Annotated in this window: 44 protein-coding genes (2 of these 44 cut by a window edge); 23 read left to right on the top strand and 21 right to left on the bottom strand. The window is 66.9% G+C overall.

Going from position 1 to position 57,671, the window contains the following annotated elements:
- Positions 1 to 772, bottom strand: the 5' portion of a protein-coding gene (locus KT882_RS26420; RefSeq protein ID WP_228893713.1) for a fumarylacetoacetate hydrolase family protein. It extends 428 nt beyond the left edge of the window; 772 of the gene's 1,200 nt are visible here — the first part of the coding sequence; it begins with the start codon at positions 770 to 772; the stop codon falls past the left edge of the window.
- 20 nt (positions 773 to 792) lie between these two features.
- Entirely contained in the window at positions 793 to 2,187 is a 1,395-nt protein-coding gene (locus KT882_RS26415) for an enolase C-terminal domain-like protein (RefSeq protein ID WP_228893712.1), read from the bottom strand.
- A 132-nt stretch (positions 2,188 to 2,319) separates the two neighbouring features.
- Between KT882_RS26415 and KT882_RS26410 the strand changes: the two genes are divergently transcribed.
- From KT882_RS26410 to KT882_RS26350, 13 genes are all read left to right on the top strand, one after another.
- Positions 2,320 to 3,531 carry an SGNH/GDSL hydrolase family protein gene (locus KT882_RS26410; RefSeq protein WP_228893711.1) on the top strand — a complete coding sequence of 404 codons (1,212 nt, stop codon included), beginning with the start codon at positions 2,320 to 2,322 and terminating at the stop codon, positions 3,529 to 3,531.
- 113 nt (positions 3,532 to 3,644) lie between these two features.
- Positions 3,645 to 6,506, top strand: a complete 2,862-nt coding sequence (locus tag KT882_RS26405) for a glycosyl hydrolase 115 family protein (protein ID WP_228893710.1) — start codon at positions 3,645 to 3,647, stop codon at positions 6,504 to 6,506.
- Between the two features lie 20 nt (positions 6,507 to 6,526).
- The gene (locus KT882_RS26400; protein ID WP_228893709.1) at positions 6,527 to 8,713 is read left to right on the top strand and encodes an alpha-glucuronidase family glycosyl hydrolase; all 2,187 of its coding nucleotides are present in this window, start codon (positions 6,527 to 6,529) and stop codon (positions 8,711 to 8,713) included.
- Between the two features lie 122 nt (positions 8,714 to 8,835).
- Positions 8,836 to 9,930 (top strand): LacI family DNA-binding transcriptional regulator, encoded by a 1,095-nt coding sequence (locus KT882_RS26395; RefSeq protein WP_161074624.1) that lies wholly within the window; start codon positions 8,836 to 8,838, stop codon positions 9,928 to 9,930.
- A gap of 15 nt (positions 9,931 to 9,945) precedes the next feature.
- Positions 9,946 to 10,524: a TetR/AcrR family transcriptional regulator gene (locus KT882_RS26390; protein WP_161074625.1), complete on the top strand. Its 579-nt coding sequence runs from the start codon at positions 9,946 to 9,948 to the stop codon at positions 10,522 to 10,524.
- Between the two features lie 62 nt (positions 10,525 to 10,586).
- A complete protein-coding gene (locus KT882_RS26385) occupies positions 10,587 to 12,188 on the top strand; it encodes a methyl-accepting chemotaxis protein (protein ID WP_228893708.1) in 1,602 nt (533 codons plus the stop codon).
- Between the two features lie 116 nt (positions 12,189 to 12,304).
- Entirely contained in the window at positions 12,305 to 13,270 is a 966-nt protein-coding gene (locus tag KT882_RS26380) for an alpha/beta fold hydrolase (RefSeq protein WP_161074627.1), read from the top strand.
- Between the two features lie 118 nt (positions 13,271 to 13,388).
- Positions 13,389 to 13,799: a hypothetical protein gene (locus KT882_RS26375; RefSeq protein WP_228893707.1), complete on the top strand. Its 411-nt coding sequence runs from the start codon at positions 13,389 to 13,391 to the stop codon at positions 13,797 to 13,799.
- Positions 13,800 to 13,907: 108 nt separating this feature from the next.
- Positions 13,908 to 14,930, top strand: a complete 1,023-nt coding sequence (locus tag KT882_RS26370) for a hypothetical protein (protein ID WP_228893706.1) — start codon at positions 13,908 to 13,910, stop codon at positions 14,928 to 14,930.
- A 112-nt stretch (positions 14,931 to 15,042) separates the two neighbouring features.
- Positions 15,043 to 17,346, top strand: a complete 2,304-nt coding sequence (locus tag KT882_RS26365; protein ID WP_228893705.1) for a catalase — start codon at positions 15,043 to 15,045, stop codon at positions 17,344 to 17,346.
- 88 nt (positions 17,347 to 17,434) lie between these two features.
- Positions 17,435 to 19,111, top strand: a complete 1,677-nt coding sequence (locus KT882_RS26360) for an MFS transporter (RefSeq protein WP_228893704.1) — start codon at positions 17,435 to 17,437, stop codon at positions 19,109 to 19,111.
- Positions 19,108 to 20,358, top strand: coding sequence for an HlyD family secretion protein (locus KT882_RS26355; RefSeq protein ID WP_228893703.1), 1,251 nt, complete (start codon positions 19,108 to 19,110; stop codon positions 20,356 to 20,358). Before KT882_RS26360 ends, KT882_RS26355 begins: the two co-directional genes overlap by 4 nt.
- Complete coding sequence (locus KT882_RS26350; RefSeq protein ID WP_228893702.1) at positions 20,355 to 21,746, top strand: efflux transporter outer membrane subunit; 1,392 nt, start codon at positions 20,355 to 20,357, stop codon at positions 21,744 to 21,746. Before KT882_RS26355 ends, KT882_RS26350 begins: the two co-directional genes overlap by 4 nt.
- A gap of 69 nt (positions 21,747 to 21,815) precedes the next feature.
- On the opposite strand, the gene KT882_RS26345 is transcribed toward KT882_RS26350, so the two are convergent.
- From KT882_RS26345 to KT882_RS26325, 5 genes are read right to left on the bottom strand one after another with little or no spacing between them, the layout of a single operon-like run.
- A complete protein-coding gene (locus tag KT882_RS26345; RefSeq protein WP_228893701.1) occupies positions 21,816 to 22,280 on the bottom strand; it encodes an AraC family transcriptional regulator in 465 nt (154 codons plus the stop codon).
- A 10-nt stretch (positions 22,281 to 22,290) separates the two neighbouring features.
- Positions 22,291 to 25,419, bottom strand: a complete 3,129-nt coding sequence (locus tag KT882_RS26340; protein ID WP_228893700.1) for an efflux RND transporter permease subunit — start codon at positions 25,417 to 25,419, stop codon at positions 22,291 to 22,293.
- Between the two features lie 9 nt (positions 25,420 to 25,428).
- Positions 25,429 to 26,598, bottom strand: a complete 1,170-nt coding sequence (locus KT882_RS26335; RefSeq protein ID WP_371869388.1) for an efflux RND transporter periplasmic adaptor subunit — start codon at positions 26,596 to 26,598, stop codon at positions 25,429 to 25,431.
- A 12-nt stretch (positions 26,599 to 26,610) separates the two neighbouring features.
- Positions 26,611 to 28,035 (bottom strand): efflux transporter outer membrane subunit, encoded by a 1,425-nt coding sequence (locus KT882_RS26330; protein WP_228893699.1) that lies wholly within the window; start codon positions 28,033 to 28,035, stop codon positions 26,611 to 26,613.
- Positions 28,032 to 28,700, bottom strand: a complete 669-nt coding sequence (locus tag KT882_RS26325) for a CerR family C-terminal domain-containing protein (RefSeq protein ID WP_228893698.1) — start codon at positions 28,698 to 28,700, stop codon at positions 28,032 to 28,034. The genes KT882_RS26330 and KT882_RS26325 overlap by 4 nt, the downstream gene beginning before the upstream one ends.
- A 166-nt stretch (positions 28,701 to 28,866) precedes the next feature.
- Between KT882_RS26325 and KT882_RS26320 the strand changes: the two genes are divergently transcribed.
- From KT882_RS26320 to KT882_RS26310, 3 genes are all read left to right on the top strand, one after another.
- Positions 28,867 to 30,285, top strand: coding sequence for a DUF1800 domain-containing protein (locus tag KT882_RS26320; RefSeq protein ID WP_228893697.1), 1,419 nt, complete (start codon positions 28,867 to 28,869; stop codon positions 30,283 to 30,285).
- Between the two features lie 9 nt (positions 30,286 to 30,294).
- Positions 30,295 to 31,524 (top strand): DUF1501 domain-containing protein, encoded by a 1,230-nt coding sequence (locus KT882_RS26315; protein ID WP_228893696.1) that lies wholly within the window; start codon positions 30,295 to 30,297, stop codon positions 31,522 to 31,524.
- 225 nt (positions 31,525 to 31,749) lie between these two features.
- Entirely contained in the window at positions 31,750 to 32,709 is a 960-nt protein-coding gene (locus KT882_RS26310) for an IS110 family RNA-guided transposase (protein ID WP_228892791.1), read from the top strand.
- 92 nt (positions 32,710 to 32,801) lie between these two features.
- On the opposite strand, the gene KT882_RS30695 is transcribed toward KT882_RS26310, so the two are convergent.
- The 6 genes from KT882_RS30695 to KT882_RS26275 all read right to left on the bottom strand — a co-directional run bounded on the left by KT882_RS30695 (position 32,802) and on the right by KT882_RS26275 (position 42,183).
- Positions 32,802 to 34,811, bottom strand: coding sequence for a patatin-like phospholipase domain-containing protein (locus KT882_RS30695; RefSeq protein WP_267478624.1), 2,010 nt, complete (start codon positions 34,809 to 34,811; stop codon positions 32,802 to 32,804).
- A 273-nt stretch (positions 34,812 to 35,084) separates the two neighbouring features.
- A complete protein-coding gene (locus tag KT882_RS26295; protein ID WP_161074638.1) occupies positions 35,085 to 35,915 on the bottom strand; it encodes a response regulator in 831 nt (276 codons plus the stop codon).
- A gap of 28 nt (positions 35,916 to 35,943) precedes the next feature.
- Positions 35,944 to 37,296: a hybrid sensor histidine kinase/response regulator gene (locus tag KT882_RS26290; protein WP_161074639.1), complete on the bottom strand. Its 1,353-nt coding sequence runs from the start codon at positions 37,294 to 37,296 to the stop codon at positions 35,944 to 35,946.
- Positions 37,297 to 37,377: 81 nt separating this feature from the next.
- Positions 37,378 to 38,115 (bottom strand): 2OG-Fe dioxygenase family protein, encoded by a 738-nt coding sequence (locus KT882_RS26285; RefSeq protein WP_161074640.1) that lies wholly within the window; start codon positions 38,113 to 38,115, stop codon positions 37,378 to 37,380.
- Between the two features lie 52 nt (positions 38,116 to 38,167).
- A complete protein-coding gene (locus KT882_RS26280) occupies positions 38,168 to 40,225 on the bottom strand; it encodes a TonB-dependent receptor (protein WP_407682058.1) in 2,058 nt (685 codons plus the stop codon).
- Between the two features lie 47 nt (positions 40,226 to 40,272).
- A complete protein-coding gene (locus tag KT882_RS26275; RefSeq protein ID WP_228893694.1) occupies positions 40,273 to 42,183 on the bottom strand; it encodes a hybrid sensor histidine kinase/response regulator in 1,911 nt (636 codons plus the stop codon).
- A gap of 176 nt (positions 42,184 to 42,359) precedes the next feature.
- On the opposite strand from KT882_RS26275, the gene KT882_RS26270 reads away from it, so the two are divergent.
- Both KT882_RS26270 and KT882_RS26265 read left to right on the top strand, forming a co-directional pair.
- Positions 42,360 to 44,045 (top strand): serine hydrolase domain-containing protein, encoded by a 1,686-nt coding sequence (locus KT882_RS26270; protein ID WP_228893693.1) that lies wholly within the window; start codon positions 42,360 to 42,362, stop codon positions 44,043 to 44,045.
- A complete protein-coding gene (locus tag KT882_RS26265) occupies positions 44,042 to 44,845 on the top strand; it encodes an alpha/beta fold hydrolase (protein ID WP_228893692.1) in 804 nt (267 codons plus the stop codon). The genes KT882_RS26270 and KT882_RS26265 overlap by 4 nt, the downstream gene beginning before the upstream one ends.
- On the opposite strand, the gene KT882_RS26260 is transcribed toward KT882_RS26265, so the two are convergent.
- The 5 genes from KT882_RS26260 to KT882_RS26240 form a co-directional block, all read right to left on the bottom strand.
- A complete protein-coding gene (locus KT882_RS26260) occupies positions 44,842 to 45,357 on the bottom strand; it encodes a DUF6702 family protein (protein WP_228893691.1) in 516 nt (171 codons plus the stop codon). The two genes, KT882_RS26265 and KT882_RS26260, sit on opposite strands and share 4 nt — an antisense overlap.
- Positions 45,354 to 47,765 (bottom strand): M1 family metallopeptidase, encoded by a 2,412-nt coding sequence (locus KT882_RS26255; RefSeq protein ID WP_228896763.1) that lies wholly within the window; start codon positions 47,763 to 47,765, stop codon positions 45,354 to 45,356. The genes KT882_RS26260 and KT882_RS26255 overlap by 4 nt, the downstream gene beginning before the upstream one ends.
- A gap of 103 nt (positions 47,766 to 47,868) precedes the next feature.
- Entirely contained in the window at positions 47,869 to 48,246 is a 378-nt protein-coding gene (locus KT882_RS26250; protein WP_161074645.1) for a hypothetical protein, read from the bottom strand.
- Complete coding sequence (locus KT882_RS26245) at positions 48,230 to 48,574, bottom strand: hypothetical protein (RefSeq protein ID WP_161074646.1); 345 nt, start codon at positions 48,572 to 48,574, stop codon at positions 48,230 to 48,232. The genes KT882_RS26250 and KT882_RS26245 overlap by 17 nt, the downstream gene beginning before the upstream one ends.
- A 103-nt stretch (positions 48,575 to 48,677) precedes the next feature.
- Positions 48,678 to 49,145, bottom strand: coding sequence for a MarR family winged helix-turn-helix transcriptional regulator (locus tag KT882_RS26240; RefSeq protein WP_228893690.1), 468 nt, complete (start codon positions 49,143 to 49,145; stop codon positions 48,678 to 48,680).
- Positions 49,146 to 49,258: 113 nt separating this feature from the next.
- Between KT882_RS26240 and KT882_RS26235 the strand changes: the two genes are divergently transcribed.
- Positions 49,259 to 50,497 carry a hypothetical protein gene (locus KT882_RS26235; protein ID WP_228893689.1) on the top strand — a complete coding sequence of 413 codons (1,239 nt, stop codon included), beginning with the start codon at positions 49,259 to 49,261 and terminating at the stop codon, positions 50,495 to 50,497.
- 30 nt (positions 50,498 to 50,527) lie between these two features.
- On the opposite strand, the gene KT882_RS26230 is transcribed toward KT882_RS26235, so the two are convergent.
- Positions 50,528 to 51,742, bottom strand: coding sequence for a sensor histidine kinase (locus KT882_RS26230; RefSeq protein ID WP_228893688.1), 1,215 nt, complete (start codon positions 51,740 to 51,742; stop codon positions 50,528 to 50,530).
- A gap of 251 nt (positions 51,743 to 51,993) precedes the next feature.
- On the opposite strand from KT882_RS26230, the gene KT882_RS26225 reads away from it, so the two are divergent.
- The 4 genes from KT882_RS26225 to KT882_RS26210 all read left to right on the top strand — a co-directional run bounded on the left by KT882_RS26225 (position 51,994) and on the right by KT882_RS26210 (position 56,127).
- Positions 51,994 to 52,428: an EamA family transporter gene (locus KT882_RS26225; protein ID WP_228893687.1), complete on the top strand. Its 435-nt coding sequence runs from the start codon at positions 51,994 to 51,996 to the stop codon at positions 52,426 to 52,428.
- A 110-nt stretch (positions 52,429 to 52,538) separates the two neighbouring features.
- On the top strand, positions 52,539 to 52,820 hold the full coding sequence (locus tag KT882_RS26220) for a hypothetical protein (protein WP_228893686.1): 282 nt from the start codon (positions 52,539 to 52,541) through the stop codon (positions 52,818 to 52,820).
- A gap of 70 nt (positions 52,821 to 52,890) precedes the next feature.
- Positions 52,891 to 53,988, top strand: coding sequence for an HD domain-containing phosphohydrolase (locus KT882_RS26215; protein WP_228893685.1), 1,098 nt, complete (start codon positions 52,891 to 52,893; stop codon positions 53,986 to 53,988).
- 93 nt (positions 53,989 to 54,081) lie between these two features.
- Positions 54,082 to 56,127, top strand: coding sequence for a CHASE domain-containing protein (locus tag KT882_RS26210; protein WP_228893684.1), 2,046 nt, complete (start codon positions 54,082 to 54,084; stop codon positions 56,125 to 56,127).
- On the opposite strand, the gene KT882_RS26205 is transcribed toward KT882_RS26210, so the two are convergent.
- Positions 56,118 to 56,927, bottom strand: coding sequence for a sugar phosphate isomerase/epimerase family protein (locus KT882_RS26205; RefSeq protein WP_228896761.1), 810 nt, complete (start codon positions 56,925 to 56,927; stop codon positions 56,118 to 56,120). The two genes, KT882_RS26210 and KT882_RS26205, sit on opposite strands and share 10 nt — an antisense overlap.
- A 91-nt stretch (positions 56,928 to 57,018) precedes the next feature.
- Positions 57,019 to 57,671: the 3' portion of a phytanoyl-CoA dioxygenase family protein gene (locus tag KT882_RS26200; RefSeq protein WP_228893683.1), read on the bottom strand. The gene runs 187 nt beyond the window's last position; only the last 653 of its 840 coding nucleotides appear in the window; the start codon falls outside the window, past its right edge; it ends in the stop codon at positions 57,019 to 57,021.

Here is a 57,671-nt window from a genome sequence, read left to right as displayed (position 1 = left end):
TCGAGCAGGAGCCGTTGTTGTCCTTGGCTTTGCCCAGCAGCAGCGCGCTGCGGCCTTCGATGTCGCGCAGGTTCACGTCGTTGCCCAGCGTGGCGCCGACCACTTCGCGGCGGCTGTTGACGGCCAGGACGATTTCCGGTTCCGGATTGTTCCACTTCGATTCAGGGTGCAGGCCGACGTCCGCGCCAAAGCCGACTGCGGACATGGGCTGCGACTTGGAGAACACCTCGGCGTATGGGCCGATGCCCACTTCCATGTATTGCGACCAGGCGCCGCGCGCGATGAACTGCTGCTTCAGCTTCTCCGCTTCCGGCGAGCCGGGCTTGATGCTGGAGAGGTCGGCGCCTATGGTGTCGAGCAGGGAGGCGCGCAGCGCGTCGGCGCGCGACTTGTCGCCGCCGGCCTGTTCTTCGATCACGCGTTCCAGCAGGCTCACGGCGAAGGTCACGCCGCAGGCTTTCAGCGCCTGCAGGTCGCTCGGGGCCAGCAACTGCGGCACTTCCGCGTCCGGGTTCACGGCCAGCGCGCTGTCCAGCAGGCGCTGCACGGGGCCGAGCGATTCGCCCTGCACGGTGCGCGCGAAGGCTGCCACGTCGCTGCGTTCAAACAGTTCGGACACGGTGGGCGCATGCGCCGTGATGTCGAACACTTCGCCGTTGCGCACCACGACCACGCAAGGGCCGTTGATGGCGCCGCTGCGCCATACGCGGCCGATCAGCAGGGCGCCGGCCAGGTCGGCAGGCAGGGGCTGGGTAATTTGTGCAAATGCCATGTCTCTATCCTTTAGTTGTTTTAGTTGCGGCCCAGGCTGGGCAGCTTGGGCGAATAGGTCCAGCCGGGAACCAGGTAGCGCATGGCCATGGCGTCGTCGCGTGCGCCGGTGGCCACTTTGTTGTACAGCGCATTGGCGGCCATGATGCGGTCCATGTCCGGCGTGATGCCCAGGCCAGGCGCCTGCGGCACCTGCACTTCGCCGCCCACGATCTGCAGCGGGTCGCGCGTCAGGCGCTCCTGGCCTTCCTGCCAGATCCAGTGCGTGTCGATGGCGGTGATGCGGCCCGGCGCGGCGGCTGCGGCATGGGTGAACATGGCCAGCGACACGTCGAAGTGGTTGTTCGAATGCGAACCCCAGGTCAGGCCCCAGTCGTGGCACAGCTGCGCCAGGCGCACGGAACCCTGCATGGTCCAGAAGTGCGGGTCGGCCAGCGGAATGTCGACGGCGCCCAGCAGGTGCGAGTGGGCCATCTGGCGCCAGTCGGTGGCGATCATATTGGTGGCGGTCTGGATGCCGGTGGCGCGGCGGAATTCAGCCATGATCTCGCGGCCGGAATAGCCGTTCTCGGGGCCGCAAGGGTCTTCCGCGTAAGCCAGGATGTGGCCCTGGCCTTTGCACAGCGCGATGGATTCGTCCAGCGACCAGGCGCCGTTCGGGTCCAGCGTCACGCGCGAATCGGGGAAGCGCTTCTTGATGGCGCGGATGGCTTCCATTTCCTCGGCGCCGTGCATCACGCCGCCTTTCAGCTTGAAGTCGCGGAAGCCGTATTTTTCCACCGTGGCCGCTGCCTGGTCGGCAATGGCTTCCGGCGTCATCGCCTCCTGGTGGCGCATGTGGTACCAGCTATGCTCAGGGCCGGTGCTTTCCAGGTAGGCCAGGTCGGTGCGGCGGCGGTCGCCGATGTAGAACAGGTAAGCCAGCATGGGCACGCTGTCGCGCTGCTGGCCGGCGCCCAGCAGTTCGCACACCGGCACGCCGAGGTGCTGGCCCATCAGGTCCAGCAGCGCCGCTTCGATGGCGGTCACCACGTTTTCCAGGCGCAGGTTGATTTCGTGCGGCTGCTTCAGCACCGCCGCTTCGGCGGCGGAGGTGACCTGGTGCTGATGGCCGCCGCCTTTGCCGGCGATGGACACCCGGACCGCGTTCAGCGTGCGGTTGAAGCGCCCGATCTCGGTGCCCACTACCAGCGGGACGGCTTTTTCCAGCGCCTGCAGGATGCCCGCGCCGCCCGGAACTTCGCCCATGCCGGTGTTGCCGGCGCTGTCTTTCAGCAGCACCAGCGTGCGGATGAAGTAGGGCGCGTGGGCGCCGCACAGGTTGAGCAGCATGCTGTCATGGCCCGCTACCGGGATGACCTGCATTTCAATTACCTTGGGGCTGCCTGGGCTAATTTGATTTGTTGCGTGTACCATCGCTTTGTCCTAAAATGAATAGCGCTACCATAACCTAAGTGTGAGGGATTTATGCGGTCAAGTCAACACAAGTTGTACGGCTGGTTTTCCGGCCTGTTGTTTGCAGCCGGTGCATTTGCAGCGGTTGCCGAAGTGGCAGCAAAAGACAAGGCGGATCCCGCCACGGAGGCGCACTGGGTGGCTTCCTGGGGCACGGCAGTGATGGTGCCCGAAGGCCAGAACGAGCTGGCCGCCGAACACTGGCGCGAGGGCAGCCTGCGCCAGATCGTGCATCTTTCGCTGGGCGGCAGCAAGCTGCGCGTCCGCATCAGCAATACTTTTGGCGCCACCCCGCTGGTGCTGGAAGGCGCGGCGGTGGCGCTGTCCAAGGGGCCGGGCAAGCCGGATGTGGAAGGCGGCACCTCGCGCTCCCTTACCTTCAATGGCCGCAATAGCGTATTGATACCATCGGGCGGGGAATACTATAGCGACCCGGTCGCGCTCGACCTCAAGCCCGGCGCCGACCTGGCCATTTCCATGTATTTCAAGGGCGAACCTGCGCGCCAGACCGGCCATCCCGGCTCGCGCGCCAACAGCTTCGTCATCAAGGGCAACCGCGTGGTGGAGGCCGAATGGCCGGGCGCCACCAAGGTGGAACGCTGGTACGCGCTGGCGGACGTGGAAGTGCAGGCCCCGCGCAGCGTGGGCGCGGTGGTTGCCATCGGCGACTCCATCACCGACGGCCACGGCGCCACCACGGACGGCAACGACCGCTGGCCGGACCTGCTGGCGGCCCGCTTCGCCCGCGAAGGGCAGAGCATGGGCGTGGTCAACGCCGGCATAGGCGGCGGCCGCATGCTGCGCGACGGCCTGGGACCGAATATGGTGTCCCGTTTCGACCGCGACGTGATTTCCCGCAGCGGCGTCACCCACGCCATCGTCATGATAGGCGTGAACGACCTGGGCGGGCAGCACCGCAACGGCGACGACACGCCGGAAGCGCGCAAAAAGCTGCTGGACGACCTGATGACGGCGCACCGCCAGCTGGTGGAGCGCGCGCATGCGCAGGGCGTCTGCGTCATCGGCGGCACCATCTCGCCGTATATGGGCTCGGACTACTACCGTCCCAATGTGGACAACGAAGCCGACCGAGTGGCGCTGAACAACTGGATACGCAGCTCCGGCGTGTTCGACGGCGTGGCCGACTTCGACGCCGCCCTGCGCGACCCCGCCCAGCCATCGCGGCTGCTGAAAGAACGCGACAAGGGCGACGGCCTGCACCCCTCGCCAGCCGGCTTCCGCGCCATGGCCGACAGCGTGCCGCTGAACGCCCTGCGCCAGTGCGCGTTTCGCAAGGCGTCTTAACACCGTAGGGCGGGTTAGGCGCGCAGCGCCGTAACCCGCCGTGCAGGCGTCCATACGGCCATAGCAAGATAATAAAATACAGGCTTTTTGAGAGCCGCTCGGAGACAAAACGAATGAAATTCATCACCAGGGCCGCCTGCGCTGTCCTCACGCTGGCCTGCGCCTTGCCCGCGTTTGCGCTGGGACAAAAACCCTTTGTAGCCTTCGAGCGCACGGACGCCAACGCCGTGGGGCTGCTGCATGACGGCGGCGTGGCCAAACTGTATGTGGATTCCTCCGACCACACCGGCGTGCTGCGCGCCGTCGCCGACCTGCAAAGCGACATCAAGCGCGTGGGCGGCACGCTGCCCGAGCTGGTCAAAAGCTCCTCCGCAGCGGGCGCCGACGTGGTCATCATCGGCACCGTCGGCAAAAGCGCGCTGATCGACAAGCTGGTGCGCTCCGGCGCGCTGGACGTTTCCGCCATCAAGGGCAAGTGGGAAGCCTGGCAGGTGCAGACCCTGAAGAACCCCATGCCCGGCGTGGAGCGCGCGCTGGTGATCGCCGGCAGCGACAAGCGCGGCACCATCTACGGCATTTACGAAGTCTCCGAGCAGATAGGCGTATCGCCCTGGTACTGGTGGGCGGACGTGCCGCCCAAGCAGCGCCAGGCCATCTACGCCAGCGCCCCCGCGCGCGTGAACGACGCCCCCGCAGTGCAGTACCGAGGCATCTTCCTGAACGACGAAGCGCCCGCGCTCACAGGCTGGGCCAAGCAGCAATACGGCGGCTACAACCACAAGTTCTACGAAAAAGTGTTCGAGCTGCTGCTGCGCCTGCGCGGCAACTACCTGTGGCCCGCCATGTGGGACGCCGCCTTCTTCGACGACGACAAGCTCAATGGCGTGCGCGCCGAGGAGTACGGCGTGGTCATCGGCACCTCGCACCACGAGCCCATGATGCGCGCCCACAAGGAATGGGACCGCTACGGCAAGGGCGCATGGGACTACAGCAAGAACGAAACGGTGCTGAAGGACTTCTGGCGCGGCGGCCTGCGCGCCTCCAAGGGCACGGAAAAAATCGTCACGCTGGGCATGCGCGGCGACGGCGACGAGCCGATGTCGGAGCAATCCAACGTGGCGCTGCTGGAGCGCATCGTGAAGGACCAGCGCGAAATCATCGCGCAGCAGATCAATCCGGACATGAGCAAGGTGCCGCAGGTATGGGCGCTGTACAAGGAAGTGCAGGAATACTACGAGAAGGGCATGCGCGTGCCGGACGACGTGCTGCTGCTGTGGTGCGACGACAACTGGGCCAATATCCGCCGCCTGCCCACGCCGGAAGAGCGCAAGCGTTCCGGCGGCGCTGGCGTGTACTACCACTTCGACTACGTGGGCGGCCCGCGCTCCTACAAATGGCTGAACGTGACGCCGATACCGAAGATCTGGGAGCAGATGCGCCTGGCCTGGGAATACGACGCCAAGCGCATGTGGATCGTCAACGTGGGCGACCTGAAGCCGATGGAAGTGCCGATCGAATTCTTCCTCAGCTACGCCTGGAACCCATCCGCCTGGCCCGCCGAGCGCCTGCCGGACTACCTGAAGCTGTGGGCTGCGCGCGAGTTCAGCCCGGAGTACGCGGACGACATCGCCGACATCGTGGCCAAGTACACCAAGTACAACGGCCGCCGCAAGCCGGAGCAGCTGGAGCCGGGCACTTACAGCCAGGTGAACTACAACGAGGCCGCGCGCATCACGGCGGAGTACAAGGACCTGGCGGCGCGCGCCAACAAGATCGACGCCGCCCTGCCGTCCGAGCAGCGCGACGCCTTCTTCCAGCTGGTGCAGTACCCTGTGAACGCGGGCGCGGTGGTGAATGAGATGTACACGCTCGCCGCGCAGAACCAGCTGTACGCCAGGCAGGGGCGCGCTTTCACCAACGACCTGGCCGAACGCGTGCGCGGCCTGTTCAAGCAGGACGCGGAACTGGCGCGCCAGTACATGGAAGACGTTAGCGACGGCAAGTGGAACCACATGATGTCGCAGACCCACCTGGGCTACACCTACTGGAACCAGCCTCCCCGCAACGTGATGCCGGCGGTGTCGGAACTGCAGCTGCCCAAGGCCGGCGACCTGGGCGTGGCGGTGGAGGGCAGCGAGTTCGCCTGGCCGGGCCAGAACGGGGACAAGCTCACGCTGCCCGCACTGGAAGCCGGCAACAAGCAGACGCGCTGGCTGGAGGTGTTCAATCGCGGCCAGCTGGCGTTCAACTACACCGTTACCGCCAGCGATCCCTGGATAGTGCTGAGCACTCCGGGTGGCCGCGTGGTGCGCGAGAAGCGCATCACGGTGGACGTGCGCTGGGCGGACGTTCCGCCCGGCGTGACCGAGGCCACGCTGACGGTGGAAGGCGCGGGCAGCAAAACCCGCGTCAAGGTGCCGCTGCGCCGCGCGGTGCAGGCGGCGTCCGGCAGCTATGTTGAATCGCAGGGCGTGGTCTCCATCGAAGCCGAGCATTATGCGAACGCGGTGGCCAAGGAAGGCTGGCAATGGCTGCGCATTCCTGACCATGGCCGCACCCTGTCCGCCATGACGACGCTGCCCGCCAGCGCCGCGCTGTCGCTGCCCGGCGCGGCCGAAGGCATGCGCCTGGAATACAAGGTGCACCTGCTCACGCCCGGCGAAGTGACGCTGCATACCACGCTGGCGCCCACGCTGAAGTTCCAGCCGGGCGAAGGCTTCCGCTACGCCGTGTCCTTCGACGGCGAAGCGCCGCAAGTGGTGAACGTGCATGCCGACGCCTCGCAGCGCTTCTGGGAGCGCGCCGTGTCGGACGGCGCGGTCGTCTTCAAGACCAAACACAAACTGGCCGCAGGCGCCCACACGCTCAAGTTCTGGGCGGTGGACCCCGCGCTGGTGCTGCAAAAACTGGTAATCGACGCAGGCGGCCTGAAACCAAGCTATCTCGGCCCGCAAGAAAGCCCGAAAGCCCCGTAAAACCACGTAACGGAGACAAGATGAAGACAATGTTCAAGGCGCTCATGCCTTTGCTTGCGCTGCTGCTGGCCATGCCGGCCCACGCCGTGCAGGGCGCCACGGAGGACGGCTACGACCTCTGGCTGCGCTACCGACCGATGGACAAGGCGGCGCGCGTGCAAGTGCGCGCGGCCGCGTCGTCCATCGTCGCCTTCGGTCCGGCCGCGCCGGCCGGTTCCGCGCCGGCCTCGCCGGTGCAAGCCGCCGTCGCCGAGCTGCAGCGCGGCCTGGGCGGCCTGCTGGGCAAGGAGCCGCCGCTGGCCGCGTCCGTGCAGGACGGCGCCGTGGTGCTGGCCACGCCCGCGTCCATGCCCGCGCTGTCCGGCATGGACCTGAAACTGGAAACGCTGGGCCGGGAAGGCTATCTGCTGCGCAGCACGCGCCTGCAGGGCCACAAGGTCACGCTGGTCGCCGCCAACAGCGACATCGGCCTGCTGTACGGTTCCTACGCCCTGCTGCGCAAGATCGGCATTGGCGCCGAAGGCCTGGCGGCGCTGGACGAGCGCTCCGCTCCCAAGCTGCAGCTGCGCGTGCTGAACCACTGGGACAACCTGGACCGCACCGTGGAGCGCGGCTACGCGGGCGAGTCCATCTGGAACTGGTGGGCGCTGCCGGAAGTGCGCGACCGCCGCTACCTGGACTACGCGCGCGCCAACGCCTCGCTGGGCATCAACGGCACGGTTCTCAACAACGTCAACTCCAAGCCGGACATCCTGACCGCGCCGTGGATCGCCAAGGCCGCCGCCGTGGCGGAATCGCTGCGCCCTTACGGCATCAAGGTCTACCTGTCGGCGCGCTTTTCCACGCCGCTGGAACTGGGCGCCACCAAGACCGCCGACCCGCTCGACCCCGCCGTCGCCGCCTGGTGGAAAGCCAAGGCCGACGAGATCTACAAATCCATTCCCGACTTCGGCGGCTTCCTCGTCAAAGCCAACTCCGAGGGCCAGCCCGGCCCGCAGGACTACCACCGCAGCCACGCCGACGGCGCCAATATGCTGGCCAAGGCCGTGGCGCCGCACAAGGGCGTGGTGATGTGGCGCGCCTTCGTCTACGCGCATGAAAAGCCGGACGACCGCGCCAAGCAGGCCTATAGCGAATTCAAGCCGCTGGACGGCACCTTCGACGCCAATGTGCTGGTGCAGGTGAAGAACGGCGCCATCGACTTCCAGCCGCGCGAGCCGGCCCACCCGCTGTTCGGCGCCATGCCGAACACGCCGCTGATGATGGAATTCCAGATCACCAAGGAATACCTGGGCTACGCCACCCACCTGGCCTACCTCGGCACCATGTACCAGGAAACGCTGGGCACCGATATGCACACCGGCGCCGGCACCGTGGCTCAGATCCTGGAGGCGGGCGCGCAGGGCTCCAAGCTGACCGGCATCGCCGGCGTGGCCAATATCGGCAGCGAGCGCAATTGGAGCGGCTCGCACTTCGACCAGGCTAATTGGTACGCCTTCGGCCGCCTGGCCTGGAATCCGCAAGCGGACGCCCGCGCGCTGGCGCGCGAGTGGGCCGCGCAGACCTTCTCGGCCGCACCCGCCGCCGTGGCGCAGGTGACGGACATGATGATGATGTCGCGCGAGGCCGTGGTGAACTACATGACGCCGCTCGGCCTGCACCACCTGATGGGCACCGGCCACCACCACGGTCCCGCGCCGTGGGTGGCCAACCTGGAGCGCCCGGACTGGAACCCGGTCTACTACCACCGCGCGGACAAGGGCGGCATCGGCTTCGACCGCAGCGCCAGCGGCAGCAACGCCGTGGCGCAGTACGCGCCGGGCCTGGCGCGCCAGTACGCCGACCCGCGCAGCACGCCGGAAACCATGCTGCTGTGGTTCCACCATCTGCCGTGGGACTACAAGATGGCGTCCGGCCGCAAGCTGTGGGAAGAGTTGTTGGTTCGATACGACAGCGGCGTGGCGCAAGTGGACGACATGCGCCAGCGCTGGGCGCGTTTGAAACCGCTGATCGACGCGCGCCGCCATGAGGACGTGGCCGTGCTGCTGGACAAGCAGTACCAGGAGGCGGTGTGGTGGCGCGACGCCAGCATTGCCTACTTCCAGTCGGTATCGGGCCTGGCGCTGCCGGCCGGCGTGAAGGCGCCCGGCATGCCGCTCGATTACTACAAGTCGCTGAAATTCCCCTACGCCCCCGGACGCGGCTAGCGGGCGGCGGTCCGGCCAAATGATTGCGGTAACATAAATGTGACCGTTTGTTATATGGCCGGACAGTTTTAACACTGCCGCTTGTGGTAAAGTCCACTTTTTAACACAGGTTTTCTGAGCAGATGGCAAGAACTAAGGCGAAAGCAGCCGCGGGAGCGGAGTCCCGCTCCGGCGTCCCCACCATGTCCGACGTGGCGAAACTTGCCGGCGTGTCGCCGATGACGGTGTCGCGCGTGATGAACGGCGACACCAAGGTACGGCAGAGCACCCGCCGCAAGGTGGACGAGGCCGTGGCCGCGCTCAACTATGTGCCCAACCAGGCCGCCCGGCGCCTCGCCGGCTCGCGGCCCATCCGCATTGGCTTCCTGTACAGCAACCCGAGCGCGGGCTACCTGAGCGAATTCCTGGTCGGCCTGCTGAACCAGGCCAGCTTGAACAATGTGCAGCTGGTAGTGGAGAAGTGCGAAGCGGGCGAGCACTGGAAAGAGCAGACCCAGCGCCTGATCGACAACGGCGTGGACGGCATCATCCTGCCGCCGCCGCTGTGCGACATGCCGGGCCTGATCGACATGATCGCGCAGTCCTCGCTGCCGGCCGTCACCGTGGCCTGCGGCCAGCCGGACCCGCGCGTGTGCGCCGTCAGCATCGACGACTACCAGGCCGCCTACGCCATGACCTCGCACCTGATCACGCTGGGCCACCAGCGCATCGGCTTCGTCATCGGCCATCCGAACCAGACCGCCAGCGCGCGCCGCCTGGCCGGCTTCAAGGCCGCCATTGCCGACCGCAGCGCGCAGGACGCGCCCGAGCTGACCGTGCAGGGCATGTTCACCTACCGTTCCGGCCTGGACGCGGCCGAGCTGCTGCTGGGCCTGGAGCAGCGCCCCACGGCGGTCTTCGCCAGCAACGACGATATGGCGGCGGCCACCGTGGCCATCGCGCACCGCCTCGGCCTGGACGTGCCGGGCGACCTGACCGTGGCCGGCTTCGATGACACGGCGCTGGCCACCACCATCTGGCCAGAGCTGACCACCGTGCGCCAGCCGATCACCGGCATGGCGGAAGCGGCGGTGCAGTACCTGGTGCGCCAGATCCGCGCGCTGCGCGACGGCGCGCCGGAAGCGCCCGAGCATGTGCTGATGGACTTTTCGCTGATACGCCGCCAGTCCGACGCGGCGCCGCGCATGCGCCCGCCGATCAAGCTGGCGCCCAAGTAAGGCAGAAAGCCAGGCATGGCCCGCACCAAGGCATTTGAACCGCAGAAGGCGCTGGACGCGGCGCTGGAGGTCTTCTGGACGCTGGGCTACGACAACGCCTCGCTGGAGGTGCTGCTGGCCGCCATGGGCATCGCCAAGCAAAGCCTGTACGACACCTTCGGCGACAAGCGTTCGCTGTTCATGCTGGCCATGCAGCAGTACCGCCGCAACACCATCACGTCCATGCAGCGCATGCTGGCGACCGCGCCCACGGTGCGCGAGGGCTTCGCCGCGCTGCTGCACGGCCTGGCCGCCGAGACGCGCGAGCAGCACGAACGCGGCTGCCTGCTGCTGAGCGCCAACCTGCAGCGCAACCTGGACGACGAGGCGGTGGCGAGTTTTCTGCAAGAAAATAACGATGAAGTAGAATCGGTTTTCTGCGCCGCCCTGCGGCAGGCGCAGCAGCGCGGCGAGTTGCGCGCCGAGGCGGATCCGCAGGCGCTGGCGCGTTTTCTCATCGTCAGCGTGCAAGGCATGCGCGCCATGGCGCGCTTGAAGTCCGACCGCGCCGCGTTGGCGCAGGTTGCCGATCTGGCGCTGGCTGCGCTCCATTAAAGCCAGGGCATATTTTTTTATCAATTCCGGACTGCTTGGTCTGGATATAAGCTGGAGGAGCTATGCTGAACAACCTGAACATCGGTAAACGCCTGCTGCTGGGCTTTGCCGTGCTGTTGCTGTGCGCGTTGATAGCGGTGGGGGTGGGCGTGCAGCGCCTGCAGGCGGTGGCCCAGGCCAGCGCCACCCTGCTGGACGAGCCGCTGGCCACCGAACGCATGGTGAGCGACTGGTACCGCATCATCTACGCCGGCATCCGCCGCAACCTGGCCATCGCCAAGGCCAGCGACGCGGCCATGGCGCAGTTCTTTGCGGCCGAGGTGGCCGAGTCCACGCGCGAATCGGTGGAGCTGCAAAAGCGCATCGAGCCGCAGATGAAATCGCCGCGCGAGCTGGCGCTGTGGCAGGAGCTGGCGGCGGTGCGCAAGGACTACGTGGGCGTGCGCGACCAGGCCATCGCCCTGAAGAAGGAGGGCAAGGCGGAGGAGGTGGCGCAGCTGGTGGACCAGCGCTTCATTCCGCTGGCGCGCGTGTACGGCGAGAAGATCAAGGAGCTGCAGAACGAGCAGCGCGAAACCATCAACCGCATGGCGGCCGAGATCCAGCAGGTGTACCGCACCAGCCGCTTGCTGCTGGTGGTGCTGGCCGTGCTGATGGTGCTGTTCGTGGCCGTGTGCGCCTGGCTGCTGACCAATTCCATTACGCGGCCGCTGGCGCAGGCGGTGCAGGTGGCGCGGCGCGTGGCGGCGGGCGATCTGACGGCGGACATCGGCGCCGGCTCGGGCGACGAGACCGGTCAGCTGCTGGACGCCCTGCGCGACATGAACGGCAAGCTGTCCGGCCTGGTTGCGGGCGTGCGCTCGGCCACCGACCAGATGGCCACCGCCTCGCAGCAGATCGCGGCGGGCAATGCGGACCTGTCCAGCCGCACCGAAAGCCAGGCCAGCGCGCTGGAGCAGACCGCCAGTTCGATGGAGGAGCTGACCGGCACCGTGCGCCGCAACGCCAGCCATGCGCAGCAGGCCAATGCGCTGGTGGTCTCGGCCAGCGGCGTGGCCGAGCAGGGCGGCGCCGTGGTGGGCCGCGTGGTGCAGACCATGGACGGCATCCGCGACAGCTCGCGCAAGATAGCCGACATTATCGGCGTCATCGACGGCATCGCCTTCCAGACCAATATCCTGGCGCTGAACGCGGCGGTGGAGGCGGCGCGCGCGGGCGAGCAGGGGCGCGGCTTTGCCGTGGTGGCGAGCGAGGTGCGCAACCTGGCCCAGCGCAGCGCCACGGCCGCGCGCGAGATCAAGGCGCTCATCGCGGGCTCGGTGGAGCAGGTGGAGCTGGGCGGCAGGCTGGTGGACCAGGCCGGCGCCACCATGCAGGAGATCGTGCGCAGCGTGCGCGGCGTGGCCGACATCATGCAGGACATCACCCAGGCCAGCCAGGCGCAAAGCGACGGCATAGGACAGGTCAATATCGCCGTCACGGAAATGGACGGCATGACGCAGCAGAATGCGGCACTGGTGGAGCAGGCGGCGGCAGCGGCCGCCAGCATGGTGCAGCAGGCGGGGGCCCTAGCGCAGGCGGTCAGCGTATTCAAATTGGGGGAGGCGGAAGGGCGCGTAGCGGTGCATCCTGCAATGCGGCGGCGCTTGGCTGTCAATTCATAATTTGTGAATGATGTCTTAGTATTCGTTGGATTGATGGTGGGCTTTTTGAATTATATAGTGTGTCCATGGCAGTGCAGCCAAGCGGCTGCGCCCAACAACCTAAACAGGAGCATGACATGAGTATCGTAGCCAGCAACGTATCGAAACACATTCGCCGTACCGTTCTGCGCGGCGCCGCCGCCCTTAGCCTGGCCGCAGCCGTCGGCAGCGCGTTCGCCGCCGCCCCCGCTCCCGCCGCCGCAGCAGCGCCGGCCGGCTTCACCAGCAAGATCGCCGCCGTGAACGGCACCAAGATCCACTACCTGGTGGGCGGCAAAGGCACGCCGGTGGTGCTGCTGCACGGCTACACCCAGACCGGCCATATGTGGAAACCCATCATGGGCGAACTGGCCAAGACCCACACCGTCATCGTGCCCGACATGCGCGGCGTGGGCGGCTCCGAGAAAGCGGCGGACGGCTACCTGAAAACCAATATGGCCAAGGATATCCATGAGCTGGTGGGCACCATCAGCAAGGAGCCGGCCACCGTGGTGGGCCACGACATCGGCCTGATGGTCGCTTACGCCTACGCCGCGCAGTATCCGGCCGACGTGAACAAAGTGGCGCTGATGGACGCCTTCCTGCCCGGCATCGGCAACTGGACCAATATGTTCCTGCTGCGCGACCTGTGGCACTTCCACTTCTTCGGCGAGACGCCGGAGAAACTGGTGGCCGGCCGCGAGCGCACCTACTTCGAGCACTTCTGGAACGACTTCGCCGCCGACAAGACCAAGTCCATCAAGGAAGCGGACCGCAAGCTGTACGCCGCAGCCTATGCCCAGCCGGGCGGCGTGCGCGCCGGTTTCCAGTACTTCAAGACCTTCCCGCAGGACGCCGAGCAGTTTGCGGAACTGGGCAAGACCAAGCTGAAAATGCCGATGCTGGTGCTGGCCGGTGAAAAGTCGGGCGGCGAGTTCCTGATCAACCAGGGCAAGCTGGTGGCCGACAAGGTGGACGGCCGCATCATCAAGGGCTCGGGCCACTGGATCATGGAAGAGGCGCCTGAGCAGACCATCCCTGCGCTGCTGGGCTTCATCCAGTAATCCCTGGCCATGTAAGCAGCTTTCCCCGATGTTTGTTAGGTGCCGCACGGTGTGCGGCACCTGATGGGTCTATTGTTACTCAGGCAATGAGGCCCATCAACAACATCGAGGAATCATCATGGAAAACACCACCGACAAGCAAGGCAGCACCACGCGCGACACCATCACCCAATTCGGCCGCGATTCCCGCGCCGACCTCCACGGCGCCATCGACCGCACCGCTGAAAAAGTCCAGCCCACCACCGACCGCCTGGCCAGCACCGTGCACGCCACGGTAGACAAGATGGCGGAAAAAGTGCCGCCCGCCGCCGACCGCCTGGCCGGCGCAGCCCATACCGCAGTTGACCGCGTCGCCGACACCGCCACCCAGGTCAGCGAGCAGGCCGCCACCACCGCCAAGCAGCTCGGCGATGCCTACACCCGCTTCGCCGAGTCCGGCCGCAACTATGTGCGTACCAGCCCCGCCACGTCGGTGCTGATCGCCGTGGCGGCGGGCTACGGCCTGTCCAAGCTGCTGGGCCGCAAATAAGGCCATAGCTCCCGCCGTACCGGCCTGGCCTCCGGCGTAGCGCGCCATCCGCGTTCCGCCGGGCGGCCCGCTGTGCCGCGTTCTGTTTCATCTCCCGAGGAGAACACTATGCAAACCTCCATACCCGTCAACGGTCCCGCTGGCGGCGCGCCGCAGGCGAGCGGCATCGCCGTCATTCCCGCTGCGGAAACCACCGCCTCCGGCGTCTCCTGGAGCGCCATCGCCGCAGGCGCGCTGGCCGCGGCCGCACTTTCATTCATTCTGCTGATACTGGGCGTGGGACTGGGCCTGTCCGCCGTTTCGCCCTGGTCCTATAACGACGCGCCGGTCGGCAAGTCCGCCATCATCTGGGCTGCCTTCATGGAACTCGCTTCGGCGGGCGTGGGCGGCTACCTGGCCGGCCGGCTGCGCGTGAAGTGGGCCAACGTCCACGGCGACGAAGTCTACTTCCGCGACACCGCGCACGGCCTGCTGGCCTGGGGCCTGGCCACCTTGCTCACCGCCGCGCTGATGGCCGGCGCCGTGCGCACCGTCTTGAGCGGCGCCATTGACGCCGGTGCAGGCGCGGCCACCGCCATCGGCGCGACCGCCGCTGCCGGCGCCAGCGCGGGCTTGGCCAAAGGCGGTGCGCTGCCTGCGCTGCCGGGTGCGGGGCAGGGCGCGAACTCGTCCGCGAGTGCGTCTGCACAGCCGGCCACGAATCCGGCCGCCTACTACACCGACATGCTGCTGCGCACCGACGCGCCGCTGGCGGAAACCGATAACGGCGCCCTGCGCGCCGAGGTCGGCCGCATCCTGGTGCAGCAGCCAGGCAACGGCCCATCCATGGCCGTGGACGACCGCCAGTACCTGGCGCGCCTGGTCGCCAAGCGCACCGGCGTGGAGCAGGCCGAAGCCGAGCGCCGCGTGGACGACGTCCATGCCCGCATGGTGAAAGCCCGCGCCGACGCTGAAGCCGCCGCCAAAAACGCCGCCGAGCAGGCCCGCAAGGCCGGCGCGCAGTCCGCGCTATGGATGTTCGTGGCCCTGCTGCTGGGCGCCTTCATCGCCAGCCTGGCCGCCACCTTCGGCGGCAAGCTGCGCGACGCCGGCTCCGCCGCCCCTGCATTCGCTGCGGCGCCGCGCCGCTGACCCGCAAGCCAACTACAAGGAGACTGCCATGCGCTCGATTCTGCTTTGGATGCTCGGCATACCGCTGCCCATCATCATCCTGCTCGCCCTGTTCCGTTAAATAAGAGGACCTATGACCACCAGCAAAAAAGGCCAGCCAGCCAGCGCTGCCGATCTGGCCGCAGGCATCGCCTACAACAGCAACAAGCCCGCCGAACACGGCGAAGCCGCGCGCACGCCGCCCGAAGGCGTGCATGTGGCGGCGGGCGCGCCGGCGGCCACCGCCGGCACCGCGTCCGAAACGCAAAGCTCCGCCAAAGTGGGCGGCGGCGCGCCGCCGCTGGGCGTCAATCCCAACGACGGCAACCTGGACCGCGTGCGCAGCGACGCGGGCGGCCAGCGCCTGACCACCAACCAGGGCGTGCCGGTGGGCGACAACCAGAACTCGCTCAAAGCCCATCTGCGCGGCCCCACGCTGATGGAAGACTTCATCCTGCGCGAGAAGATCACCCACTTCGACCATGAGCGCATCCCCGAGCGCATCGTGCACGCGCGCGGTTCGGCGGCGCACGGCTACTTCGAGGCCTACCAGGACCTGGGCGGCATCACGCGCGCCGCGCCGTTCGCGCAGGCGGGCAAGCGCACGCCGGTGTTCGTGCGCTTTTCCACCGTGGCCGGCGAGCGCGGCTCGTCCGACACAGCGCGCGACGTGCGCGGCTTCGCCGTCAAGTTCTATACCGACGAAGGCAACTGGGACCTGGTGGGCAACAACATCCCCGTGTTCTTCATCCAGGACGCGATGAAGTTCCCGGACCTGGTGCACTCGGTGAAACCCGAGCCGCACCACGGCATGCCGCAGGCGGCCAGCGCGCACGACACCTTCTGGGACTTCACCTCGCTGATGCCGGAATCGATGCACATGCTGATGTGGACCATGTCCGACCGCGCCATCCCGCGCAGCTACCGCATGATGCAGGGCTTCGGCGTGCACACCTACCGCCTGGTGAACGCGGACGGCGCGAGCGTGTTCTGCAAATTCCACTGGCAGCCCGTGGCCGGCACGCATTCGCTGGTGTGGGAGGAGTCCAACAAGATCATGGGCGCCGACCCGGACTTCCACCGGCGCGACCTGTGGGAAGCCATCGAGGCGGGCGCTTATCCGCAGTGGGAGCTGGGGCTGCAGGTGTTCACCGAGGCCGAGGCCGAGGCCTTCCCCTTCGACGTGCTGGACGCCACCAAGCTGGTGCCGGAAGAACTGGTGCCGGTGCAGCTTGTCGGCCGCATGACGCTGAACCGCAATCCGGACAATTTCTTCGCCGAGACCGAGCAGGTGGCCTTCTGCACCGCGCATGTGGTGCCCGGCATCGACTTCAGCAACGACCCGCTGCTGCAAGGGCGCATCCACTCCTATGTGGACACGCAGATCAGCCGCCTGGGCGGTCCCAACTTCCACGAGCTGCCGATCAACGCGCCGGTATGCCCGGTGCACAACAACCAGCGCGACGGCATGCACCGCCAGACCGTCAATCGCGGCAGGGTGTCGTATGAGCCGAACTCGCTGGGCGGCGGCTGTCCTTTCCAGGCCGGTGCGGCGGGCTTCACCAGCCTGCGCGAGCAGGCGGTGACCGAGGACAAGGTGCGCGGCAAGCCCGAGCTGTTTGCGGACCACTACTCGCAGGCGCGCCTGTTCTGGATCAGCCAGAGCCCCGCCGAGCAGGCCCATATCGTGGGCGGCTTCCGCTTTGAGCTGAGCAAGGTGCAAGTGCCCGCCATCCGCGAGCGCATGCTGTCCATGCTGGCCAATGTGGACGCCACGCTGGCGCACGGCGTGGCGTCCGGCCTGGGTATGCCTGTGCCGCCGCCGCAGCCGCTGGCCACCGCGCTGCCGCTGCCGGCCTATCCGCCGTCGCCCGCCTTGTCGCTGCTGGCGCGGCCGGGCGAGCAGGGCGTCAAGACGCGCCAGGTCGCCATCCTGATCGCGCCCGGCGTGGATGGCGACGGCGTGGAGGCCATCCGCGCCGCGCTGCTGGCCGACGGCGCCGTGCCGCACCTGTTGGCTGGCACGCTGAACCCGGTGCGCACGGCGGGCGGCGCCATGCTGGCGGTCGAGAAGACGCTGGAGAATGCGCCGCCGGTGCTGTTCGACGCGGTGGCCGTGCCGGACGGCGCCGACGCCGCCGAGCAGCTCTCGCGCGATGCGCTGGCGCTGGACTTCGTGCGCCAGCAGTACCGCCACTGCAAGCCGCTGCTGGCGGTGGGCGCAGGCACCGCGCTGCTGGGCAAGGCCGGCATTCCGCCGCTGCTGCCGGACGGCTCGCCCGACCCATCGCTGATCGGCACCGATCCGTCCGACCTGGCCGACGCGCTGGCCGCGTTCAAGACGGCGCTGGCCGGCCACCGGGCGTTCCAGCGCGAGACGGATCCTCCTTTGGTATGAGGGGTGTGGGCGGTGCGCTAAAATCCGTCAACGGACATCGCCGTAGTGCTATGCTCATGCTTAGGGCTCACCACTACGGCGATGATGCATGGACGTTTACGCACCGCAAACATGGCTACCGCATGAGCGCCCGCTGCTGCCGGGTTCTCCCTCCACGCCGCTCCATTCGGACCGGCGCCGTCTCGCCTACCTGATCGTCGGTTTCATCGTCGCCATGACGGGCGGCCTGGGGAACGCCCTGGTCACCGTCAACCTGCCGTATGCGCAAGGCTCGCTGGGCGTGTACGCGGCCGAGATCCAGTGGCTGCCGGCCGCCTATGTGATGGCCAATGTGTCCATGAACCTGCTGCTGGTGAAGTTCCGCCAGCAGTACGGCCTGCAGCTGTTCACTGAGCTGTTCCTCGGCCTGTATGCGGTGGCCACGCTGGCGCACCTGTTCGTGCACGGCCTGGCCTCCGCCATCGCGGTGCGCGCCGCGCACGGCATGAGCGGCGCGGCGCTGACGGTGCTGGGGCTGTACTACGTGCTGCAGGCCTTCCCGGCGCAGCACCGGCTCAAGGCGGTGGTGCTCGGCGTCGGCTTCCCGCAGCTGGCGCTGCCGATGGCGCGCCTGTTCTCGTCCGAGCTGCTGGAGATAGGCGAGTGGCGCGGCCTGTATTTCTTCGAACTGGGCATGGCCTTGCTGGCGATGGGCTGCGTGCTGCTGCTCAAGCTGCCGCCGGGCGACCGCGTGAAGGCCTTCGAGAAACTGGACTTCCTCACCTTCGGCCTGTTCGCGCCCGGCGTGGCGCTGCTGTGCGCCGTGCTGGCGCTGGGGCGCACCGTGTGGTGGTTTGAATCGCCCTGGCTGGGCTACTGCCTGGCCGGCGCCATCGTGCTGATCGCGGCGGCGCTGCTGGTGGAGCACAACCGCTCCGCGCCGCTGCTCAACACGCGCTGGCTCAGCACCGGCATGATGCTGCGGCTGGCCGCGTCGGTGCTGCTGATACGCATCGTGCAGTCCGAAGCGGCGGGCACGGTGGGCTTCCTGCAGGCGCTGGGCCTGAACAACGACCAGATGCAGACCCTGTGGCTCATCACCCTGGTGGGCAGCGTGGGCGGCATCGCCGTCAGCGCGCTGACGATCACGCCCGCGCGCATCCAGCCCTCGCTGATGATCGCGCTGGCGATGATGGCGGTGGGCGCCTTCATGGACAGCCGCGCCACCAACCTCACGCGGCCGGAGCAGATGTATGTGAGCCAGTTCCTGCTGGCCTTTGGCGGTACCTTCTTCCTCGGGCCGACCTTTGTGTCCGGCTTTGGCGCGGTGATCGCGGCGCCGCGCAATCTGATCAGTTTTTCGCTCATGTTCACCATGTCGCAGAACATCGGAGGCCTGCTCGGTTCTGCCATCGTCGGCACGGTGCAGGTGATGCGCGAGAAATTCCATTCCAGCCAGCTGGTGGAAAACCTCACGCTGCTGGACCCGCAGGTGGCGGCGCGCGTGCAGTCGGGCGGCGCGGCGCTGGCCGGTTCGCTGGCCGATGCCGGCACGCGCAACGCGCTCGGCGTGGCGCAGCTGGGCGCGGCCGCCACGCGCGAGGCCAACATCCTCGCCTACAACGACGTGTTCCTGCTGATTGCGGCGGTGGCGGTGGCCACCATTTTGTGGATGCTGCTGCATCACTTATGGAATATCTGTACCGCGTGCAGGCCGGCGCCGCTGGCGCAAAATGCGCAGACGGCCATGGCCAATGTCTCCCTCAATAACTCCGGATCGAAATGAGCACAACTACGCCGCCAGAATCGAGCGCTACCCCTACGCCCGCTCCCGTGCCAGCCGCGCCGGCGGCGCCTCCCGCGACGCCTGCACCTCCTCCACAGCCGGACAGGCGGCAGCAGTGGCTGTCCGCCGCCGGCTTCCTGCTGGTGGCGCTGGCCGGTGTGCTGGTGGTGCTGTACGCGTGGCGGCTGCCGCCGTTCAGCACGCCCATCGTCAGCACCGAGAATGCGCTGGTGCGCGGGCAGGTGACGGTAATCGGCACGCAGCTGTCCGGCTACGTGGTGGCCGTGAAGGTGCAGGACTTCCAGCATGTGATGGAGGGCGACCTGCTGGTGCAGATCGACGACCGCATCTACCAGCAGCGCTATGAGCAGGCGCAGGCTCAGCTGGCGGCGCAGAAGGCCGCGCTGGCCAACTGGGAGCAGTCGCACCGCAGCGCCGAAGCGAGCATCCTGCTGAACCAGGCCGCGCTGGCCAACGCCGAAGCGCAGGCCGTGCGCTCGGTGGCGGACCTGAAGCGGGTGGAGGCGCTGGTGGCGGACGGCTCGCTGTCCGTGCGCGAACAGGACCAGCAGAAGGCGGGCAAGGCCCAGACCGCCGCCGCCGTGGCGCAGGCGCGCGCCAGCCTGGAGATTTCGAAACAGGCCGCGCAGACGGTGGTGGTGAACAAGCTGTCGCTGCAGGCCGCCGTGGCCAACGCCGAAGCCGCGCTGAAAGCGGCCAAGGTGGACCTGGACAACACGCGCATCACCGCGCCGTCGGACGGGCAGCTGGGGCAGGTGACGGTGCGCCAGGGCGCCTACGTCAACAGCGGCGCGCAGCTGATGGGGCTGGTGCCCAGGCAGATGTGGATCATCGCCAATCTGAAGGAAACGCAGATGAACGACGTGCGCATAGGCCAGAGCGCCACGTTCAAGGTGGACGCGCTCAATGGCGCAGTGATGACGGGGCAGGTGGAACGCATCTCGCCCGCCACAGGCTCCGAATTCAGCGTGCTCCCGGCGGACAATGCCACCGGCAACTACGTCAAGATTGCCCAGCGCATACCGGTGCGGATACGGATAGACAGCGGGCAGGGCGAGGCCCACCGGCTGCGGCCCGGCATGTCGGTGATCGTCAGCATAGACACGTCCTCGGTGCGTGACGATGAGGCGCCGAAACCGGGCAAGCCGCGCGCGGCCGCGGCCGCGTCGGCTGCCGCTGCCCCGGCCGCATCGGCCACAGCGCCCACTGGTGGAGCGCGGCCGTGAAGCGCGCGAGGCCCGCACCGGCTGCGGCCTTGCTGGCGGCCGTGCTCATCGCCGGCTGCGCCGCCAAGGTTGGGCCGGCGCCGCAATCGACCTTGCAGACGCCGGCCGAATGGCGCACCCGCGTCGGCCCCGGCAGCGATGCGCGCCCGGTGGAGCAGCAATGGTGGCAGGCCTTCGGCGACCCCGCGCTGAGCGCCCTGGTGGCCCGCACGCTGGAGCACAACGGCGACCTGCGCATCGCCCGCGCCCGCGTGGCCGACTACCGCGCCCGCGTGGCGGCGGCGCGCGCCAGCCAGCTTCCCAGCGTCGTCGGCAGCGCCAGCCCGACGCGCACCCGCGCGCTGGCCTACAACGGCGTCCCTTACGAAACCAATCTGTTCCAGGCCGAACTCCAGGCCAGCTATGAAATCGACGTGTGGGGCCGCCTCGCCAACCTGACCGACGCCGCGCGCGCCGCCTACGCCGCCGAGCAGGCCAGCGCCGATGCGGCGGCCTTGTCGATCGCCGCCAGCGCCGCCTCCGGCTACCTGAACCTGCGCGGCCTGGATGCGCAGCTCGAACTGGCGCTGGCCACGCTCAAGCTGCGCGAAGAATCGCGCGAGCTGGCGCGCAAGCAGTTCGAAGTGGGCTACAGTTCGCGGCTCGAATGGCTGCAGGCGCAGGCCGAATACCAGGCGGCGGCCGAGCAGGTGCCGCAACTGCAGCGCCAGATCTTCGAGCAGGAAAACGCGTTGTCGGTGCTGAGCGGCGGCAATCCCGGGCCGGTGACGCGCGGCGTGCCGCTGTCCGGACTGGCGCCGCCGCCGGTGCCCGGAGGACTGCCATCGGACCTGCTGCGCCGTCGTCCCGACATCGCCCGCGCCGAGCAAAACCTGCTGGCCGCGAGCGCCACGCTGTCCGCCACGCGCGACCAGTTGCTGCCCTCGTTCCGGCTGACGGCGGCGGGCGGCCTGCAGTCGACCGTATTCAGCGACTTCCTCAAAGACCCCACGCATTTATGGCGCCTGACGGCGGCCGTCGCCGGACCGTTGTTTGAAGGCGGCCGCGTACAGGCGCAGACCGACTCCGCCGCTTCGGCACGCGACCAGGCGGCCTACGCCTACGAGAACGCCGTGCGCGCCGCCTTTGCCGAAACCGACAACGGCCTGGGCGCCATCCAGCGCCTGCGCGAGCAGGCCGTGCAGAACGACGCCCGGCGCGCCACGGCTGCCGAAACGCTGCGTATCGCGCGCAACCGCTACCGCAACGGCTACGCCTCCTACCTCGAAGAACTGGACGCGCAGCGCACGCTCTACAGCGCCGACGTGCTGCGCCTGCAACTCAAGACGCGCATGCTGATCGCCTCGGTCGACCTCTACCGCGCCCTCGGCGGGGGCTGGAGTCGCTAGCGGCGCTGGCGGGTTACGCAGCTGCGCTGCTAACCCGCCCTACGCGTATCTATGACCCCTTTTTTGTGTTTACTTGATGGGGATGCAGAGCTCGCATTGGAAGACGCCGGTGGCGGTGTCTTCGCTGTAGTCGGCGGGGTAGCGCTCGAAGCAGGGGCCGGGGATGGTTTCGTAGCCGCTGGCGGGCAGCGCCTGGCTGTAGAAGGCGCCCCAGGCGGCGCCGATGCCGCTGGCGTCGCCCCGGTAAGCGGCGACCGCGTAGCGGCCTCCGGGCAGCACGGCCGTGGCGGCCGGCGCCTCGGCGGCGTAGCCTTCGTCGACTTCCACGCAGGCGTCGTAGCGGCAGCGCTCCGGCGGCGTGGTGCTTGGGTCGTCCTGCGCCACGCCGTAGGTGGTGCGCGCCATCAGTCCGTGCGCGGCGCGCCAGGGATTGAAGACGTCGCGCCAGAAGCTGCCGATGGCGGGGCCGAAGGGACCCGTGTAACGCAAGTAGGCTACTTTGCGCGGCGGCAGGTCCATCACTTTGATGTCCATGTGCGTCTCCTTATTTGGCGATTTCACTTGGGCTGGCGGGCAGCGGTGCCGGCGCCGGCGCGTGCTTGTGGCGGCGCAGCTTGTCGCGCAGGCGCTTGAGCAGCCCTTCCAGATCGTCAATGTAGGTGAAGACGGCCGGCACTACAAGCAGGCTCAGTAGCGTGGACGTGATCAGGCCGCCGATCACGGCAATCGCCATCGGCGAGCGGAAGCTCGGGTCGGCGCCCCAGCCCAGGGCCAGCGGCATCATGCCCGCGCCCATGGCGATGGTGGTCATCAGGATGGGCCGGCTGCGCTTGTGGCAGGCGTCCACCAGCGCGTCGAAGCGGTTCATGCCGTCCTGGCGCGCCAGGATGGCGTAGTCCACCAGCAGGATGGAGTTCTTGGTCACGATCCCCATCAGCATGATCAGGCCTATCATGGACGGCATGGACAGCGCGTTGCGCGTGATGAGCAGCGCCACGAAGGCGCCGCCTATCGACAGCGGCAGCGCGGCCAGGATGGTCACCGGCTGCATGAAGTCCTTGAACAGCAGCACCAGCACACAGTAGATGCAGATCACGCCGATCAGCATGGCCAGGCCGAAGCTGGCGAACAGCGCGGCCATCTCCTGCGCGTCTCCCAGCTCTGCGATCTTCACCGACGGCGGCAAATTCTTCATCGACGGCAGCGCGCGCGCTTCTTCGTTCAGTTCGCCCAGGGTGCGGCTGCCCAGTTCGACGTCCAGCGTGACGTTGCGGCTGCGGTTCAGGCGGTCGATCTGCGCCGGACCCGATTCCATGCTGATGTCGGCCACCGTGGAGAGCAGCACAGGGCCGTTCTTGCCGGGCACCGTCAGGCGGCCGATGGCGTCCAGGTCGGCGCGCACGGCGTCCGGCAGCTTGACGCGGATCGGCACCTGGCGCTCGGGCAGGTTCATCTTGGTCAGATCGAAGTCGTAGTCGCCGGCCGTGGCCACGCGCACCGTTTCGCCGATGGCGTTGGCGGTCACGCCCTGGTCGGCGGCGCGCGCGAAGTCGGGCCGCACGATGATCTCGGGCCGCACCAGCGAGGCGCTGGAGCTGACGTTGCCGATGCCTTTCATGGTGCGCAGTTCTCGTTCCACCTTCTGCGCCGCTTCGGTCAGCGCGATCGGGTCTTCGCTGCGCAGCACCAGCTGCATCTTGACGCCGGTGTCCGGCGGGCCGACGTTGAAGCGCGCGCCGGGGATGTTGTCCAGCTTGGCGCGGATCTGGGTTTCCAGGTCCGGCAGCGATTCCTTGCGGTCGGTGCGGTGCACGGTGGTCAGCGTCAGCACGGCGCGGCGCGCTTCGGCCGCTGCGCCGGGGGCGAAGGCGTCGCCGCTGGAGCCGCCGCCGATGGAGCTGAACACGCCGGTGATGCCTTTCACCTGCATCACGGCCAAACGGGTCTGCTCGGCGACGGCGCGCGTTTCGGCCAGCGTGGAGCCGGGCGGCAGTTCGATGTTGACGTTGGTCTGGGCGCGGTCGGCCGGCGGCACGAAGCCGGTCGGCAGCAGCGGCACCAGCATGATGGAGCCGATGAAGAAGGCGCCGGAGGCGATGGCGGTGATGTGGCGGTGGCGCAGGCACCAGCGCATGAGCGTGATGTAGCGCGTCATCAGCCAGCCGTCTTCCTCGTCCTTGTGCGGCACGGGCTTCATCAGGTAGGCGGCCATCATCGGCGTGAGCAGGCGCGCCACCACCAGCGAGGCCAGCACGGCCAGCACGGCGGTCCAGCCGAACTGCTTGAAGAACAGGCCGGGCACGCCGCCCATGAAGGCGGTGGGCAGGAACACGGCCACCAGCGCGAAGGTGGTGGCGATCACTGCCATGCCGATTTCGTCGGCCGCTTCCATGGCCGCTTCCATCGGGGTTTTACCCATGCGCAGGTGGCGCGAGATGTTTTCGATTTCCACGATGGCGTCGTCCACCAGCACGCCCACCACCAGGGCCAGCGACAGCAGGGTCACGGTGTTGAGGGTGTAGCCGAACCAGTACATGCCGAGGAAGGCCGGCAGCACGGACAGCGGCAGCGCGGCGGCGGCCACCAGCGTGGCGCGCCAGTCGCGCAGGAACCACCACACCACCAGCACGGCCAGCAGCGCGCCTTCGTACAGCAGCTCCATCGAGCCGACGAAGTTTTCCTCGACCGGGAAGGCGTTGTCGATCGACTGTTTTAGTTCGATATTGGGGTAGGCGCTGCGCAGTTCGGCCACGGCCTTCTGCACGTCGGAGGCGACCTGGGTTTCGCTGGCGCCCTTGGTGCGCAGCACTTCGAAGGCCACCACGCGCTTGCCGTCCTGCTCGGCCACGGCGCGCGGCTCGGCCACGGTGTCGCTGACGATGGCCACCTGGCCCAGGCGGATATGACGGCCGTCCGGCAGCGGGATGTCCATGTCGGCCAGCGCGGCTGCGGTCTGCACGGTGCCTATGGTGCGCACCGACTGCTCGGCGCCGCTCACGTCGCCGCGTCCGCCCGGCGCTTCCTTCTGCACCTGGCGCAGCTGGCGCGACACGTCCAGCGCGGACACCTTGAGGGCGGCCATGCGGGCGTCGTCCAGCTCCACCCGGATCTCGCGCGACACGCCGCCCATGCGCTTGACCGCGCCCACGCCCGATACGCTGAGCAGCTTCTTGGACACGTCGTTGTCCACGAACCAGCTCAGTTCCTGGTCGTCCAGCGCGCGGCCGGCGCCGGCCTTGGAGGCGGCGGTGAAGGTGAGCACGGCGCGGCCGGCGGTGGTCACTTTGCTGACCACGGGGTCGCGCAGTTCGCCCGGCATGTCGGCGCGCACTTGCGCCACCGCGTCGCGCACTTCATTGACGGCGTCCGAGATGTTCTTCTCGAGGATGAACTCCACGGTCACGGTGGCGTTGCCGTCCAGGACCTTGGTGTAGATGTTCTTGATGCCTTGCAGCGTGGCGACCGAGTCTTCGATCTTGCGCGCCACTTCGGTTTCCAGCTGGGCCGGCGCGGCGCCGGGCAGCGAGGCGCTGACGGTGACGATGGGCAGCTGGATGTCGGGGAAATCCTGCACCGGGTTGGCGCGGTAAGCCAGCAGACCGGCGAGGGTCAGCAGGGCGAACAGCATGATCGCCGGGATGGGATTCTTGATTGATAGGGATGAGAAATTCACTGCCGCTCCTTACTTGGCCTTGGCCACTTTGTTCGCCGAGGCCGGGGCGGGGGCGGCGGCGGGCGTGATGGGCGCCACGTTGTTCACCAGGTCGCCGTCGTTCAGGAAGCCCGCGCCGCTCACCACCACCGGCGTGGCGGCGTCGATGCCGCCCAGGATCTCGATGCGGTCGGACAGGCGGCGGCCGGTCTGCACCTTGATGCGGCTGACGCGCTTGTCCGGATTCAGGCGGAACACGTAGCTGAAGCCATCGCGCACGGCCACGGCCTGCTGCGGCACGGTCATGGCGTCCGAGTTGCCCAGCTCAAAACGGCCGCTGGCGAACATGCCGGCCTTGAAGGCGTTCGCTTCCGCGCCTTTGGGCGCGGGCAGGTCCACGTAGACCAGCGCGTAGCGGCTCTGCGGGTCGATGGTGGGGGCGACCATGCGCACCTTGCCGGCCAGTTCGGCGCCGTTGGCGGCTTTCACGACGGCGCTGGCGCCGGGTTTAATCTTGGGCAGGTCGGCCGCCGTCACTTCGGCGCGCCATTCCAGGCGGCCCTGGCGGATCATGCGGAACAGCTCCGTGCCGGCGCCCACCACGGCGCCGACGGTGGCGCTGCGGGCCGAGATCACGCCGCTGTCCGGCGCCACCACTTGGGTGTACTTCAGGCGCAGTTCCTGCGTGGCCAGCGCGGCCCTGGCGGAGGCGATGCGCGCCTTGCCGGTCTGCTCCGCGGTCATGTACTGGCTGATCTGCTGGGCGCTGAGCGCGCCGGTGCTTTCCAGCGAGCGGGCGCGGGCGGCGTTGGCCGAGGCTTCTGCGGCGTTGGCTTCCGCTTCCATCACGGCGGCGCGGGCCTGCGCCAGGTCGGCGTTGACGGTGTCGGCCGAGAAGGTGGCCAGCACCTCGCCCTTGCGCACCACGTCGCCCACGTTGACCTTCACGTCGGTCAGGCGCAGGCCGTTCGATTCGCTGCCGATGCTGGCTTCCTGCCAGGCCGTGACGTTGCCGTTGGCCGTGAGCGTGATGGGCAGGCGCGCGGCGGAGGGCTTGGTGGTGGTGACGGTGAGGGCGGCCTTGGGGGCGTCTTTTTTCTCTTCGGCTGCGCCGGCCAGCGGGGCGTGCAGGGCGAAGGTGGCAAACATGAGCAGTGCCAGGGGCTTGAGCGCGTATTTATTCATGGTCTTTGTGTGCATTTTTGGTTGTTCTTAGTTGTTTGCCTGGGCCGGGACGGCAGCCGAAGCGGTCCAGCCGCCGCCGGCGGCGCGGTACAGCGCCACCCAGGCGTTGCTGCGTTCCTGCTGCAGGCTGACCACGTTGTTCTCTGCGGCCAGGCGGCTGCGGCGCGCGTCTTCCAGCTCCAGCAGGCTGGCCAGGCCGTTCTTGTAGCGGTCTTCAATGGCGGTGAAGGCGGTGCGGTAGCCTTGCAGTGAAATCTCGGCGTCGCTGGCGCGCTCGCCGGTGCTGTTGAGCGTGACCAGGGCCTGCTCGACTTCTGCCACGGCCTTGCGCACGCTGCCGCGGTACTGGCTCACCGCCAGCTCGTAGCGCGCCTGCGCGGCGTCCACGTTGGCGCGGCGGCGGCCGGCGTCGAACACCGGCACCGAGATGGCCAGCGGACCCAGGGTCCAGGTGTCGAGCTGGGTGTTCTCGCCGCCGCTGTGGAAGTTGGCCGCGCCCACGGAGCCGGACAGCGACAGGCGCGGATAGCGCTGCGCCTGCGCGCCGCGCACTTCGAAGCTGGCGGCTGCCACTTCCTGTTCGGCGGTGTAGACGTCCGGCCGCTGGCTCAGGGTTTGCGCGGGCAGTACGGCGATGGCGATGGCCGGCGCCGGCACGGCGGTGGCGGCGGCCAGTTTGGCACGCAGCTCCGGTTCGGCGATGGCGGTCAGCGCCACCAGCGATTTCACGCCGATGTCGCAGGCGGCGCGCTGCGCGCTGGCGCGGCTGCGGCCATCGGCGGCGCTGGCGCGGGCCAGGGCGGAGTCCGACGGCGACAGGAAGCCGGCCTTGCTGCTCAATTCCGTCAGGCGCGCGGTGTAGGCGCGCGAGCCGGCGTCCTGCACCGCCACCTTGAGCAGCTGCTCGCAGGCACGCAGGCCGTAGTACTGGTTGGCCGTTTCGGCAGCGACGGACACGCGCGCTTCGTGCCAGCCGGCGTTGGCGCTGTTGAAGCGCGCTTCGGCCGCGTTGCGCGCGGCGCGGCCTGCGCCGAATATGTCGATCTCCCACGACGCTTGCAGCGCCACCTGGCTGGTGGTGCCGGTGGGGATGGAGGACTGCTGGTTCTGGCGCGCCACGCTGCCCGCCACGTCCAGCGAGGGCGCCAGCGCGGCGCCGGCCGCCACGCGCTCGGCGCGCGACTGGGCGATGCGCGAGCGGGCCGAGGCCAGCGTAGGGCTGGCCGCCTGGGCGGAATCGATCAGCTGCACCAGCAGCGGGTCGCCCTGGTTCTGCCACCAGTTGTTCAAGTCCGTGAGATTGCCGTTGTGCGGCAGCGGCGCCTGCCACTGCGGCGGCGCGGCGGCGTCCACCTTGGCGGGCGGCGCGTTCAGGGCGCAGCCGCCCAGTGCCATCGCCACTGCCATTGCGGTTGCCATCGCCATCGCCGGCTTGTGCTTGTTTGTCGTCATGCTGTTTTTTCCTTGATGCGGATTTTCTCTGCGTCTACCAGTGCCGTCGCGTAGTCGCTCAGGCGTTCGGTCCAGGTGGCGATGGCTTCCGGTCCGGCCATCAGCTGCGGCTTGATGGTCTTTACCACGTCGCCCGCCATCATCAGCATCAGCGCCATGGAGGCGATGCTGAAGGCGAGGCGGTGGGTTTCGTCGTCCGGCTTGTCCTGGCCGAGGTGGCGCGCCAGCACGCGGCTGAACGCTTCATGCTCGGGGCGGATGCCGTTTTCTATCTCGCTGGCCCAGATGCCGGTGGGCTCCAGCATTTCGCGGAACCACAGACGCATGCAGGTTTCCATCATGTCGCCTTCCTTCAGCGGCGCCAGCATCTGGTTGAAGAAGCCTTGTAGCGATTCGCGCAGCGTGAAGTGCGGCTGGTCGAACATGGCGATGTTGTCTGCCGGGGAGGGCGAGAGTGCGGTGAAAGCGGCGCGGTACAGGCCGGCCTTGTCGCCGAAGTAGTAGCTGATGGCGGCCACGTTCACGCCGGCGGCCAGGGCAATCTCCCGCGTGGAGGCGCGCGAGTAGCCCTGTTCGGCGAACAGGCGTATGGCCGTGACCAGCAGGCGCTCGCGCGATTGCTCTCCGTCCGACCGTGATTTTTTTGTTCTGGCTTTATCGTTCATGATGCCATTTGACCATGCTATTCAGACAAAATCAATAAGTTAATCGATCGTTTGATTAAGTTACTGATGCGTTGTAACAACTGCTTACAATCGATACACGGCGGTGTGGCTGGACGGACCCTGCTGGTATAAAGTCATGCTTATAACGACATCAAAGAGGCTAAACATGAGTGCGCGCAGCTGGTTTGCATCGATGATTCTCCTGGCGGCCGTGCAGGCCGCTCCGGCGGCGCTGGCCGCGCCCCCGCAGTTGAGCGGGCAGGCTGCCGCCGCGCATGTGCTGAACCGGCTGGCTTACGGCCCGGCGCCGGGCGACATCGAGCGCGTGACGCAGATGGGCGTGGCGCGCTATATCGACAGCCAGCTGCATCCCGAATCGCTGGAGCTGCCCGCTGCGCTGAGCGAGCGCCTGGCGGGCCTCGATACGGTGCAGCGCAGCAGCGGCGAAGTGCTGGGCGACTTCCTGGCGGTGCGCGATATGGTCAAGGACGAAACCGAGGACGCCAAAGCCATGCGGCGCGAAGTGCTGGCCCGCATCAACAACCAGACCGCCGAAGCGCGCATTGCGCGCGCCGTGGCCAGCCCGCGCCAGCTGGAAGAAGTGATGGTGGATTTCTGGTTCAACCATTTCAACGTCTTCTCCGGCAAGGGCCAGGTGCGGCCGCTGGTGGCCAGCTACGAGCGCGACGCGATCCGGCCTTATGTGTTCGGCTCCTTCCGCGACATGCTGGGCGCCACCGCCAAGCACCCGGCCATGCTGTTCTACCTGGATAACTACCTCTCCAAGGCCGGCGGCCTGAACGAGAACTACGCGCGCGAGCTGATGGAGCTGCATACGCTGGGCGTGGACAAGGGCTATACGCAGAAGGACGTGACCGAGCTGGCACGCATGCTGACCGGCTGGAGCTTCGCCCCTCGCCAGCTGGTGGCGCGCAACGAGACCTTCCGCTTCGACCCCAAGCGGCATGACAACGGCGACAAGCAATGGCTGGGCCGCGTGATCAAGCCGCAGGGCCAGGCCGAGGGCGAATACGCGCTGGACGTGCTGGCCGTGCATCCGGCCACGGCGCGCCACATCAGCTACAAGCTGGCGCAGTACTTCGTGGCGGACGAGCCGCCGCCGGCCCTGGTCGAGCGCATGGCGCAGACCTGGGTGGCCAGCAAGGGCGACATCCGCTCGGTGCTCAAGACGCTGTTCGCCAGCGATGAATTCATGTCGCCGGAGGCGCAGGGCGCCAAGTTCAAGACCCCTTACCAGTTCGTGATCTCGGCGGCGCGCGCCGGCAATTCCGCGATGGCCGAAGTGCGGCCGGTGCTGGGCGCGCTGGACCGCCTGGGCATGCCGCTGTACGGCTGCCAGACGCCGGACGGCTACAAGAACACGCAATCGGCCTGGCTGAATCCGGACGCGCTGAGCCGGCGCATCGGCTACGCAACCACGCTGGCGCAGGGCGTGGATGCGGCGCTGGTGCAGGCGGCGCTGGGAGAGTCGGTGTCCGAGCGCACCCAGGGCATCGTGGCGGCCAGTCCGCAAAAGATACGCACTGCCATGCTGCTCGGCAGTCCCGATTTCATGCAACGCTAGGAGCAGGCCATGCAACGCAGAGACTTCCTGAACGCTTTCGCCGCCGGCGCCGGGCTGATGATACCGCTGGGCCGCGAGGCCTGGGCGGCCACCTCGGTGCAGCGCCCCACGGACCGCAAGCTGATCGTCGTGATGCTGCGCGGCGCGGTCGATGGCCTGAATGTGGTGGCGCCCATCGGCGACGAGAACTACACCCAGCTGCGGCCCAGCATTGCGCTGGCCGCGCCGGGCAAGGAGAACGGCGCGCTGGACCTGGACGGCTACTTCGGCCTGCATCCGGCGCTGGCGCCGCTGATGCCGCTGTGGCGCGAGAAGAAGCTGGCCTTTGTACACGCCAGCGGCTCGCCGGACACCACCCGCTCGCACTTCGACGCGCAGGATTACATGGAGTCCGCCACGCCGGGCGTGAAGAGCACGCCGGACGGCTGGATGAACCGCCTGATCGCTACCTTGCCGGGCACGTCGACGCCCACGCGCGCGGTCAGCGTGGGGCCGACCATGCCGCGCATCCTGAGCGGGCAGGCGGCCGCCATCAATATCGCCAACGGCTCGGCGGCGGGCAAGCCCGGCGTGCTGGACCGGCCGCAACTGGCGACGGCCTTCGATCAGCTCTATATGGGCCATGAGCGCTTTGGCAAGGTATACCAGGACGGGCGCGAGGCGCACAAGGAGGTGATGGCGGCGACCATGGCCGAGTCGATGGCGGCGGACGGCGGCGCGCCGCTTCCGAACGGCTTCCCGGACGACGCGGCGCGGCTGGCGGTCCTGATGCGCAACGACCCCAATGTGCAGATGGCGTTCTTTGCGCTGGGCGGCTGGGACACGCATGCGAGCCAGGGCGCGGGCACAGGGCAGCTGGCCAACCGGCTGGCGCCGCTGGGACAGGGCCTGGCCGTGCTGGCGCAGAAGCTGGGGCCGATGTTCGAGGACACCACCATCGTGGTCATGTCCGAGTTCGGCCGCACCGCGCGCGAGAACGGCAATGGCGGCACCGATCACGGGCATGGCAATGTGATGTGGGTGCTGGGCGGCGGCGTGGCGGGCGGCAAGGTGCTGGGCGAGTGGCAAGGCGTGGGCAACGGGCAGCTCAACGAGGGGCGCGATCTGCCGGTGACGACGGACTTCCGCACGGTGCTGGCGAATATCGCCGAGCGGCATCTGCGCTTGAGCGACACCCAACTGGCGCAGGTGTTCCCGCGCATGCCTTCATCCTCCGGGTTGCGTTTGCTGCGGGCCTAGTTCGGCGGGTTACGGCGCTTCGCGCCTAACCCGCCCTTGTATTATTCCATCTGCCCCGAAAACGGAACGTCGGGGCAGAGCAACTGGATGCCGTACCCGCCCTTGGTCGCCAAGACCGTGATGTAGATTTCGCAGCAGTTGCTCTTATTCCATTAAAGATCGAACAGTATCTTTGGCCCGGCGTGCCGTGAGCCCGCATTTGCAAGGTTGATCAGGAGAAGAGTAATGTTGTGTCTTGGTATAGATGTCGCCAAATTGAAGGTCGATTGCGCACTGCGCCTGGAAACGGGCAAACACCGTGCGAAAGTTGTAGAAAATACCCAGGCTGGCTTTGCCAAACTGGAAGCGTGGCTGCAGAGTCATACGGACGGGTTGCCCCATATCTGCATGGAGGCCACTGGCGTCTATTGGGAGGCGATCGCGGAGTTCTTTGCCCGTCGGGGCTACCGCGTCAGTGTCGTCAATCCGGCCCAGATCAAGGCGTTTTCCCAGGCGCAGCTGGTGCGCACCAAGACCGACCAGGTCGACGCCAAGGTCATTGCCGAGTTCTGCGCCAAGCATGGTCCGGAAGCATGGCAGCCGCCGCCGCTGAGCGAACAGGAATTGAAAGCGATGGTGCTGCGCCTGGATGCGCTGCTGGCCATGCAGACGCAGGAAACGAACCGCCTGGACGTGGCGCGCGAATCGGTCCGGGCCGATATCGAACAGCATATTGCCTGGCTCGGCGAGCAGATTAAACAGCTGCGCAAGCGCGTACGTGATCACATCAACGACGATCCCGACATGCGCGGCAGACGCGACTTACTCGATACCATTCCCGGTGTCGGGGACAATACCATTGCGTTACTGCTGGCCTATGGCATGCATGCCGGGCGCTTCGACAACGGTCGGCAGGCTGCCGCCTTTGCAGGCCTCGATCCGCGCCAACATGAGTCCGGATCAAGCGTGAAGCAGCGGCCCCGGATGTCCAAGATCGGCCACGCGCATCTGCGCAAAAATCTGTACATGCCGGCTATGGTGGCGCTGTACCGCACCGACTGGGGGCGCCAGTTCCGCACCCGCCTACAAGCAGCAGGCAAGCCGGCCAAGCTGGTGATCGGCGCCATGATGCGCAAGCTCGTCCACGTTGCTTTCGGCGTCTTAAAATCTGGCAAACCATTCAATCAGGAGCTTCAAAACGCTTGACCGGCATAACAGTATCTACGATGAACACCATCAACGCGATCAACGCGATGGTGCGTAGGGCGGGTTAGCGCAGCGTAACCCGCCAGCCTTGGCTACAGGTTCGGCGTCAGCTTCATCTCGGGGCGTGGCCGGTACATCCTGTCCTCCACGCTTTCGCCGCTGTCGCTGACATGCGCGCCCATCGCTTCCAGGTCCGAGAGCAAGTCGTTCGCCAGTATTTTTTCTTTCGTGCCCAGGCGCTTGCTGCGCGCCACCGCCGCGCGCCAGCGCGCCGCCGCTTCGGGCGCGCCGGCGTGCTTCGCCAGCCGTTCCAGATTGCCCAGCACCGACAGCACCTGCACCTGCTCGTGATTGTCCCAGCCGTTGCCGCCGCCTTGCGGATGGAAGCGCCGGTACAGCATCTCGGCCGCGCAGGCGCCCGCGTCGCCCAGCCGCTCCACCGCTTCCTTCGGCATGTTGAGATTCAGCCCGCCTTCGCCAGGCCGCAAACTGATCTGCACGATGCGGTCGCGGTAGCCCGGATAGGGGAACAGTATCTCGTCGCGCCAGCTGTGCATGGTGGCGAAGATATTGCCCAGGAAGCCGAACAGCCCGGCCGGCGTGGCGTCGTCCGTCGCGGCCCAGTAGCGCAGCCGGCCTTGGTTGTTATCGCTGGGCAGATAGACGCGGCCATCCAGCCCGCATTGGGCGGCATCCTCGATCGGGTACTTGGGATGCGCTTCTTTCAAATTGATGGCGAAGGTGGGATGCTCGGGCAGCAGCGTGTCGAAGAAGTGCAGCGGCATATTGCTGGAGATGCCGCCGTCCGAGAACCAGATGCGTTTCAGCTTGCTGCTGTCGGTGTAGTCCTGCGCGTAGAGCGGGACGGCGGACAGCAGCAGCGGGAAGCTGAGGCTCATCCGCACCGCCACCACCACGGGCGTGTCGGCCGGGTCGCACAGGCGCACCAGAGGGCTGCCGTCCGGCGCGGCGAAGGGGCCGGTCTGCGGAGGTTGCGGCGCTTGCTGCAGCAGCCAGTCCATCACGGACGGCGGGAATAGCTGTGCCCATTCGGCGGGATGGAAGTAGAACCCGCCCGAGCCGTCGCGGAAGGGCAGGGCGTAGGGCATTTGCTGGCTGAGCGCCGTGGTGACCACTTCCAGGTTGATGGCGCGGTTCTCTGGGTCTGTGGAGGTCTGCTGGCCCCACAGGTCGCCGAAGGTGAGCGGCCGGCCGGGGGGCAGGCCGGCCAGCTGGTTCAGGTAGAGGGAGAGCCAGTCGGTGAGGGCGGTCACGGCGTCGCTGCCGGTGCTGCGCCCGCTGCACAGGCCGTACTGGTTGCGGTGCAGGCCTTGCAGCAGCGCGGCGGCCGAGCGCCAGGCGCCCCAGCCGAAGCCGGTGGCGACGCAGAGCGGCACCAGCAGCAGGAAGGGCACTTGCAGGCCGATGTTGAGCGGGCCGGCATGGCCCGGCAGGCCGGCGATTGCGGCAGCCAGCACCAGGTAGCCCGCGGCGGCAGCGCAGGCCAGTTCAGCGGCCAGGCGCAGCCATGCGGGGCGCTGGGCCGCCGTGGGCGGAGTCGGAGAGGCCGGGGGCGCGGCGGGAGCCTGCGCTGGCGCGGGCAGCAGCGCGAAGGCGCGGTGGGTGAGCCAGGCGGCGCCGGCGGCAGTGGCCAGCATGGCCAGCGTGGTGGCGGCGCTGCGCAGCGCCGTGAGGTGGGTGGAGAGCATGACCAGCGGCGCGATCAGCAGCAGCGCGGCGCCCACTACCGTCGGCCAGTGGACCAGCGCTGCGGCGATGCCCAGCGCGGCGCGCAGCTTGTCCTTGGCGTCGATGTAGCGCATGGCCATGTCGAAGTGGGCTTGCAGCGCGGGGGCGGGCTGGAACAGGCGCGCCAGCCGCGAGCGCCCTTGTTCCTGCGCTTGCAGTTCTTCGGGCAGGCCGGCAAGGCTGGCGAAGGCTGCCGGCTGGCGGCCGCTCTGGCGTCCGCATTCGGCTGCGGCGCAGGCTGCGGCGGCGATCGCGCCGGCGGATGTGCCGCCGATGTTCTTGAAGGCGTAGCCGCGCGCCAGCCGGGCGATCAGCTTGGGGTAGACCACGCCGCTGGTGATGCCGCCTTTCATGACCAGGTCGCAGTGCGGCAGCGTTGCCGGATCGAGTTTGTCGGTGGGGGTGATTTGGCTCTCCTTTTGCTTTGCTGGCGGCGCTGGCGGGTTACGCAGCTTTGCTGCTAACCCGCCCTACGATTTCAGGTATCGGCGTGCGGTTCGGGCAAAAAAATGCCCGCGTCGGGCGCGGGCTGAATCCAATGTTCGGAGAACGGTTGGAGGAGACAGTTCCACTATAGCCGCGTTTTTGTTGCACCGCAATACCGTATAAATACGATGTCTATCTATTCATTTTGGCAGTTGCGCCAAGGCCGCCGAAAGGCATGCCTCCAGCGCGCGGGCCAGTTCCTGCGGTTCCAGCGGATGCGCCAGCAGCAGCGCGGGCGCCACGCCGGGCGGCAGCAGGCCGTCCAGCGGATCGTCCCGTGACGATGTAATCAGCACCAGCGGCACGCCGGCCCATGCCGCCTGGTGGCGTGCCAGCGCGAGCGGCAGGAAGGCGGTGTGGCGGCTTTGCGTGGTGTCCGCGTCGCACAGTATCAGGTCGAATTGCTGCCTTGCGCAATGGTCCGCCTGCTCGGCGTCCGCCGCCACCGTGACAGCGTAGCCATAGTGCGCCAGGATGCTGGCCACCAGGCCGCAGTCGTCCGGCGCGGCGTCGAGCAGCAGCAGGCGCGCGCGGGGGGCTTCGGTGGCCTGCGGGGTGGCGCTTTCGGACCGGCCTCCGGTCTGCGGTGCCTGGCCGCGCAGCGCCGCCGGCAGGAAGGTCTCCAGCGAGGGGATCAGCGTGTCCGGTTCCAGCGATTTGGGCAGGTGGCCGTCAAAGCCGGCCGCGCGCAGTGCGGCGCCGCCGTCCGAGACCGGCAGCGCGCTGGCGGCCAGCACCGGGATGGCGGCGGTGGCCGGGTCGGCCTTGAGTGCGGCCACCACGCCGTAGCCGTCCAGCCGGGGCAGGTGGATGTCGCAGATGATCAGGTCGGGAAGCAGCTCGCGCGCCATGGCCACGCCCTGCAGGCCGTCGCCCGCGCCCAGCGGAATGTGGCCGAACGCGGTCAGCAAGTAGCTCATCAGGTCCATATTGGCCTGGTTGTCTTCCACGATGAGGACACGCGCCGCCATACCGCTCCCTGCTGCCCGTCCGGGCGGTTTATTTTTTGCTCTTCATCGCCAGCGTGAAGGTGCTGCCGTGTCCGAAATCGCTGCTGAAGAACAGCGAGCCGCCGATCAGGTTGGCCAGGTTCTGGCACAGGTACAGGCCCAGGCCCGCGCCTTCCGCGTGGCGGGTGGAGGTCGAATCGAGCTGCGAGAAGGCCTGGAACAGCTTGGCCTGGTCTTCCTCGCGGATGCCGGCGCCGCTGTCGGCCACGGCGAATTCGGTCACCACGCCGTCGCCGTCGGCGCGCTGGCTCAACGTGATGCGCACCGTGCCTTTCTCGGTGAACTTGATGGCGTTGTTGGCCAGGTTGATCAGGATCTGCGTCAGCGCGCGGCGGTCGGTTTCGAGGGTGACCGGCTGCGGCGCCACGTCCACTTCCAGCGCCAGGCCCTTCTGCTGCGCCAGCGGGCGCAGGGTGTCGGCCACTTCGGCGATCAGGTTCTGGCACTGGATAGGCTCGACCGACAGCGTGACCTTGCCCGCTTCGATCTTGGCCACGTCCAGGATGTCGTTGATCAGCGAAAGCAGGTGGCGCGCGCTGTTGCGGATGGTGTTGAGCTGCTTGTCCTGCTCACCGGTCAGCGGGCCGGGAAGCTTCATCAGCAGCGCGCCGGTGAAGCCGATAATGGCGTTCAGCGGCGTGCGCAGCTCGTGCGACATATTGGCGATAAAGGCCGATTTCATGCGGCTCGCTTCGGCCAGCTCCAGGTTCTTCAGCGCGATTTCGCGGTTGATGGTTTCCAGCTCGCCGGCGTGGTGGGCCAGGCGCATGTTCAGCTCTATCACCTGGCGTTCGCGCGCCTGCAGTTCGCTGTTGACCTGCACCGCCTGTTCGTAGGTGGAGATCAGCAGGTCAAGGATCTGCTGGCGCTCGGCGTTGATGAAGTGCTTCTGGTCGCCCAGGTAAAGCGCGATGCCCACTTCCATGTTTTGGTTGCGGCGCAGCTTCTGGTTCACCAGCATGTGGCCGATGCGGTTCAGCAGGTAGTCTTCGGCATAGGGCTTGCGGATGAAGTTGTCCGCACCGCACTCGATGCCTTTGATGATGTCCTTGGGGTCGGTCAGCGAGGTGACCAGGATGACCGGGATGTCGCGCAGCACGGCGTCGGACTTGATGGCGCGGCATAGTTCGTAGCCGTCCATTTCGGGCATGACGATGTCCGACAGCACCAGGTGCGGCTTGCGTTCGCGGATCGCCTCCAGCGCCAGCCGGCCATTGGCGGCCACGCGCGCCTTGTAGCGCACGGACTGGATCAGGCGGCGCAGCCGCTCGGCCTGGGTCGGACTGTCCTCGACGATGAGGATTTCGATTTCATCCGGTTCGATCTCGTAGCTGGAGTCCACGGACTGCCTCCAAAAATTGGTTTTCAAGCTATGCTGACTCTAAGGTAACTATAAAGGATTTAACTATCAAGCTGGGAAATTTCATGGCTGTGCGCCCTGGAACTGGCCGGCGCGGTAGGTGAGCACCAGCGTGTCGCGGTGGCCGTGCTGGGCCAGCGGCTGGATGGGTGTCGATTCGTGGATCACGGTGGCGTCGTCCAGCAGCAGCATGGTCCAGGGTTCGGTCATGGTGAAGCGCTTGCCGTTCGGGCCATCGGCTTCAAAGATGCGAGTCTCTCCGCCCTTGATGCCGTGGCGGCCGATCAGCAGCACGGCCACGTAGTCCACGCCGTCGCGGTGCGCGCCTTCCGGCGTGGGGCGGCCGATGCCGTCCGTGGTGTCGATGCGGAACTGGTGCGCCTCTATGTACCAGGGCTGCGGCGCGCGCGCGGCCGAGCAGGCGTCGCCGACGGCGGTGATCAGCTGGCGCCAGGCCGGCTGCGCCACGGTGTCCGGTTCCATGGGCTCGAACAGCCGGTGCATGCCGCCGTGCAGCGCGTTGTATTCCAGCGGCTGCCAGTGCGGGCGGTGCGCGGTCTGCGCCAGCGCGCCGTCCTTCTGGATGAAGCAGGAATGGCGGCGGCGCCGGTAGCGGCCGCCGTCTTTCAGGTAGTTGTCCAGTTCAAGGTGCTCCCAGCTCGGCACCAGGGCGTTCAGCGCCTCCAGCGTGGTGCCGGCCAGCGCGGCGACATGTTCGGGATGCAGCAGGGCGTAGCCTTCGCTGCGCAGCGCTTCGGTAACGCGCTCGGGCGCGGTGTAGATCGGGGCGTAAGTCGTCATTGGAACGGGGGTACGGGTATGCTCGGCGATGGAGTCGTCTATTCTACGACGGTTAGAAGCTCCGCGTGAGCATCAGCCGGAATGAGCGCGATTCGATGGGGTGGAAGTGGACGTCGTCCACCGGCTGCGTTTCGCCCTTGAGCCGGGAGGCGTAGTAATAGTCGATGGCCGACACGCGGCGGTTGGCCAGGTTGAAGGCCTCCAGCTCCAGCTGCATGCCGCCGGCGAATTTGTAGCCGATGCGGCCATTCAGCGTCTGGCTGGCGCGCGAGCGCACGCTGTTGTCCTCGGCCAGCGGGCGCGGACCGAACCAGCGCAGCCGCAGTGCGCCGGACCAGGGCCCTAGCTTGTCCGCCGTGAGCGCCAGTTGGGCCACGCCTTCCACCGCGCCGGGGATGTAGGCGGTGCCTGCCGCACGGGCTGCCGCCCCACGGCTGCGCGCGCGGGCGAAGGCCAGGTCCGCGTCCACGCTGAGCCATTTGAAAGGCTTGTAGTAGTTGGAGAACTCCACGCCGTAGCGGCGGCTCGGATCGCCCGCCTCGGTGGCGCCGGCGTCGCCCACGTAGCTCAGTTCCGAATCGAAGTCCAGGCGGTAGACCGACAGCGAGGTTTGCAATCGCGGCAGCCATTCGCTGCGCACGCCCAGCTCCAGGCCGCGCGAACGCACTAGCGGAGCGTCCGCCGCGACGGCGCCGCGCGCGTCGTTGCTGTGGAAGCCGGTGCCGGCGTTGGCGTAGAACTCGGTCAGCGCCCAGGGGCCGAACACGGCGCTCAGGCTGGGGCTGAGCAGGCGGTCGCTGGTGCGGCCTGCCGGGTGTTCCAGCGCGCTGGCGCTGCCCGGCTCCGAGGGGCGCACGTCGAAGCGATAGGCGTCGGCGCGCAGGCCGGCCGTGGTGCGCAGCACCGGGGACCAGCGCGTGCTGTTTTCCACGTACAGGCCGGCGCTGGTTTCCACGATATGGTCGGCGCGGGTGGTGGCCACGGCGCGCCGCGCCACGGTCTTGTACAAGCCGTTGAAGATATTGTCGTTCTGGAGCTGCAGGCCGACCGTGGTGATGGAGCTGGCCTCGCCGATGTGCGCGTGCCAGGCGTGGCTGGCGTCCACGCCGCTGGTGACGCGGCGGTCCGGCTGGGCGAACTGGTCGCCGTTCACCGGGTCGTCCATGAAGTAGGTGAAGTTGGAATACAAGTCCAGCTGGTTGGCGATCAGGTAGGCGCCGACCTTGGCGGCCGTGTCCTCGCCGCTGCGCTGCCAGGCGCCGGACAGGCTGTAGCGGTGTGCCTTGCCGCCGTCGGTGTTGTCGATGCCGTCGTAGCGGCCCAGCAGGCCTTGCTGCACGGCGCGCAGCGGAATCTGGTCGGTGGCGTTCCAGTCCGCGTTGTAGGCCATGGCCGTGACGGTAAAGCCGTTGTTGGCGTAGCCCTGGCTGTAGCGCAGCACGCCGTTCAGTTTTTTGTAGTCGTCGCCGCGCGTGTACGGGCCGTCGTTGTGCAAGGCTTCGATCGCGTACAGCAGCGCGCCGTTATTGGCTTCGTTCACGCTGGCCGAATCGGCCAGCAACGCGCGGCGGTAGCCGTTCTGCCCCACGCTGGCGCTGGCCACGCCGCGCACCAGGCGGTTGGCGTAGATGATGGAGGCGGCGCCGGCGGAGGCGAAGTCGCCTTCCTCGGCCGAATAGGGGCCTTTCTTGTAATCGAGGCGCGCGGCCAGTTCCGGGATCAGGAAATTGAGGTCGGTCCAGCCCTGGCCGTGGGCGTGGCTGCGCTGGTTGACGGGCATGCCGTCCACGGTGGTGCGCAGGTCGGTGCCGTGGTCCAGGTTGAAGCCGCGCAGGTAGAACTGGTTGGCCTTGCCCTCGCCGCTGTGCTGGCTGACGATCAGGCCGGGCGTGGCCTCCAGCAGCTCGCCGGGCCGGTAGGTGGTGCGCGCGGCCAGCTGCTGCTGCGTGACGCTGCCGTCGCCGGCCGCGTCGGCGATGCCAAGCTGGCTGGCGCGCGAACCGTCGATCAGCACGCGCTGCATCAGCGTATCGTCGGCGTGGGAAGCGGAAGAGGCCAGCAAAGTACACAGCGCGGCGGCCAGCGCGAACGGAGTAGGGCGAAATAGCATCATGGCGGGCAGTATAGCCGCAGCCCCCCCCTTTTTACGAGTCCGGCCTATTGCAGTTTCTTGATGATGTCCGACAGGCGGTAGGGTTTGCCGATGAGCTCGAACTGGTCCACGTCCTTGTGCTGGGCGCTGAGCGTGGAGGGTAGGTAGCCGGAGGCCAGGATGATCTTCAGGCCGGGCTGCGCCTGCCGGGCCGCGCGCGCCAGCTCGATGCCGCTCATGCCGGGCATGACGACGTCGCTGAACAGGATGCGCAGGTCCGGGTGGCGGCCCAGGATTTCCAGCGCTTCGGCGCCGTTGTTGGCCGGCAGCACCTCGTAGCCCAGGCTGGTGAACAGCTGGGCGGCCATGTCGAGCACGTCGTTCTGGTCGTCCACGACCAGCACTTTTTCTGCCGCGCTGCCGTGCGCCGATTCCTGCGGGCCGATGCCGTGTTCGTGCGCCGGGAACAGCAGCGAAATCGCCGTGCCTTTGCCGGGCTGGGACTCGATGCGCAGCTCGCCTTTGGCCTGCTGCACCATGCCGTACACCTGGCTCAATCCCAGGCCGGTGCCTTTGCCCACTTCCTTGGTGGTGAAAAACGGCTCCATGGCGCGGCGCGCCACCTCGGGTTCCATGCCGCAGCCGCTGTCGCGCACGGTCAGGCATACATAGGCGCCGGGCGGCAGCGCGCCGCCGCCCTCGTGCATTCCCACGCTGGTCTCGATAACGATGTCGCCGCGTTCGCCGCCGTCTCCGATGGCGTCGCGCGCGTTGACCACCAGGTTCAGGATGGCGGATTCGAGCTGCTGCACGTCGGCCAGGATTTCGGGCAGGCCCGGGGCCTGTTTCAGTTCGAGCTGCACGTTGCTGTGCACGGCGCGCCGCAGCACCGCTTCGAAGGAATCGACGATGCGGTTGATGCGCACGCGCTCGGCGCGGAAGGGCTGCTGGCGCGCGAAAGTGAGCAGCTGCTGGGTGAGGCTGGCGCCGCGCTCGGCGGCCCGCACCATGCCGTCGATGGCCTTGGTCTGCTGCGTGCGGTCGCTGACGTTGCGCAGGATGTCCAGGCCGTTGATGATGACGTTGAGCAGGTTGTTGAAGTCGTGCGCAATGCCGCCGGTCAGCTGGCCTATCGATTCCAGCTTCTGCGACTGGAACAGCGCCTCCTTGGCGCGCGCCAGCTCCTCCTCGGCCGTGCGGCGCTCGGTGACGTCGCGCGTGATCTTGGCGTAGCCGATCAGCTCGCCCATCGAGTCGATAATGGGGTCGATCACCACATGCGCCCAGAACCGGCTGCCGTCCTTGCGCACCCGCCATCCCTCGCGCTCGAAGCGGCCGTCGCGGCGCGCCGTGGCCAGCGCCTGCCTGGGCAGGCCCGCCGCCCGGTCCGGTTCGGTGTAGAAGCGTTCGAAATGGGTGCCGGTCACCTCGTCGGAGTCGTAGCCCTTGATGCGGCGCGCGCCCTCGTTCCAGTTGGTCACCAGCCCTTCCGGGGACAGCATGTAGATCGCATAGTCGGTTACGCCCTGCACCAGCAGGCGGAAACGCTCCTCGCTGGCGTGCAGCGCTTCCTGCTCCTTGCGCCGGGCCGTGATGTCGCGCGTGATCTTGGCGTAGCCGAGCAGCTCGCCGCTGTGGTCGCGGATGGGATCGAGCACCACGCTGGCCCAGAAGCGCGTGCCGTCCTTGCGGATGCGCCAGCCCTCGTCCTCGAAGCGGCCGGCATCGCGCGCCACGGCCAGCGCCATTGCGGGCCGCCCTGCTGCGCGGTCATCGTCCGAATAAAAGCGCGAGAAGTGTTCGCCGAGAATCTCCGCCTCGGTGTAACCCTTGAAGCGCTGCGCGCCCGCGTTCCAGCTGGTGACGATGCCTTCCGGCGACAGGGTGTAGATGGCGTAGTCGGTGACGCTGGAAACAAACAGCCTCAGGCGTTCAGCTTCAATCGCGCTTGCGGGGCGGAGCGGCTTGTTGCTCATGTACTGTTTCCGTTTGCGGCCGCGCCGCGTGAGGGATACCTTGCTGTGATCGGTAGGTGCCAGGCCAGTATAGCCCCTGCCGGGACGAAAGTGTCACTTATGAATAGTTTCCTAAAATGCATTGAAATGATGCAAAATGGCAAGGCACACGCGCGATGACTCTGAGGAAATATACGATGAAGAAATGTGGTGTTTTATTCTTGCTGGCGGCCCGCCTGGCCGCAGCCGATGCAGCCGATGCAGCCGATGCAGTCAGCCAGACGCCGGCCGCGTTTGCGGGCAATCTGTTCGCCAAATGGAACGGCGCCGCAACGCCGGGCTGCGCGCTGGCCATCTCGCGCCCGGACCAGCCGGTGCTGAAGCTGGCCTACGGACAAGCCGACCTGGAACACGGCACGCCCAACACGCCGGATACGGTGTTCGAGGCCGGATCGGTATCCAAGCAATTCACCGCCGCCGCCGTGTTGCTGCTGGCGCAGGACGGCAAGCTGGCCTTGTCCGACGATGTGCGCAAATACCTGCCCGAGCTGCCCGACTACGGCAAGCCGATTACGCTGGACCACCTGCTCACCCATACCAGCGGCTTGCGCGACTGGGGCAGCATTGTGGAAATGGAAGGCTGGCCGCGCGGTACGCGTTCCGTCAGCATGGAGCAGGCGCTGACGGTGATTGCGCGCCAGCGCGGGCTCAATTTCCCGCCGGGCGAGCGCTACTCTTACAGCAACAGCGGCTATGTGCTGGCCGCGTTCGTGGTGCAGCGCGTGTCGGGCAAGACGCTGGCCGAATTTACGCGCGAGCGCATCTTCCAGCCGCTCGGGATGACGCGCACGCAATGGCGGGACAACTTCCGCCGCGTGGTGCCCGGCCGCGCCATCGCTTACAGCACGGCAGGCAAAGGCTACGAGCAGGACATGCCGTTCGAGGACGTTTACGGCCACGGCGGCCTGCTCACCACGGTGGGCGATCTGCTGATCTGGAACGAAGCGCTGACAGCCAATGCGCTGGGCAAGGGTATCAGCGCGCTGCTGGAACGCCGTCCGGTGCTGCCGGAGGGCAGGATCAGCAACTATGGGCATGGCCTGATCTCGCAAAGCTATCTCGGCGCGGCGGAGGTGTCGCACGACGGCGCCACGGCCGGCTACCGTACCTGGCTGGGACGCTATCCGGAGCGGCGCCTGTCGATAGCCTTGCTGTGCAACGCAGGCGACGTCAATCCCGGCAAGCTTGCGCGCGCAGTGGCGCAGGAGCTGCTTGCGCCATCGGCCGCAGCGCCAGCCGCCTTGGCTGCCCCGGTGGTTCCAGCCGCCGTCCCGGTGGCCGCCAGCGGCGCCGTTGCGCCTGCCGCTGCCTCGTCCGGGCTGGGCGTCTACGCCGGCACTTTCTACAACGAGCTGACCGCGAATCCGGTGATATTGGCGCTGCGCGACGGCGTACTCGTGCTGCCCAACGGCACGCCTTTGCGGCCGCTCCAGGAAGGCACCTTCGCCGTCAATGCCGGCACCTTCGCATTCTCGGGTCCGGACCGGTTCGTGGCAAACCCCGGCGGGGGCGAGGTGATGAGTTTCCGCCGGGTCGCCGCCGTGGCGCCAAGCAGCGCCGCCTTGAGCGCCTACACGGGCCGCTACGGCAGCGACGAGGCGCTGGCCAGCTACGATATCGCGCCGGACGGCGACAAGCTTGCTTTCCGGCTGTCCGGCAAGCCGGAAAGCGTACTCCGGCTCAAGCCGCTCGCGCCTGACGTCTTCGGGGCCGACGGCGTCGTGGTCCGGTTCGAACGCGACGGCGGCGGCCGCATCACCGGGGCCGTCGCGTCCACCAACCGCCTGTACGGCATGCATTTCAAGAAAGCGGGCCAGCCATGACGGTGGCGCGCCGCAACAACGTGCGGGTGGCCGGCAGCGGCGACGCCACGCTGGTGTTTGCGCACGGCTATGGCTGCGACCAGTCCATGTGGCGCCACGTGGCGCCGCGGCTGGGCGAGCGCTACCGCACCATCTGTTTCGACCTGGTGGGCAGCGGGGGCTCGGATGTGCGGGCGTATGACTTTCAGCGCTACAGCTCGCTGCACGCCTACGCCGAAGACCTGCTTGAGATTATCGACGCCTTTGCCACCGGTCCCGTGATCTACATCGGCCATTCCGTTAGCGCGATGACAGGCATGCTGGCCGCCATCCGGCAGCCCGGGAAATTCGCTGCGCAAGTGATGGTGGGGCCGTCGCCCTGCTTCATCAACGACGGCGACTATATCGGCGGCTACAACCGGGAGGACATCGACGGCCTGCTGGGCATGATGGACGAGCGCTACGACGAATGGGCCGGCGCGCTCGCGCCGGTGATCATGGGCACGCCGGAGCGGCCCGAGCTGGCCGAGGAGCTGACAGCCAGCTTCCGGCGCACCGACCGCGCGGTGGCGCGCCATTTCGCCCGCGTCACCTTCACGGCCGACCACCGCGCCGACGTGGCGAAGTGCACCACGCCCACGCTGATACTGCAATGCAGTGATGACCTCATCGCACCGCGCGAAGTGGGCGAATACCTGCTGCGCCAGCTGCCGTCCGCCCGCCTGGCCGTGATCGGCAATGTCGGCCATTGCCCGCACATGAGTTCCCCCGGCGCCAGTATCGACGCCATCGACGCTTTTCTGGCCCAGCTAAAGAATTAAGGCAGCGTGCGTTCCTGCGTAGCGGCGGAGAAGGTGAGGGAGCTGGCGGCCGGGCCGGAGGGCGCGGCGCCGAGGTTGACGGTGTTCAGCTGGGACGGCACGAAGTCGGACAGCACCGCGTGGTGCAGCACGGCGCCGGCTGGCAGCGCGGTCTTCGGCAATTCCTGGTAGATGGTGATGTTGGCGGCGTCGGCCGTGACGCCTACCCATTGCAGCGGCAGGCGCTGGCCGCCGGCCGTGATGTAGAACTGCTTTTCAACGTAGCGCCGCAGCACGGCCTGGTCCTCGGGCAGGCCCAGGTCGAACTGCCGCTGGTACAGATTGGCCAGCAGCGCCTCCACGTCGTGCGCGGTGTAGGTGTGCACGATTTCGGTACTGCCGGTGTTGGCGTTGTAGCTGATGTCGGTGATGCCCATGTGGTAGTTGTGGGCATGGGCAGGGACGTGCAGCGCCGCGCTGCAGAACAGCAGCGCGGCGGCGGCGGCCATCTTGCGGGCGCCGCGTGCCATCATTTCTTGGCTTCACCCTTGGCTTCGCCTTTGGCGTCACCCTTGATGTCGCCCGCCTCGGTCTTGGCGTCCTTGCCCTTGAGCGGGGTGTTGTAGTCCTTCATCATGTCTTCGCGGCCCTGTTCTTGCTTGTACAGTTCCATGCGCGACGGCGTGAGCTTGCGCGGCCAGGCGTTGTTGCTGGTGTCGATGTCGGCGGTCTCCCAGTTCGGGTCTTGCGTCAGGCTCACCATCGGCTCGTCGGTGACGATAACCTTGGTGATTTTCTTCGGCGAGTAGCGCCACACTTCGGCCGGCACGCGCTCGATGTACTTCTTGCCGCTCTTCAGCTCGATCTGCAGGATCAGCGGCATTACCAGCCCGCCCACGTTGGAGAAGTCCACCAGGTACAGGTGCTTGCCCTGTTCCAGCAGCTTCTTCTCCCACGGTTCCAGCTTCTCGACCGCCTCGGCGTAGTTGTTGCGGTCCTTGTTGGTGACGGTGTAGTCGTCGTGCTCGTTGTAGAAGTCCTTCAGCTCGGGATGCGCGTCGGTGCGGCGCGGCATGCCCTTGTTCTTGATGTCGGTCATCGACTCCGGCTCGGCCGCTTTCTGCTCCTTCTTCCAGGCTTTCTCGATCTCCGGATTCTTGGTGCTCACCGCCACTTCGCTGATGCCGTCCACGCTGATGTCCACCGCGTCGGTGGTGTAGAACCAGCCGCGCCAGAACCAGTCGAGGTCGGTGCCCGAGGCGTCTTCCATGGTGCGGAAGAAGTCGGCCGGGGTAGGACGCTTGAATTTCCAGCGGCGGCCGTACTCGCGGAAGGCGTGGTCGAACAGCTCGCGGCCCAGGATGGTTTCGCGCAGGATGTTCAGCGCCGTGGCTGGCTTGGCGTAGGCGTTGTTGCCGAACTGGAGCAGCGATTCCGAGTTCGTCATGATGGGCACCTGGTTGCGGCTGCGCATGTAGTCGACGATGGCGCGCGGTTCGCCGCGCGACTGCGGATAGTTCTCTTCCCATGCCTGCTCGGCCAGGTATTGCACGAAGGTGTTCAGGCCCTCATCCATCCAGGTCCACTGGCGCTCGTCGGAGTTGACGATCATCGGGAAGTAGTTGTGGCCCACTTCGTGGATGATGACGCCGATCAGGCCGTATTTGGCGCGCTTCGAATAGGTGATCTCGCCGGTTTTCTTGTCCTTGGTCGGGCGCGGGCCGTTGAAGGAGATCATCGGATATTCCATGCCGCCCACCGGGCCGTTCACCGAAATGGCGGTTGGATACGGATAGTCGAAGCTGAACTTGTTGTACTGCTCGATGGTGTGGATGATGGCCTGGGTGGAGAACTTCTCCCACAGCGGGTTGCCTTCCTTCGGATAGTAGGACATGGCCATCACATTGGTGCCGTCCTTCTTGTAGCCCTGCGCGTCCCAGATGAACTTGCGGCTGGAGGCCCAGGCGAAGTCGCGCACGTTCTTGGCCTTGAAGTGCCAGGTCTTGGTGGCGGTGCTGACCGATTTCTCGGCCGCTTCCGCTTCGGCCTGGGTGACGATGACCACCGGCTTGTCGCTGGTGCGGGCGCGCGCCAGGCGTTCGCGCTGGGCCGGGCTCAGCACCTGCTCCGGATTGAGCAGCTCGCCGGTACTGGCCACCACGTGGTCGGCCGGCACGGTCAGGCTGACGTCGTAGTCGCCGAATTCCAGCGTGAATTCGCCGGAGCCGATGAACTGCTTGTGTTGCCAGCCAGCCACATCGTAGTAGGCGGCCATGCGCGGGAACCACTGCGCCACTTCAAATAAAGTGTTTTTGTCCTGCTCGAAGTACTCGTAGCCGGAGCGGCCGCCCAGTACTTTCTGCTCGTTGATGTTGTACTGCCAGTCGATGGCGAAGCTGAACTTCTCGCCCGGCTTGAGCGGGGTCGGCAGGTCGATCCGCATCATGGTCTGGTTGACGGTGGTTTTCAGCGGCTGGCCGCCGGCGGTTTTCACCGCGCCGATCTTGAAGCCGCCGTCGAAGTCGCGGCCGGCCAGGATGCCGCGCATGCCTTCGAATTTCATGCCGTCTTCGGCGCCGCGGGCCTTGGTCCAGGCTTCGCGCGAAGGCGCGGTGAGCATGCGGCGGGCGTCGGAGTCCGGCTTGTAGATGTTCTGGTCCAGCTGCACCCACAGGTAGTGCAGGGTGTCGGGCGAGTTGTTGTGGTAGGTGACCTGGCCGCTGCCGGTGATGGCGCGCTTGGCTTCGTCCAGGGAGGCGCGGATGGTGTAGTCGGCGCGCTGCTGCCAGTAGGCGTGGCCGGGGGCGCCGGAGGCAGTGCGGTACTGCGTGGCGGTCGGCAGCAGCTCGTCGAGCTGGCGGAACTTGTCGTCGAATCCGTCGGCCGCTTGGGCCGACAAGGAGAGGCACAGTGCTGCAATACTGATCGGCAAACGCTTCATCATCCGCTATCCCTGTTTTCTAGTGAAAAAGTTAAGCGGTTATTCTAAAACGGCTATCTCGTCTGCTGTAATTTCATTTGTAAATAGGTTGATACATTGAAAGTCAGGTCAGCGCAAAGATCGTCGCGGCAAGCTGCGCAGCTTGATGCAGTTCCTTGTTTGAGAATGTTGTGTTCAAGTGATAATCCGCCGGGATGCGCAGATTCCGGATCGAGAACAGGGCATGGCTGACTGCAAGCGAACATAATTGCAGGTGCCGGGGAAGCTGCGGGGATGGATTGGCCAGCTGTGAGATTAGTTGATTATGGCGGCCATGTGCACGACCTGGTTGGCCCGGCATCGCCAACTTTGCATGAAATTGCTGGCTGCAGTGATAGGCCGCGTAGTAATAGCGACTGATGGCAGAGCGAATAGTGGCTTCAGAGCCTGCCTGTTGGCCAATGCTGTTGGCTGCTGATAGAAGCTCAGCAGGTGTGACCATCTTCGCCAGCCATGAAGACGATGGTGAATTGGCCGTCTTGCACAATCTGGTGCTGTAAGTCCTTTTCCGCGAGCGCCAGATTTGCCGCTACCATTGTTTCGGTATCACCCGCCACGTTAAAAAACAGTATTTCACCGTCGGCGCTATCGTGAGTCCAATCTTGCGGGGTGCAGTCACCTGGTTCATCTTCGTCCGGCCAGTAACAAGGACGTATTTCGGGGGGGGCGCTTAAGGTCAAATTCAGCTCTTGTATGACTTGCCGGGCCAGTTCAACACGATGGCGAATATCTTCAGGATATTTTTCGAGCAAGAATTGTGGCGCGTTCATTGCTGATCTCCGGCTGCACCTCAGATCAAGCCATTCTACGCCCACGAAATATGGTTTGCGCCGGTGTCAGCTTGATGCCGCGCAAGGCTGCGGTGGGGCGAGGTCAGGCGTTTTTCATCAGGCTGTCGCGCAGCGTGGTGAGCTGTTCTTTCATGTCCACCACCTGCTCCAGCGTGCAGTTGGTGGCGCCCAGGATTTCCGGCGGCAGCTTGGCCGCTTCCAGGCGCAGGGCGTCGCCGTGCTCGCTGAGGGCGATGATGACCTGGCGCTCGTCGTTCGGGCAGCGCGTGCGCGTCAGCAGGCCGGCCTGCTCCATGCGCTTGAGCAGCGGCGTGAGCGTGGCCGAGTCCAGGAACAGGCGCTCGCCCAGCTCGGACACGGTTTGCTCGTTCTTTTCCCATAGCACCATCATCACCAGGTACTGGGAATAGGTCAGCCCCAGCTTGCGCAGCAGCTTGCGGTACAATTTGTTCATCGCCAGCGAGGTCGAGTACAGGGCGAAGCACAGCTGGCCATCCAGGCGCGGCACGTGGCGCAGCGCGGGATCGGTGGTGTTGGTAGTGGTATCCATGTGCACAGTATAGATAGTGCACTATTCAATTGCAAGCAAACTCTGATGAAAGTTTGGCTGCGAGTTTTCAGCTAAGATGCGCGCATGTCCAAAATCGCTGTGGGGGAGGTCGCATGGGTGCACTCTTGAAGAGCCTGGGCTGGCTGGGCTGGTGCAGTGTGCTGGCCTGGACCGCCAGCGCCGGGGCGGCCGAGTGGCGCGGCTTGCTCGACGTGCGCGCGGTGGAGGCCGTTGCTGCGCGCAGCTGGACCGAGGCCGGCCTGGGGAAAATCCGCTATGACAACACGTCGAACCGGCTGGGAGTTGGCCAGGCCGTTGTGCGCGGGGATGCCGATTTGACCGATACGCTGTCGGCGTCGGCGGTGTTGAGCGCGGATGCGCAGCACCACGGCGTTGTCGATGTGCGCGAGGCGTGGCTGGAATGGAGCCCCTTGCCTGTCAACGCCTGGAAATTGCGGATGAAGGCGGGCTTCTTTTTCGCGCCCAGCAGCGTGGAAATCGACTATGCCGGCATTGCGTGGACCCCGGAACGCACCATATCGAGTTCCGCCATCAATAGCTGGCTAGGAGAGGAGCTGCGCACCAACGGGGTGGAGATGCAGCTGACGCATCTGGGCCGCCACAGCGGCGCCAGCTACGACTATGGAGTGACGCTGGGGACATTTTTCGGCAACGATCCGGCCGGCACGCTGCTGGCCTGGCGCGGCTGGACCATCAGCGACCGCATCGCCGGGCGCCACGAAGCGGTCTGGCTCGCCGATCTGCCGGTCTACCGCGCCGACGGCGCCATTCCGCGCCAGGACCGCCGCATCAGGCCGTTCCGGGAAATCGATGGCCGGCCCGGCTACTACATCGGCGGCAACTTCAAGCAAGGCGAGCGCGTGGAGCTTGCCGTCCAGCGCTATGACAACCGCGCCGACCCGCTGGTGGTCAAAGACGGCCAGTATGGCTGGCGGACCCGCTTCAGCCACGCCAGTCTGGTATTTCGGCCCGGCGGCGGCTGGGAATGGCTGGCGCAAGCCATGCACGGCGATACGCTGATGGGGAAAAATGCCGTTGCCCTGGACTTCCGGGCCTGGTATGTGCTGGCCAGCCACCCCGTGGGGCCTGGCCGCCTGGCGCTACGCTATGACCGCTTCAGTACCAGCGAGCATGACATTCTTCCGTCCGATCCCAACAATGAAAAAGGCAGATCGCTGGCATTGGCCTACACCTGGCCGCTGAACGATGGGGTGACGCTGGCGATGGAGTTGCTGGCGGTGGACAGCCAGCGCGCCGCGCGCAGCATGGTCAGCCTGCGCCCGGGGCAAGTGGAGCGCAGCGTGACCAGCTCGCTGCGCTGGCATTTCTGAGCTGCCAGGGAATCGCAGCGGCCGCAGGCCTCACAGCGGGGCGAAGGTGATGGTGAAGCGGCTGCCGCCGTCCGGCGTCGGTTCGTAAGCCAGGCTGCCGCCGAGGTAGTTGCAGATGCGCTGCGTGAGGCTCAGCCCGAGGCCGGTGCCGGCCGATCCCTGTGACGGCGGCGCGGCCTTGTCCGCAATGGCGGCGAGCACGGCGGCCGGCAGGCCGCCGCCCGTGTCCTCCACCACCAGCTGCCGCGCCTGATAGCGCACCGCCACTTCGCCGGCTTCGGTGTAGATGCAGGCGTTCTGGATCAGATTGCCCACGGCGGCGGCGCACAGCTCGGCCGGCGCATGCACGGTGAACGGAACCGACTCGCCCAGGCGCAGCTGCACGCCCTTGGCCGACGCCAGCGGCGCGTGGCGCGCCATCGCCCTGGCGACGATGGCGGCTATGTCCACCGGCGCCGCCTGCTCGGCCGTGGGCGCGCGCGCCAGCAGCAGCAATACCTGCACCAGTTCGCTGGCCTCCGTGGCGGCGCGGACTATCCGCTGGACGGGCGACCTTTCGGCGCAGTTCGCGCCCGGCTGCGCTTGCAACACCTCGGCTGCGCCGAGGATGACGGTCAGCGCGGTGCGCAGTTCGTGGCTGGCGTCGCCGGCGAAGCAGCGCTCGCGCTCCAGCGCCTGGTTCAGCGAGCTGGTGCGCTCGTTGAGGGCACGGGCCAGTTCGGCCAGTTCGCGCGGGTGGACGATGTCAGGCAAGGGCTGGCCGGACGCCACCGCCTCCGACAAGGCCGCCAACGGGTTGATCACGCCGCGCGCCAGATGCCCCGCCAAGAAGTAGGAGAACACTAGAAAGCCTATCATGCAGCAGGCCACCATGGAGTACACCACCACCTCCACCTTGTCGTAGTCGCTCTGGTGATCGACCACGACATAGGGGCGGCCTTCGGCGCTGCCCGCCAGCACATGCAGGCCGTGGCCCTCGATGTGCTTGTCGTGGATGCCGTCGGCCAGGTCGCGCAGCGCGTGCGGGATTTCCTGGTCCTGGTGGAAGCTGATCCCGGCCGGCATTTCGACCGTCAGCCCGGCGGCATGGCGCGGCACCGCCCACAGCGCGGCCTGCCGCAGCCGGGCGTCCACCAGATGCCCTTCTATGCCTTCCACCGTGAAGGTGGTGATCAGCGTGAAGCAAATCACCATGCCCAGCGCATACAAGGCATAGGCGGCGGTGATGCGGCGGCGCAGGGACATGGTCAGGATGCCTTGCGGGGATAGGGGAGGGTGGGCACGGAGCAGGCGGGTGGCAGTCGGAAAAAACTGAAATTAGCATCCGGGCCGTCAACACTTCGTCAAATAGGCGTGAGGAGCGCGTTAAATGCACGCGTCCCGACGGCGCCGACGCGCCCGCCATGTTGCAAGAACGTCACATCCCGCGCGCGGCCTGCGCCGTCTGGCCAGCGGTGATATTCTGCGCCAGTCCTTCCACTCTTCCCGCACATACTATGGCTGCCAACGCACAATGGGTCTGGTTCGCACTGGGTTCGGCCTTCTTCGCCGCCCTGACTTCGCTGCTGGGCAAGCTGGGCGTGACGGAGCTGAATTCGAATATGGCGACGTTTGTGCGTTCCATCGTGATCGTGGGCGTGACGGCCTGCGTGATCTCGCTGCGCAATGAGTGGCAGCGGCCGCCGCAGGCAAGCTGGTCCAGCTGGGCCTTCATTGTGCTGTCCGCCGTGGCGACGGGCTTGTCGTGGCTGTGCTACTACCGGGCTTTGCAGCTGGGGCCGCTCAGCAGCGTGGCGCCGGTCGACAAGCTCAGCGTTGCCCTGTCCATCCTGCTCGGCGCCGTGGTGCTGGGCGAACAGCTGAACTGGGCGGTCTGCGTGGGCGGCGGCTTGATCGTTGCCGGCTCGCTGGTGATCGTCAAATACGGCTGACTGCGGATTCCGTTGAGAATTTTTGCTGCAAGTTTTGCTTGTCAGTGAAGTACGATTTGGCTAAGGTGATACAGTCCGCTTCTCCAGAAAGCGGCTAGGGGACGAACGTAATGAAACGGACACCTGAATTGCGCGGCGAGGCTCCGGCCTTGCTGCTGGTTGAACTTGATCCTGTCACGGTCATCGACGGCGAGCGTTGCGAAGATACCTATCTGGCCGGCGATGTTGCCGCCGTTGGCGCCATGCGCGAATTCTGCCCGGCCTGCCGGCAAGGCCAGCTGCAGCTGGTGCCGCGCCAGGACAATGTGCGCATCGCCCATCTGTTCTGCTACCACTGCACGCGCTGCTTCGGCGCCCTGTTCGAGGACGGCACCCCGGCCTTGTGTGAATAGTCGCCGCTCCCTCATGTATGATGCTGGCTGGTAATAATTACTGATCAAACCAGTCAGGAGGGCGCAGTCCATGAACGACAACAACAAGGCCATCGTCCTGATCGCAGACGCGGCGCCGGACAAGCTGCTGTGGCTGAACGGCCTGCTGCAAGACCTCTACGAAGTGAAGCTGGCCGCCGACGGCCCGGCGGCGCTGCGCATCGCCCAGCAGATACCGCGCCCCGACCTGGTGCTGCTCGACGCCGGGCTGCCGCAGGTGGACGGTTTTGCCGTCTGCCAGCAGCTCAAGCGCAACCCGGACACGGCCGGCCTGCCGCTGCTGCTGATGGTGCCGCCCGGGCAGCCGGAGCTGGAGCAGCGCGGCCATTGCGACGGCGCGGCCGACGTCATCACCCAGCCCCTGGTCGCCGAAACCGTGCTGGCGCGCGTGGGCCTGCATTTGCAGCTGCGGCGTTCGGCCGAGCTGCTGGCCCGCCAGCGCCTGCACCTGGAAGAGCTGGTGACGGAAACCACGGTGGAACTGACCATGATGGTGGACGCGGTGATCTGGGCGCTGGCCTCGCTGGCCGAAACGCGCGACCATGAAAGCGCCAACCACATCCACCGCGTGCAGCGCTATGTGGTGGCGCTGGCGCGCGAGCTGCAGCACCATCCGCGCTTCAACCATGAGCTGAGCAACCGCAATATCGATTTCCTGTACAAGGCCGCCCCGCTGCACGACATCGGCAAGGTGGGCATCCCGGACGCCATCCTGCTCAAGCCGGGCCGCCTCAGCCCGGAGGAATTCGAGCAGATCAAGCTGCACACCGTCTACGGCCGCGACGCCATTGCCGGCGTGGAGCAGCACCTGGGCTTTTCCAACGACTTCCTGCGCTTCGCGCGCGAGATCGCTTATTCGCACCAGGAGAAGTTCGACGGCTCGGGCTATCCGCAAGGCCTGGCCGGCGAAGCCATCCCGGTGTCGGCGCGGCTGATGGCGGTGGCCGACGTGTACGACGCGCTGATCTCCAAGCGCGTCTACAAGCCGGCCTTCACCCACGAGACCGCCATTGAGCTGATACGCCAGGGCAGCGGCGAGCATTTCGACCCCGACGTGGTGGACGCCATGCTGATGGCCGAGCAGCGTTTCATGGAAATTGCCGCGGAATTTCAGGACGCCGTGCAATAAGCGTTGCTTTTGTATATGTAGCCGCAGGGCTATGCTATAGTCGTTTCAGCCCTGCGGCAGGCTGCACCGCCGCGTTCCACGTCGAGCATAGACATGCATTTGCGCATACATGGTTTCCTGGCGTTTGTCCTTGGCATCTGCATTACCGTGTGGGTGTGCATGTTCGTGTCCGACGCCCAGCAGCACAACCTGCGCACCAGCTTCCAGCGCGACACCGACAAGATTGCACGCGACACCAGCGTGCGCCTGCAAACCTATTTCGACACCCTGCTCAGCATCAAAGGCATGTATGCGGTGCGAAACGGCAATGTCAGCCGCGCCGAGTTCAACCACTACGTGCACGAGCTGCGCCTGGCCGAGCGTTATCCCGGTTTCCAGGCCATCCAGTTTGTGCGCGTGGTGCCGGCCGCCCAGCTGCCTGCCTTTGCCGCCGGCGTGCGCGCCGACACCAGCCTGCTGGCGGAGGGCTATCCCCAGTTCGCGCTGCACCCGGCCGCCGTGCGCGATCCGCACTACATCATTGAATACAACGAGCCCATGGTGGGCAATGAAAGCGCCTTCGGCCTGGACTTGGCCGCGCTGCCGCCGCACAAGCGGGCGCTGGAGATGGGGCGGGACAGCAACCTGATTATCGCCACCGAGCGCATTACGCTGGTGCAGGACGCCAGCGGCCAGCCCGGCTTCGTGGCGCGCGCGCCGGTGTACCGCAACGGGCCGGTGGACACGGTGGAGCAGCGCCGCGCGGCGCTGATCGGCTTTGTCGCCATCGTGTTCCGCGTGAACAACCTGATGCGCGAAGTGATCGATTCGCCCATGCTGGCCCATATGTCGATCCAGATCCACGACGGCGGCTATCTGCGCGACGACGTGCCGCTGCCGGCCACGGTAGACACGCTGATGTACGACAGCGCAGGCAAGATCGGCAGCGGCGCGCGCGCCTTGCCCTTGCCAGGCCTGACCACGCAGGCCACCTTCAACGTGGGCGAGCGGCGCTGGCTGGTGCAGTTCCAGGGCCATGCCGGCACGCGCTACAGCAGCGGCGACCTGCGCATCGGCCTGATCGCCGCCGCCGGCACGCTGATCAGCGCGCTGATCGCCATGCTGCTGGTGGCCTCGCAGCGCAACAGCGCGCTGGCCGGCCAGCTGCGGCGCGACATCGCCGAACGCGAGAAAACCGAGGCCGCGCTGGTGCAGACGCAGCACGGCCTGGAACGCAGCCTGGACGAGCTGGCCGCGCAGAAGGCCAACGCCGAGCTGGCGCACCGCGACCTGACGCTGGTGCTGGCCACGCTCAAGCAGGCGCAGGCCAATCTGATCACGTCCGAGAAAATGGCGTCGCTGGGCGCGCTGGTGGCCGGCATTGCGCACGAGCTGAACACGCCCATCGGCAACAGCCTGCTGACGGCCACCGCGCTGAGCGATATGGTGGCCGAGTTCGACCGCAAGCTGGCCGACGGCGGTGTGAAGAAGTCGGCGCTGGACGCGCATCTGCACGACGCGCGCACGGCCTGCGCCATTATCGCCAGTTCGCTGAGCCGGGCGGCGGAACTGATCACCTCGTTCAAGCAGGTGGCGGTGGACCAGACCAGCGGCCAGCGCCGCCGCTTCCTGCTGGCCGGCGTGGTGGGCGACGTGCTGGCCACCTTCGCCGCGCAGCTGCGGCGCGCCAATTGCGAGGTGGTGGTGGAAGTGCCGGAGCAGCTGGAATTCGATTCCTATCCGGGCAGCGTGAGCCAGGTGCTGAGCAATCTGATCAACAACGCCATGCTGCACGCCTTCGAAGGGCGCAACAGCGGCATGATACGGCTGCGCGCCGTGGCGCAGGGCAACGGCCAGGCGCAGATCGAGTTCAGCGACGACGGCGTGGGCATGTCGGCGCGCACGCTGCACCAGATTTTCGATCCCTTCTTCACCACCAAGATGGGGCAGGGCGGTTCGGGGCTGGGCATGAATATCGTCTACAACATCGTGACCGGCGTGCTGCACGGGACCATTGCCATCCAGTCCGAGCCCGGCCAGGGCACCACCGTGACGCTGGTGCTGCCGCTGGTGGCGCCGGTGCGCGATGGCGGCGAAGGCGAAGGTGAGGGGCAGGGCGCAGGGCAAGACCTGCGCCGGGCGGCGCTGACTCAGCCGTAGCGGGCGCGCAGCAGCTGCATCATGGCCACGTTCAGTTCCCACTGATTGGCCACCGGCTGGCCGGTGTAGGGCAGGGTTTGCAGATAGGGCGCGGGGCCGAATTCCGGCGTCATGGTCATCACTTCCGCGCCCGCGGCGCGGCGCAGCTCAACAATGCGGTCCCACCATTGCAGGTGCGCTTGCAGCGCATCGGCCGCTTCCGGCGCGCGGAAGTCTGCTACCTGCGGACTCTGGGCGTGGCCCACGCGGGCGTGGATGTGGCGCACGTGCGGCAGCGTGGCGGCCAGCGTGTGCGGCTGGTCTTCCAGCAGCGATTCGCAGGCGCAGCACCAGTGCGACAGGTCTGCCGTCAGCTGCAGCTGCGGCAGCTTTTCCAGGTAGGGCAGCAGCAGCATCGGGTGTCCGCTGAAGCGGCTGCGGTGGATTTCGTGCACGATGGGCACGCCGTGCTGCTGCGAAATGGCGTCCGCCAGCGCGATCAGCTCCAGGTTTTGCGCCTGGCTGTAGAAGTCCTTGCCGGTGTGCGTGTTCACCAGCAGCGGGCGCGCCGCGCAGGCGTTGTGCAGCAGCTCGGCCAGCGCCGTCTTGTGCGCGTCGAACTGCGGATGGAATACGGTTTCCCACTGCTGTGCGATCAGGGCCAGGCCGGCGTCCGCAATGCGGCCGGTCCAGTCCGCGCGCGCGGCAGCGTCCAGCGGCAGCGACATCTCTATGCCGTCAAAACCGGCCGCCGCCACCTTATCGATAAAGGCTTGCGGCGCCAGCTCGTTGCTGCCCCAGTGCGGGGCGAAAATCATCATTTTCACAAAAGTCTCCGTATGGCGGTTCGGCGGTATGGCGGGACGGTCGAGTAGGGCGGGTTAGCGGCGCAGCCGCGTAACCCGCCATTGCTCAGATGAAGCCCCGTACCGGGAATTCGGCGCCGCGCTGTATCCAGTTCTGCGGCGAGTACGCGGTGCGCGCATCGGTGGCGTGCAGCGTATAGGCATGGCGCGACACGGGTGACCGGTTGGGCGCGCTGTAGTGCGGCAGCAGGCCGTGGAAGCACACCAGGCTGCCCGCCTTGCACTCCAGCGGCACTGCGGTGGAGTCGTCCGGCCACGGCGTGGCGTCCAGCTTCTCCACGCGGATATTGTCGCCATTGCGCACGAAGCGCTCGCGCAGCGGCGTGCGGTGGCCGCCCGGCTCGGCCCACAGGCAGCCGTTGTCCAGCGTGGCGTCTTCCAGCGCGAACCAGAAAGTGGTCACGCTGATGGGCGTGGTGTCGAAATAGGTCGCGTCCTGGTGCCAGCGCACCTCGCCGCCTATGCCGGGCTGCTTGAAGATATACATCGACTGCCACACCTGGGCTTCGGCCAGGCCCAGGTCGCGCGCCACGGCGGCCAGCTTGGGATCGGCCGAGAAGGCGCGGAACACCGGGTCCAGGTCGTGCATGGCGTGGCCGATCTTGTTGATCGACAGTTCCTTGGCCTGCTTCAGCTGGCCATCCGGGCCGAAGGCTTCTTCCTCGAAGAAGCAGCGGATGGTGTTGTCCGAACGCAGGA

It is taken from the genome of Pseudoduganella aquatica (assembly GCF_020865585.1).
GTDB lineage: Bacteria > Pseudomonadota > Gammaproteobacteria > Burkholderiales > Burkholderiaceae_D > Rugamonas > Rugamonas aquatica_A.
Note: the sequence above shows the minus strand (reverse complement) of the source record. Positions and strands in the feature narration are given on the sequence as shown.

Excerpts from the sequence above, each read along its gene's own strand:
- KT882_RS26415 (WP_228893712.1), bottom strand. The coding sequence starts at position 2,187 with ATGGTACACGCAACAAATCAAATTAGCCCAGGCAGCCCCAAGGTAATT.
- KT882_RS26405 (WP_228893710.1), top strand. The coding sequence starts at position 3,645 with ATGAAATTCATCACCAGGGCCGCCTGCGCTGTCCTCACGCTGGCCTGC.
- KT882_RS26400 (WP_228893709.1), top strand. The coding sequence starts at position 6,527 with ATGAAGACAATGTTCAAGGCGCTCATGCCTTTGCTTGCGCTGCTGCTG.
- KT882_RS26395 (WP_161074624.1), top strand. The coding sequence starts at position 8,836 with ATGGCAAGAACTAAGGCGAAAGCAGCCGCGGGAGCGGAGTCCCGCTCC.
- KT882_RS26390 (WP_161074625.1), top strand. The coding sequence starts at position 9,946 with ATGGCCCGCACCAAGGCATTTGAACCGCAGAAGGCGCTGGACGCGGCG.
- KT882_RS26385 (WP_228893708.1), top strand. The coding sequence starts at position 10,587 with ATGCTGAACAACCTGAACATCGGTAAACGCCTGCTGCTGGGCTTTGCC.
- KT882_RS26380 (WP_161074627.1), top strand. The coding sequence starts at position 12,305 with ATGAGTATCGTAGCCAGCAACGTATCGAAACACATTCGCCGTACCGTT.
- KT882_RS26375 (WP_228893707.1), top strand. The coding sequence starts at position 13,389 with ATGGAAAACACCACCGACAAGCAAGGCAGCACCACGCGCGACACCATC.
- KT882_RS26370 (WP_228893706.1), top strand. The coding sequence starts at position 13,908 with ATGCAAACCTCCATACCCGTCAACGGTCCCGCTGGCGGCGCGCCGCAG.
- KT882_RS26365 (WP_228893705.1), top strand. The coding sequence starts at position 15,043 with ATGACCACCAGCAAAAAAGGCCAGCCAGCCAGCGCTGCCGATCTGGCC.
- KT882_RS26360 (WP_228893704.1), top strand. The coding sequence starts at position 17,435 with ATGGACGTTTACGCACCGCAAACATGGCTACCGCATGAGCGCCCGCTG.
- KT882_RS26355 (WP_228893703.1), top strand. The coding sequence starts at position 19,108 with ATGAGCACAACTACGCCGCCAGAATCGAGCGCTACCCCTACGCCCGCT.
- KT882_RS26345 (WP_228893701.1), bottom strand. The coding sequence starts at position 22,280 with ATGGACATCAAAGTGATGGACCTGCCGCCGCGCAAAGTAGCCTACTTG.
- KT882_RS26335 (WP_371869388.1), bottom strand. The coding sequence starts at position 26,598 with ATGCACACAAAGACCATGAATAAATACGCGCTCAAGCCCCTGGCACTG.
- KT882_RS26330 (WP_228893699.1), bottom strand. The coding sequence starts at position 28,035 with ATGACGACAAACAAGCACAAGCCGGCGATGGCGATGGCAACCGCAATG.
- KT882_RS26325 (WP_228893698.1), bottom strand. The coding sequence starts at position 28,700 with ATGAACGATAAAGCCAGAACAAAAAAATCACGGTCGGACGGAGAGCAA.
- KT882_RS26320 (WP_228893697.1), top strand. The coding sequence starts at position 28,867 with ATGAGTGCGCGCAGCTGGTTTGCATCGATGATTCTCCTGGCGGCCGTG.
- KT882_RS26315 (WP_228893696.1), top strand. The coding sequence starts at position 30,295 with ATGCAACGCAGAGACTTCCTGAACGCTTTCGCCGCCGGCGCCGGGCTG.
- KT882_RS26310 (WP_228892791.1), top strand. The coding sequence starts at position 31,750 with ATGTTGTGTCTTGGTATAGATGTCGCCAAATTGAAGGTCGATTGCGCA.
- KT882_RS30695 (WP_267478624.1), bottom strand. The coding sequence starts at position 34,811 with ATGAAAGGCGGCATCACCAGCGGCGTGGTCTACCCCAAGCTGATCGCC.
- KT882_RS26295 (WP_161074638.1), bottom strand. The coding sequence starts at position 35,915 with ATGGCGGCGCGTGTCCTCATCGTGGAAGACAACCAGGCCAATATGGAC.
- KT882_RS26285 (WP_161074640.1), bottom strand. The coding sequence starts at position 38,115 with ATGACGACTTACGCCCCGATCTACACCGCGCCCGAGCGCGTTACCGAA.
- KT882_RS26280 (WP_407682058.1), bottom strand. The coding sequence starts at position 40,225 with ATGCTATTTCGCCCTACTCCGTTCGCGCTGGCCGCCGCGCTGTGTACT.
- KT882_RS26275 (WP_228893694.1), bottom strand. The coding sequence starts at position 42,183 with ATGAGCAACAAGCCGCTCCGCCCCGCAAGCGCGATTGAAGCTGAACGC.
- KT882_RS26270 (WP_228893693.1), top strand. The coding sequence starts at position 42,360 with ATGAAGAAATGTGGTGTTTTATTCTTGCTGGCGGCCCGCCTGGCCGCA.
- KT882_RS26265 (WP_228893692.1), top strand. The coding sequence starts at position 44,042 with ATGACGGTGGCGCGCCGCAACAACGTGCGGGTGGCCGGCAGCGGCGAC.
- KT882_RS26260 (WP_228893691.1), bottom strand. The coding sequence starts at position 45,357 with ATGATGGCACGCGGCGCCCGCAAGATGGCCGCCGCCGCCGCGCTGCTG.
- KT882_RS26255 (WP_228896763.1), bottom strand. The coding sequence starts at position 47,765 with ATGAAGCGTTTGCCGATCAGTATTGCAGCACTGTGCCTCTCCTTGTCG.
- KT882_RS26250 (WP_161074645.1), bottom strand. The coding sequence starts at position 48,246 with ATGGTCACACCTGCTGAGCTTCTATCAGCAGCCAACAGCATTGGCCAA.
- KT882_RS26245 (WP_161074646.1), bottom strand. The coding sequence starts at position 48,574 with ATGAACGCGCCACAATTCTTGCTCGAAAAATATCCTGAAGATATTCGC.
- KT882_RS26240 (WP_228893690.1), bottom strand. The coding sequence starts at position 49,145 with ATGGATACCACTACCAACACCACCGATCCCGCGCTGCGCCACGTGCCG.
- KT882_RS26235 (WP_228893689.1), top strand. The coding sequence starts at position 49,259 with ATGGGTGCACTCTTGAAGAGCCTGGGCTGGCTGGGCTGGTGCAGTGTG.
- KT882_RS26230 (WP_228893688.1), bottom strand. The coding sequence starts at position 51,742 with ATGTCCCTGCGCCGCCGCATCACCGCCGCCTATGCCTTGTATGCGCTG.
- KT882_RS26225 (WP_228893687.1), top strand. The coding sequence starts at position 51,994 with ATGGCTGCCAACGCACAATGGGTCTGGTTCGCACTGGGTTCGGCCTTC.
- KT882_RS26220 (WP_228893686.1), top strand. The coding sequence starts at position 52,539 with ATGAAACGGACACCTGAATTGCGCGGCGAGGCTCCGGCCTTGCTGCTG.
- KT882_RS26215 (WP_228893685.1), top strand. The coding sequence starts at position 52,891 with ATGAACGACAACAACAAGGCCATCGTCCTGATCGCAGACGCGGCGCCG.
- KT882_RS26210 (WP_228893684.1), top strand. The coding sequence starts at position 54,082 with ATGCATTTGCGCATACATGGTTTCCTGGCGTTTGTCCTTGGCATCTGC.
- KT882_RS26205 (WP_228896761.1), bottom strand. The coding sequence starts at position 56,927 with ATGATGATTTTCGCCCCGCACTGGGGCAGCAACGAGCTGGCGCCGCAA.